Origin of the sequence: Streptomyces sp. NPDC127084 (assembly GCF_042724175.1) — a bacterium.
Lineage (GTDB): Bacteria > Actinomycetota > Actinomycetes > Streptomycetales > Streptomycetaceae > Streptomyces.
This window is the reverse complement of the sequence record NZ_JBHXFA010000056.1, coordinates 1-40,810: the sequence shown is the minus strand read 5'-3', so window position 1 is coordinate 40,810 and position 40,810 is coordinate 1. Positions and strand designations below refer to the sequence as shown.

Annotated in this window: 48 protein-coding genes; 6 read left to right on the top strand and 42 right to left on the bottom strand. The window is 69.7% G+C overall.

Features of this window, described 5'->3' with window-relative positions; translation table 11 throughout:
* Positions 1 to 77 precede the first annotated feature (77 nt).
* From groL to ACFWI9_RS15640, 3 genes are all read right to left on the bottom strand, one after another.
* Positions 78 to 1,706 (bottom strand): chaperonin GroEL, encoded by a 1,629-nt coding sequence (gene groL, locus ACFWI9_RS15650; RefSeq protein WP_387162216.1) that lies wholly within the window; start codon positions 1,704 to 1,706, stop codon positions 78 to 80.
* A gap of 141 nt (positions 1,707 to 1,847) precedes the next feature.
* Positions 1,848 to 2,156 carry a co-chaperone GroES gene (gene groES / locus ACFWI9_RS15645; protein WP_015035628.1) on the bottom strand — a complete coding sequence of 103 codons (309 nt, stop codon included), beginning with the start codon at positions 2,154 to 2,156 and terminating at the stop codon, positions 1,848 to 1,850.
* 191 nt (positions 2,157 to 2,347) lie between these two features.
* Complete coding sequence (locus ACFWI9_RS15640; protein ID WP_387162215.1) at positions 2,348 to 3,301, bottom strand: polysaccharide deacetylase family protein; 954 nt, start codon at positions 3,299 to 3,301, stop codon at positions 2,348 to 2,350.
* A 73-nt stretch (positions 3,302 to 3,374) separates the two neighbouring features.
* Here ACFWI9_RS15640 and ACFWI9_RS15635 point away from each other — a divergent pair, with 73 nt between their 5' ends.
* A complete protein-coding gene (locus ACFWI9_RS15635; RefSeq protein WP_387162223.1) occupies positions 3,375 to 4,598 on the top strand; it encodes an SAM-dependent methyltransferase in 1,224 nt (407 codons plus the stop codon).
* Positions 4,599 to 4,726: 128 nt separating this feature from the next.
* On the opposite strand, the gene ACFWI9_RS15630 is transcribed toward ACFWI9_RS15635, so the two are convergent.
* The 7 genes from ACFWI9_RS15630 to tsaB all read right to left on the bottom strand — a co-directional run bounded on the left by ACFWI9_RS15630 (position 4,727) and on the right by tsaB (position 9,808).
* A complete protein-coding gene (locus tag ACFWI9_RS15630) occupies positions 4,727 to 5,392 on the bottom strand; it encodes a hypothetical protein (protein WP_387162214.1) in 666 nt (221 codons plus the stop codon).
* A 383-nt stretch (positions 5,393 to 5,775) separates the two neighbouring features.
* Positions 5,776 to 6,132, bottom strand: a complete 357-nt coding sequence (locus ACFWI9_RS15625) for a YciI family protein (protein WP_387162211.1) — start codon at positions 6,130 to 6,132, stop codon at positions 5,776 to 5,778.
* Between the two features lie 93 nt (positions 6,133 to 6,225).
* Complete coding sequence (locus ACFWI9_RS15620) at positions 6,226 to 7,095, bottom strand: polysaccharide deacetylase family protein (protein WP_387162209.1); 870 nt, start codon at positions 7,093 to 7,095, stop codon at positions 6,226 to 6,228.
* Between the two features lie 68 nt (positions 7,096 to 7,163).
* Positions 7,164 to 7,451, bottom strand: a complete 288-nt coding sequence (locus tag ACFWI9_RS15615; protein WP_387162207.1) for a hypothetical protein — start codon at positions 7,449 to 7,451, stop codon at positions 7,164 to 7,166.
* Positions 7,448 to 8,572, bottom strand: a complete 1,125-nt coding sequence (tsaD, locus tag ACFWI9_RS15610; RefSeq protein ID WP_387162205.1) for a tRNA (adenosine(37)-N6)-threonylcarbamoyltransferase complex transferase subunit TsaD — start codon at positions 8,570 to 8,572, stop codon at positions 7,448 to 7,450. The genes ACFWI9_RS15615 and tsaD overlap by 4 nt, the downstream gene beginning before the upstream one ends.
* Positions 8,565 to 9,095: a ribosomal protein S18-alanine N-acetyltransferase gene (rimI, locus tag ACFWI9_RS15605; RefSeq protein ID WP_387162221.1), complete on the bottom strand. Its 531-nt coding sequence runs from the start codon at positions 9,093 to 9,095 to the stop codon at positions 8,565 to 8,567. Before rimI ends, tsaD begins: the two co-directional genes overlap by 8 nt.
* A gap of 59 nt (positions 9,096 to 9,154) precedes the next feature.
* On the bottom strand, positions 9,155 to 9,808 hold the full coding sequence (gene tsaB, locus ACFWI9_RS15600) for a tRNA (adenosine(37)-N6)-threonylcarbamoyltransferase complex dimerization subunit type 1 TsaB (protein ID WP_387162203.1): 654 nt from the start codon (positions 9,806 to 9,808) through the stop codon (positions 9,155 to 9,157).
* A gap of 127 nt (positions 9,809 to 9,935) precedes the next feature.
* Here tsaB and ACFWI9_RS15595 point away from each other — a divergent pair, with 127 nt between their 5' ends.
* Positions 9,936 to 10,499, top strand: a complete 564-nt coding sequence (locus ACFWI9_RS15595; protein WP_387162201.1) for a L,D-transpeptidase — start codon at positions 9,936 to 9,938, stop codon at positions 10,497 to 10,499.
* A 59-nt stretch (positions 10,500 to 10,558) separates the two neighbouring features.
* Here ACFWI9_RS15595 and ACFWI9_RS15590 read toward each other — a convergent pair whose 3' ends face one another.
* The 7 genes from ACFWI9_RS15590 to glmS form a co-directional block, all read right to left on the bottom strand.
* Positions 10,559 to 10,783, bottom strand: coding sequence for a hypothetical protein (locus ACFWI9_RS15590; RefSeq protein ID WP_387162199.1), 225 nt, complete (start codon positions 10,781 to 10,783; stop codon positions 10,559 to 10,561).
* 177 nt (positions 10,784 to 10,960) lie between these two features.
* On the bottom strand, positions 10,961 to 11,503 hold the full coding sequence (gene tsaE, locus ACFWI9_RS15585) for a tRNA (adenosine(37)-N6)-threonylcarbamoyltransferase complex ATPase subunit type 1 TsaE (RefSeq protein WP_387162197.1): 543 nt from the start codon (positions 11,501 to 11,503) through the stop codon (positions 10,961 to 10,963).
* Positions 11,478 to 12,704 (bottom strand): alpha/beta fold hydrolase, encoded by a 1,227-nt coding sequence (locus ACFWI9_RS15580; protein ID WP_387162196.1) that lies wholly within the window; start codon positions 12,702 to 12,704, stop codon positions 11,478 to 11,480. The genes tsaE and ACFWI9_RS15580 overlap by 26 nt, the downstream gene beginning before the upstream one ends.
* A 36-nt stretch (positions 12,705 to 12,740) precedes the next feature.
* Complete coding sequence (gene alr, locus ACFWI9_RS15575) at positions 12,741 to 13,898, bottom strand: alanine racemase (RefSeq protein ID WP_387162194.1); 1,158 nt, start codon at positions 13,896 to 13,898, stop codon at positions 12,741 to 12,743.
* Between the two features lie 205 nt (positions 13,899 to 14,103).
* Positions 14,104 to 15,537 (bottom strand): NAD(P)H-hydrate dehydratase, encoded by a 1,434-nt coding sequence (locus ACFWI9_RS15570; protein WP_387162192.1) that lies wholly within the window; start codon positions 15,535 to 15,537, stop codon positions 14,104 to 14,106.
* A gap of 172 nt (positions 15,538 to 15,709) precedes the next feature.
* A complete protein-coding gene (locus ACFWI9_RS15565; RefSeq protein WP_387162190.1) occupies positions 15,710 to 16,078 on the bottom strand; it encodes a holo-ACP synthase in 369 nt (122 codons plus the stop codon).
* Positions 16,075 to 17,922, bottom strand: a complete 1,848-nt coding sequence (glmS, locus tag ACFWI9_RS15560) for a glutamine--fructose-6-phosphate transaminase (isomerizing) (protein ID WP_387162188.1) — start codon at positions 17,920 to 17,922, stop codon at positions 16,075 to 16,077. Before glmS ends, ACFWI9_RS15565 begins: the two co-directional genes overlap by 4 nt.
* A gap of 67 nt (positions 17,923 to 17,989) precedes the next feature.
* Here glmS and coaA point away from each other — a divergent pair, with 67 nt between their 5' ends.
* Together coaA and ACFWI9_RS15550 are read left to right on the top strand one after the other, a co-directional pair.
* Positions 17,990 to 18,982 (top strand): type I pantothenate kinase, encoded by a 993-nt coding sequence (gene coaA, locus ACFWI9_RS15555; protein WP_387162219.1) that lies wholly within the window; start codon positions 17,990 to 17,992, stop codon positions 18,980 to 18,982.
* An 11-nt stretch (positions 18,983 to 18,993) separates the two neighbouring features.
* Positions 18,994 to 19,941, top strand: a complete 948-nt coding sequence (locus tag ACFWI9_RS15550) for a DUF389 domain-containing protein (RefSeq protein ID WP_387162186.1) — start codon at positions 18,994 to 18,996, stop codon at positions 19,939 to 19,941.
* On the opposite strand, the gene ACFWI9_RS15545 is transcribed toward ACFWI9_RS15550, so the two are convergent.
* From ACFWI9_RS15545 to ACFWI9_RS15525, 5 genes are all read right to left on the bottom strand, one after another.
* On the bottom strand, positions 19,930 to 21,333 hold the full coding sequence (locus ACFWI9_RS15545; protein ID WP_387162184.1) for an alpha/beta hydrolase family protein: 1,404 nt from the start codon (positions 21,331 to 21,333) through the stop codon (positions 19,930 to 19,932). The two genes, ACFWI9_RS15550 and ACFWI9_RS15545, sit on opposite strands and share 12 nt — an antisense overlap.
* A gap of 221 nt (positions 21,334 to 21,554) precedes the next feature.
* Positions 21,555 to 22,913: a phosphoglucosamine mutase gene (gene glmM / locus ACFWI9_RS15540; RefSeq protein ID WP_387162182.1), complete on the bottom strand. Its 1,359-nt coding sequence runs from the start codon at positions 22,911 to 22,913 to the stop codon at positions 21,555 to 21,557.
* Positions 22,914 to 23,126: 213 nt separating this feature from the next.
* Entirely contained in the window at positions 23,127 to 23,645 is a 519-nt protein-coding gene (gene rpsI / locus ACFWI9_RS15535) for a 30S ribosomal protein S9 (RefSeq protein ID WP_387162180.1), read from the bottom strand.
* A 41-nt stretch (positions 23,646 to 23,686) separates the two neighbouring features.
* Entirely contained in the window at positions 23,687 to 24,130 is a 444-nt protein-coding gene (gene rplM, locus ACFWI9_RS15530; RefSeq protein WP_387162179.1) for a 50S ribosomal protein L13, read from the bottom strand.
* A 355-nt stretch (positions 24,131 to 24,485) separates the two neighbouring features.
* Positions 24,486 to 26,105, bottom strand: a complete 1,620-nt coding sequence (locus ACFWI9_RS15525) for an ABC-F family ATP-binding cassette domain-containing protein (protein ID WP_387162177.1) — start codon at positions 26,103 to 26,105, stop codon at positions 24,486 to 24,488.
* A 55-nt stretch (positions 26,106 to 26,160) separates the two neighbouring features.
* On the opposite strand from ACFWI9_RS15525, the gene ACFWI9_RS15520 reads away from it, so the two are divergent.
* Positions 26,161 to 27,114 (top strand): hypothetical protein, encoded by a 954-nt coding sequence (locus ACFWI9_RS15520; protein ID WP_387162176.1) that lies wholly within the window; start codon positions 26,161 to 26,163, stop codon positions 27,112 to 27,114.
* A 243-nt stretch (positions 27,115 to 27,357) separates the two neighbouring features.
* The gene (locus tag ACFWI9_RS15515) at positions 27,358 to 28,281 is read left to right on the top strand and encodes a UTP--glucose-1-phosphate uridylyltransferase (protein ID WP_387162175.1); all 924 of its coding nucleotides are present in this window, start codon (positions 27,358 to 27,360) and stop codon (positions 28,279 to 28,281) included.
* A 369-nt stretch (positions 28,282 to 28,650) separates the two neighbouring features.
* Here the strand turns inward: ACFWI9_RS15515 and truA are convergent, their stop codons facing one another.
* The 20 genes from truA to rplN form a co-directional block, all read right to left on the bottom strand.
* Positions 28,651 to 29,526, bottom strand: coding sequence for a tRNA pseudouridine(38-40) synthase TruA (gene truA, locus ACFWI9_RS15510; RefSeq protein WP_387162173.1), 876 nt, complete (start codon positions 29,524 to 29,526; stop codon positions 28,651 to 28,653).
* An 86-nt stretch (positions 29,527 to 29,612) separates the two neighbouring features.
* The gene (gene rplQ / locus ACFWI9_RS15505) at positions 29,613 to 30,107 is read right to left on the bottom strand and encodes a 50S ribosomal protein L17 (protein WP_290350890.1); all 495 of its coding nucleotides are present in this window, start codon (positions 30,105 to 30,107) and stop codon (positions 29,613 to 29,615) included.
* 119 nt (positions 30,108 to 30,226) lie between these two features.
* Complete coding sequence (locus ACFWI9_RS15500; RefSeq protein ID WP_023587013.1) at positions 30,227 to 31,249, bottom strand: DNA-directed RNA polymerase subunit alpha; 1,023 nt, start codon at positions 31,247 to 31,249, stop codon at positions 30,227 to 30,229.
* Between the two features lie 167 nt (positions 31,250 to 31,416).
* On the bottom strand, positions 31,417 to 31,821 hold the full coding sequence (gene rpsK, locus ACFWI9_RS15495; RefSeq protein ID WP_017949643.1) for a 30S ribosomal protein S11: 405 nt from the start codon (positions 31,819 to 31,821) through the stop codon (positions 31,417 to 31,419).
* 93 nt (positions 31,822 to 31,914) lie between these two features.
* Positions 31,915 to 32,295 (bottom strand): 30S ribosomal protein S13, encoded by a 381-nt coding sequence (gene rpsM, locus ACFWI9_RS15490; protein WP_004946638.1) that lies wholly within the window; start codon positions 32,293 to 32,295, stop codon positions 31,915 to 31,917.
* A gap of 199 nt (positions 32,296 to 32,494) precedes the next feature.
* Positions 32,495 to 32,608 (bottom strand): 50S ribosomal protein L36, encoded by a 114-nt coding sequence (rpmJ, locus tag ACFWI9_RS15485; RefSeq protein WP_003956441.1) that lies wholly within the window; start codon positions 32,606 to 32,608, stop codon positions 32,495 to 32,497.
* A gap of 58 nt (positions 32,609 to 32,666) precedes the next feature.
* Positions 32,667 to 32,888 carry a translation initiation factor IF-1 gene (infA, locus tag ACFWI9_RS15480; protein WP_003956442.1) on the bottom strand — a complete coding sequence of 74 codons (222 nt, stop codon included), beginning with the start codon at positions 32,886 to 32,888 and terminating at the stop codon, positions 32,667 to 32,669.
* Positions 32,889 to 33,120: 232 nt separating this feature from the next.
* Entirely contained in the window at positions 33,121 to 33,957 is an 837-nt protein-coding gene (gene map / locus ACFWI9_RS15475; RefSeq protein WP_387162171.1) for a type I methionyl aminopeptidase, read from the bottom strand.
* A 154-nt stretch (positions 33,958 to 34,111) separates the two neighbouring features.
* On the bottom strand, positions 34,112 to 34,759 hold the full coding sequence (locus ACFWI9_RS15470; RefSeq protein WP_387162169.1) for an adenylate kinase: 648 nt from the start codon (positions 34,757 to 34,759) through the stop codon (positions 34,112 to 34,114).
* On the bottom strand, positions 34,759 to 36,078 hold the full coding sequence (secY, locus tag ACFWI9_RS15465) for a preprotein translocase subunit SecY (protein WP_387162167.1): 1,320 nt from the start codon (positions 36,076 to 36,078) through the stop codon (positions 34,759 to 34,761). Before secY ends, ACFWI9_RS15470 begins: the two co-directional genes overlap by 1 nt.
* 287 nt (positions 36,079 to 36,365) lie before the next feature.
* Positions 36,366 to 36,821, bottom strand: coding sequence for a 50S ribosomal protein L15 (rplO, locus tag ACFWI9_RS15460; protein WP_387162166.1), 456 nt, complete (start codon positions 36,819 to 36,821; stop codon positions 36,366 to 36,368).
* Between the two features lie 2 nt (positions 36,822 to 36,823).
* Positions 36,824 to 37,006 (bottom strand): 50S ribosomal protein L30, encoded by a 183-nt coding sequence (gene rpmD, locus ACFWI9_RS15455; protein ID WP_387162165.1) that lies wholly within the window; start codon positions 37,004 to 37,006, stop codon positions 36,824 to 36,826.
* A complete protein-coding gene (gene rpsE / locus ACFWI9_RS15450; RefSeq protein WP_005313527.1) occupies positions 37,006 to 37,611 on the bottom strand; it encodes a 30S ribosomal protein S5 in 606 nt (201 codons plus the stop codon). Before rpsE ends, rpmD begins: the two co-directional genes overlap by 1 nt.
* 38 nt (positions 37,612 to 37,649) lie before the next feature.
* Positions 37,650 to 38,033: a 50S ribosomal protein L18 gene (gene rplR / locus ACFWI9_RS15445; protein WP_338677245.1), complete on the bottom strand. Its 384-nt coding sequence runs from the start codon at positions 38,031 to 38,033 to the stop codon at positions 37,650 to 37,652.
* 3 nt (positions 38,034 to 38,036) lie between these two features.
* A complete protein-coding gene (gene rplF, locus ACFWI9_RS15440) occupies positions 38,037 to 38,576 on the bottom strand; it encodes a 50S ribosomal protein L6 (protein WP_387162163.1) in 540 nt (179 codons plus the stop codon).
* A gap of 20 nt (positions 38,577 to 38,596) precedes the next feature.
* Positions 38,597 to 38,995: a 30S ribosomal protein S8 gene (gene rpsH / locus ACFWI9_RS15435; RefSeq protein WP_338677247.1), complete on the bottom strand. Its 399-nt coding sequence runs from the start codon at positions 38,993 to 38,995 to the stop codon at positions 38,597 to 38,599.
* Positions 38,996 to 39,203: 208 nt separating this feature from the next.
* Positions 39,204 to 39,389, bottom strand: coding sequence for a type Z 30S ribosomal protein S14 (locus tag ACFWI9_RS15430; protein ID WP_003956452.1), 186 nt, complete (start codon positions 39,387 to 39,389; stop codon positions 39,204 to 39,206).
* A gap of 5 nt (positions 39,390 to 39,394) precedes the next feature.
* Positions 39,395 to 39,952: a 50S ribosomal protein L5 gene (rplE, locus tag ACFWI9_RS15425; protein ID WP_153486744.1), complete on the bottom strand. Its 558-nt coding sequence runs from the start codon at positions 39,950 to 39,952 to the stop codon at positions 39,395 to 39,397.
* Positions 39,952 to 40,275 carry a 50S ribosomal protein L24 gene (gene rplX, locus ACFWI9_RS15420; protein WP_387162162.1) on the bottom strand — a complete coding sequence of 108 codons (324 nt, stop codon included), beginning with the start codon at positions 40,273 to 40,275 and terminating at the stop codon, positions 39,952 to 39,954. Before rplX ends, rplE begins: the two co-directional genes overlap by 1 nt.
* A 2-nt stretch (positions 40,276 to 40,277) precedes the next feature.
* Positions 40,278 to 40,646: a 50S ribosomal protein L14 gene (rplN, locus tag ACFWI9_RS15415; protein ID WP_003956455.1), complete on the bottom strand. Its 369-nt coding sequence runs from the start codon at positions 40,644 to 40,646 to the stop codon at positions 40,278 to 40,280.
* Positions 40,647 to 40,810 lie beyond the last annotated feature (164 nt).

The window sequence follows — 40,810 nt, the reverse complement described above, 5'->3', positions numbered from 1 at the left end:
GTTCCCTGGAGACTCCAGGGAACCGGGGGCTCATGCACCGCCCTCTGGGCCGGGCCGCTCAGGTGCGGTGGCTCAGCTCAGTGGGAGTGGCCGTGACCGTGGCCGTGGCCCGCGTCCGCCGGCTCCTCTTCCTTCTTCTCCACCACGAGCGTCTCGGTGGTGAGCAGCAGGGAGGCGATCGACGCGGCGTTCTCCAGCGCGGAGCGGGTGACCTTGACCGGGTCGATGACGCCGGCCTTCACCAGGTCGCCGTACTCGCCGGTCGCGGCGTTGAAGCCCTGACCCTTCTCCAGCTCCGACACCTTCGCGGTGATGACGTAGCCCTCGAGTCCGGCGTTCTCGGCGATCCAGCGCAGCGGCTCGACGGCGGCGCGGCGGACGACCGCGACACCGGTGGCCTCGTCGCCGTCCTTGCCGAGGTTGCCCTCGAGCACCTTGACTGCGTGCACCAGCGCGGAGCCACCACCGGAGACGATGCCCTCCTCGACCGCGGCGCGGGTCGCGGAGATGGCGTCCTCCAGACGGTGCTTCTTCTCCTTCAGCTCCACCTCGGTGGCGGCGCCGACCTTGATCACGCACACGCCGCCGGCCAGCTTCGCGAGGCGCTCCTGGAGCTTCTCGCGGTCCCAGTCGGAGTCCGTGGTCTCGATCTCGGCCTTGATCTGCGCGACGCGGCCGGACACGTCCTCGCTCTTGCCGCCGCCGTCGACGACCGTGGTGTCGTCCTTGGTGACGGTGATACGGCGGGCGGTGCCCAGCACGTCCAGACCAGCCTGGTCGAGCTTGAGGCCGACCTCCTCGGCGATGACGGTGGCACCGGTGAGGGTGGCCATGTCCTGGAGCATCGCCTTGCGGCGGTCACCGAAGCCGGGGGCCTTGACCGCGACCGCGTTGAAGGTGCCGCGGATCTTGTTGACGACGAGCGTGGACAGGGCCTCGCCCTCGACGTCCTCGGCGATGATCAGCAGCGGCTTGGAGCTGCCGGCCTGGATGATCTTCTCCAGCAGCGGCAGCAGGTCCGTGATCGCGGAGATCTTGCCCTGGTGGATCAGGATGTACGGGTCGTCGAGGACGGCCTCCATACGCTCCGGGTCGGTCACCATGTACGGCGACAGGTAGCCCTTGTCGAAGGCCATGCCCTCGGTGAAGTCCAGCTCCAGACCGAAGGTGTTGGACTCCTCGACGGTGATGACACCGTCCTTGCCGACCTTGTCCATCGCCTCGGCGATGAGCTCGCCGACCTGCTGGTCCTGGGCGGACAGCGCGGCGACGGCGGCGATGTCGGACTTCTCCTCGATCGGACGCGCGGTGGCGATGAGGTCGTCGGAGACGGCCTTGACGGCGGCGTCGATGCCCTTCTTCAGGGCTGCCGGGGAGGCGCCCGCGGCGACGTTGCGCAGACCCTCGCGGACCAGGGCCTGGGCGAGCACGGTGGCGGTGGTGGTGCCGTCACCCGCGATGTCGTTGGTCTTGGTCGCCACCTCCTTGACCAGCTGGGCGCCGAGGTTCTCGTACGGGTCCTCGATCTCCACCTCACGGGCGATGGTGACACCGTCGTTGGTGATGGTGGGGGCGCCGAACTTCTTGTCGATCACGACGTTGCGGCCCTTGGGGCCGATCGTCACCTTGACCGTGTCGGCGAGCTTGTTGACGCCGCGCTCAAGGGCGCGACGGGCGTCCTCGTCGAACTTCAGGATCTTCGCCATGGAGCTTCTCAAGTCCTCTCGTTGCGATCCCCGGCTGCCTTCTGGGACAGCCGCCATCGCGAAAAACGAACCGCGCCCCGGCGACCCGGCTTCTCAGACACGGGGGCCAGGGCGCGGCTCAGAGCAAAACTGCCGGGTGACTTACTTCTCGACGATCGCGAGCACGTCGCGGGCCGAGAGGACGAGGTACTCCTCGCCGTTGTACTTCACCTCGGTGCCGCCGTACTTGCTGTAGAGCACGACATCGCCGGTCTTGACGTCGAGCGGCAGGCGCTCGCCGTTCTCGAAGCGGCCCGGGCCGACGGCCAGGACGACGCCCTCCTGGGGCTTCTCCTTGGCCGTGTCCGGGATGACCAGGCCAGAGGCCGTGGTCTGCTCGGCGTCCAGCGGCTGGACCACGATGCGGTCCTCAAGCGGCTTGATGGCAACCTTGGAGCTGGTGGTCGTCACGATCCGACCTCCCCCTTCGGAGATCTCACGGGGTTAACTGTCTGAGGTGGCGACCAGGTGGATCCGTCGTCGCGGGTGCCGGACCTGCCCGTCGCTGTGTTGGCACTCTCCTGCGGGGAGTGCCAGAGCCGAGACTATGACCGCGATTAGCACTCGGTCAAGCGGAGTGCCAGTCAACCCGTGCGTGGCGGTCATACGTAGTCCTCCAGCCGCGCCACCGCGTACCCCCGTTCGGTGATGAGGTTCATCACCCGCCGGATCAGGTCGGGCATCCGGGCCCGCCACTCCGCCTCACCCCGGAAGTGGGTGAGGATGATGTCGCCGGGGTGCAGCTCCCGGTCCGCCTCCCGCCACTCCATGTGGTCCGCGAACGCCTCCGCAGCCCAGAGCGGTACGGCCTCGATCCCGCACGACTTCGCGGCCCGCAGCGTGTTCCGGTCGTAGGCGCCGTAGGGCGGCCGGAAGAGCCGGGGCCGCTCGCCGAACTCCTCCTCGATCCGGTCCTGCTGCCCGCAGATCTCCCTGCGCTGGGCCCGGTAGGGACGCCCGCGCAGATACGGGTGGGTGAGGGTGTGGTTGTTCAGCGTCGTCCCGCGCTCCTGCATCCTGCCGAAGTACGCGTAGTCGCCCCGCGCCAGGTAGTCGGTCAGGAAGGCGCTGTACGGGATCTCCAGGTCGCTCATCATCCGGAGCAGCGCGGGGTCCTTCTCGGCTCCGTCGTCGATCGTGAGGAAGACGACCCGGTCGGTGGTCGGCACGGCGGTGAAGACCGGCGGGAGGCCTTCGTGGTCGCGGACCTCGAAGCCCTCGCGGGTGGTGATCTCCGGCTTCTCGCCCGGTGGCGGGGGTGCGACGAGCGGCGGCTCGTCGAGTCCCCAGTACCTGGCCGCGGCGGCCTGGGCGCCGGACGCCGGCTTCCCCATGCGCCCGGCGGGTGCTCCCGGCGCGCCGGGAGCACCGAAAGCCCCGGGAGTACCGGGAGCCACGTACCGGCCGTGGGACCCGGGACCCTGCGCGCTCCCACTCGTACAGCTCCCGCTGACGGCGCAGTTCCCGCCGATCGCGGCGACGACCAGCGCGGTCAGCACCAGTGCCCCACGGCGCCAACCATTCGCCATATTTGCGTTTTGTCGTACTAGTCCCATACCCGCGCATCCTGTCAGCGCCGGGCCCCCACCAGGCCCCGACACCGCCACCGGGCCCCGCACCGTCCCCCGGCTGGCCGACAATGAGCGTGTGGATGACATCTCCTTCCCCCACCTCGGACCGCTGCTCAGCGCCGAGGGGCAGTCCCTGCTGGCAGTCCTGCGCGACCACGACCCCGCCCAGGAGCTCGCCGTGGCGACCAGGCTGCGCCGCGAGCACCCGGCCGAGCTGGTCTCGGCGGCGCTCGCCCAGGCACGGCTGCGGCAGCGGGCGGTGACCAAGTTCGGCGCCGAGGACGCGTACCGGATGTACTTCACGCCGAACGGCGTCGAGCAGTCCACCCGCCGCTCGGTGGCCGCCTACCGGGCCGCGCGGTTCCGGGACATCGGCCCGGTCCAGGTGACCGATCTGTGCTGCGGAATAGGCGGCGACGCGATCGCGCTGGCCCGCGAGGGCTTCGTCGTGGACGCGGTCGACCTGGACCCGCTGACCGCCGAGAGCGCCCTGGTCAACGTGTGCACGGTGGTGGAGGGGACCCCGCTGATCACCGTCAGCTGCACGGACGTCATGGAGTACGACCTCAACGGCACGGAAGCGGTCTTCATCGACCCGGCCAGACGGGGCGGGCGCGGTGGCGGCCGGATCTTCGACCCCGAGGCGTACTCCCCGCCGCTTTCCTGGGCGATCGACGCGGTACGCCGGGTCGGCACCGGAGCCATCAAGATCGCCCCCGGCATTCCGCACGAGCTGGTCCCCGAGGACTTCGAGGCCGAGTGGATCTCGGACGCCGGCGATGTGAAGGAGGCCGTGCTCTGGCACGACGAGGGACGCCCCGAGGTCATCACCCCGGGGACGCGCCGCGCCACCCTCCTCCCGTCGGGTGCGACGCTGGTGGGCCGCGGACTGCCGGACCCCGAGGTCCGCCCGGTGGGCCGCTATCTGTACGAGCCCGACGGCGCCGTGATCCGCGCGCATCTGGTCGCCGAGGTCGCCGAGGAACTGGGCGGCGGGCTGCTCGACCCGACCATCGCCTACATCACGGCCGATGAGCTGCGCCCGACCCCGTACGCCACCGCCTACGAGATCACCGACGAGTTGCCGTTCAACCTCAAGAAGCTGAAGGCCCTGCTGCGTGAACGCGGCGTCGGCAACCTGACGGTGAAGAAGCGCGGCTCGGCGGTCGAACCGGAGGAGGTACGCCGCAAGGTCAAGCCACGCGGGCCGAACGCGGCCACGGTGTTCCTGACGCGGGTGGCGGGGGCACCGACGATGCTGATCGGCGGGCCGGTGGGGTAACCGGGGGGCCGGGGCGGCGGAGCGTCCGGGCGTACCGGGCCAGCCGGACGCTCAGGGCGGCCGGGTCAGCGGGGCGCTCCAGGTCAACCGGCCGTGGGGCCAGACCAGGCGTGCCGGCCGGGGGCTGCTCAGACGTGGGCGTTGCTCACGGGTGTACGCGACGCCGGTCCGTCGACTGCCGTAAGCCGCAGCGCCCACCGGTAGTGGGTCACGGCCTTGGCGGCACCGATCAGGCCCATCACCCAGCAGATGACGCCCACACCCATGAAGTAGGCGACCTCGCCGTACGTCGTGGCGCCCGGTTGTGCGGATGCCGGAATGGCGAAGGAGAGCCACAGTCCGAAGGCGCCGAAGACGAAGCAGGACAGCAGCCAGCACAGACTCGGCCCTGGGGCCCTGAAACGGGCGTCACCGGCGGGGTCGCGGTCCAGGGCGGCCCACTGGTCGAGCAGTGCGCGGATACGGCGGTCACGCCCGATGCCCGAGCCGACGAGAAGTCCGGCCGGGACCAGAACGCCGGTGGCGATACCGAAGGCGACCACGATGAGGATCATGCTCAACGGGTCGTAGGGGCCGTCGGGACCCAGCGAGGCAAGACCGCTGCCCGCGATGCCCCAGCCCAGTTGCAGCATGGCGAGTTGAAGCAGGAACACCAGCAGCCGGGGTATCCCGATCAGCCGCGTGGTGAGATCCCCGAGCACCGCCGCCCGGTCGGCGAGCAGCGCCTCGCGGTCGGGCCAGGAGCGCAGGGCCTCGGGTGGCGGGGGCGGGGGAAGTCGGCGACCACGGGGCATGCCCGCGAGACTACCGGCGCCACGTCGGGGGCCTGCTGTCGGGGCGTCAGGCGCTGCTCACTCCATCTCGCCTCGCCAGGCGGCACCATGGGTTGTCCCACTCAGAACTGGAAGCCGATCACGCCCGAGCCCGGCTCCGACTGCGCGCGCCGCATCCAGCCGAGGCCCTGCGTGACAGCGTCCAGGACACCGGGCTCCAGCGGCAGGGCCTGCCCCGACTCGTCGGCCGCGCTTGGCGTCCGACGAAGAACTCATGGGCGGGACCCTGTGGGACGCCGCTGACACGGCCTCACATGCCCGCCGGCCCGGACCGACGAGGCTCGTACACCGGTTTTCGACACCCGCGCGCGGACTCGGTCCGGAAGGGCATTGCGCCGGCGGCCTCAGCCTTCGGCGATCTGGCGGACCTCGCAGGTGATCGTCCAGAACGTCTCATGGGTCTGGAGGAACCGCTTGGTCCACTCCAGCGCCTCGGCCTCGTCCTCGGCCTGGATCAGCGCGTAGCCGCCGATGACCTCCTCGGACTCGGCGAACGGCCCTTCGGTGACGACGATCTTCCCGCCGGACCAGGTGACGCGCTTGCCCTGGGCGGCCGGGGTGAGCCCGGCGGTGTCCAGCAGCACACCGGCCTTGGTCATCTCCTCGATCAGCACCCCCATCCGCTCCATGAGCTCCGGGCTGGGCCCTTCTGCCGGAGCCTCCGACTCGTTGACGCGGATCATCGACAGGTACCGGGGCATGGTGTTCTCCGTATGTCGCTGGGCGGGGCCGTACTCCGCCTCTCAGCCTGTACATCGAACGGGACGCCGGGCCGGCCGACACGGCCAGGATGCCTAGAGGTAGTCCTCCAGGCGCGCGACTGTGAAGCCCTGCTCCTGGATACGGCGCAGCAGATTCGCCGTCATCTCGGTCATCGTCGCCCCCTTCAGATCGGAGGGGCCGCGGAAGTGGGCCAGGATGATGTCGCCGGGGTGCAGCTTCTTGTCGCCGCGCTGGTACTGCATGTTCTTGATCTGCATCGACTCGCGCCACAGCACGATCGCCTGGGCGCCGCAGGCCTTCGCGGCGGCGCGGGTGTCCTCGTTCCAGTTGCCGTAAGGCGGGCGCAGGAGGCGCGGGGCGGTTCCGTAGCGGGCCTTGAGTTTGTCCTGCTGGCCGCAGATCTCGCGCTTCTGGGCCGCCGCGTCCAGGGTGCGGAGGTTGGGGTGCGTCAGGGTGTGGTTGTGGACACCGTTGCCCAGCTTCCGGAGCCGGTCGAAGTAGCCGTAGTCGCTGCTGATGGCCGAGTCCGTGAGGAACATCGAGAAGGGGATCTTCAGCTCCTCCATCATCGTCACGAACTCCGGGTCCTTCTCGGCCCCGTCGTCGACGGTGATGAAGACGACCTTGTCCTGCACCGGTATGTCGCTGATCACGGGTACGTCGCCGTCCGCGCTCAGGACCACCGGCTTGGACTTGGGCGGTGCCGGCGGCGCGGCCAGCGGCGGGATGCCCCACTTGCGGTACGCCGCGGCGGTGGCGGCTGTTCCGTCCGGGGAACCGGACCCCTCGGCGGGCGACGCGGAGCCCTTGGCCTCATGGCTCGCGCGTGACGTCGGTGTGGCCTCGGAGGTGCTCGAGCAGCCCGATATGAGGACCGGTACAAGCCCTGCGGCGAGCAGTGCCCCCGCGATCCTCCGCCGTCCCGCGATGTTCGCGCCCACCCCAGCACCCCATGTCCGTACGCCGTCCGTTCACACTTACGGATGCCGAACAGGCGTGCAGGGTTGCATCACCGGGGGAAGTCGACGGACTCGAAACGCCAGCGGTGCACCGGTCGGCTGATCAGTTCCGGCGCGGGATCGGGAAGTTCGGGTAGTTCGGGCAGGTCCGGCAGCGCCTCCGACTCCGGCAGCACCGCCCACCAGGTCAGCACCAGCACCCGGTCCCCGGGCGCGCGGAAGGTCTCGCGGCGCAGCGGCGGCACACCCGGCAGCTCGCGCCCACGGGCCCAGGCGAGCAGCTCGGCGCCGCGGCCATCGGCCGCGCGCGCCTCCCACATCAGCGTGACGACCGTCATGAGTACAGGTTGTCCTTGCTGAGCTCATGCAGATGGTCATGCTCGTGGCTGCCATGACCGTGATCGTGGATGGAGTGCGCGCCGGGGACATGCGGATCGGTCACCGGCAGCGACGAGTCCGCCGAGAGCTCCCAGTCCGACGGCGGCCGGTTCCGGGCCACCATCTCCGCGCCCAGCGCCGCCACCATCGCGCCGTTGTCCGTGCAGAGCTTGGGCCGCGGCACCCGCAGCCGGATACCGGCCGCCTCGCACCGCTCCTCGGCCAGGGCGCGCAGCCGCGAGTTGGCCGCCACACCGCCGCCGATCATCAGATGGTCGACGCCCTCGTCCTTGCAGGCCCGGACGGCCTTGCGGGTCAGCACGTCCACCACCGCCTCCTGGAACGAGGCGGCCACGTCCCGTACGGGCACCTCCTCGCCCGCGTTGCGCTTGGCCTCGATCCAGCGGGCCACAGCGGTCTTCAGCCCGGAGAAGGAGAAGTCGTACGCGGGGTCGCGCGGACCACTCAGCCCGCGCGGGAACGCGATCGCCTCCGGATTGCCCTCCTTCGCCAGCCGGTCGATGACAGGACCACCCGGGAAGCCGAGTTGGAGCACACGTGCGATCTTGTCGAAGGCCTCACCGGCCGCGTCGTCGATCGTGGCGCCCATCGGGCGTACATCGCTGGTGATGTCGGGCGCGAGCAGTAGCGACGAGTGGCCGCCCGAGACCAGCAGCGCCATGGTGGGCTCGGGCAGCGGCCCGTGCTCCAGCTGGTCCACGCAGATATGCGAGGCGAGGTGGTTCACCCCGTAGAGCGGCTTGCCCAGGGCGTACGCGTACGCCTTCGCCGCCGACACCCCCACCAGCAGCGCGCCCGCGAGTCCGGGTCCCGCCGTCACGGCGATGCCGTCCAGGTCCTTCGCGGTGACCCCGGCGTCCTTCAGGGCGCGCTCGATCGTCGGGACCATCGCCTCCAGGTGGGCGCGCGAGGCGACCTCGGGTACGACTCCGCCGAAGCGGGCGTGCTCGTCGACGCTGGAGGCGATGGCGTCGGCGAGCAGGGTGGTGCCGCGGACGATGCCGACGCCCGTCTCGTCGCAGGACGTCTCGATACCGAGCACGAGCGGTTCGTCAGCCATGGTTTTCTGTTCCTTGTACGTGACCGTGTACGGGCCGGTCTGCGGGAGCGTCCGAGGGCGCGGGGCCCGCGTCGCTTACGTGCAGGCGCATCACGAGGGCGTCGATGTTGCCGGGCTGGTAGTAGCCGCGGCGGAACCCGATCGGCTCGAAGCCGAAGCGCTCGTACAGCTTCTGCGCCCGGGTGTTGTCGACGCGCACTTCCAGAAGCACCTCTTCGCATTCGCTCGCGGTGGCGTGCTGGAGCAGGTCGGTGAGCAGCCGGGCGCCGAGGCCGGTGCCCCACTGCTCGCGGGCGACGGCGATGGTCTGGACGTCCCCGAGCCCACCGGCGGCGGCCAGGCCGGCGTAGCCGACGATCCGGGCGCCCCCGGGTCCGCCCGTCTCGGCGACGGTGTAGTGGCGGGTGGCGCCGGGCCCGCGCGCGTGGGCGAGCTCGGACCAGAACATCCCGGGGGACCAGGCGTCATCGGGGAAGAGGTCGTGTTCCAGCCGCAGCACCGGCTCGATGTCCCACCAGCGCATCTCACGCAGTGCCACCGCGGCGGCGGACCGTGGCGCGGCGGTCGTGTGGTGCCCGCTGCTCACGACGGTGTGACCACCTTGTAGTTCTTGGGCACCTGGGCGTCCGGGCGGCGCAGGTAGAGCGGCCTGGGCGGTGGCAGTTCCTCACCGGCAGCGAGCTTCTCGGCGGCGAGCGAGGCCAGCGCGGCGGCCGACTGGTGCTCCGGGCCGCGGGCGTCGGGGAAGGACTCCGGGTAGAGCAGCGCGCCCGCGCCGACCACCGGCAGCCCGGCGAGCCGGTCGGCGATCTCCGCGGGCCGGTCGACGGCCGGCTCGCTCACCCGGGTGCGGAAACCGTCGTAGCGCGCCCAGTAGACCTCCTTGCGGCGCGCGTCGGTCGCCACCGCGAACGGCCCCTCGATACCGGAGGCGTACGCGAGACCGTCCAGCGTGCACAGCCCGTGTACCGGGATTTCGAGTGCCGAGCCGAAGGTCGCGGCCGTCACCAGGCCGACGCGCAGCCCGGTGTACGGGCCGGGGCCGACGCCGACCACGAGGTCCGTTACGGCGCTCAGTGCCAGCCCGGCGTCCGCGAGGACGCGGTCGACGGCGGGCAGCAGCAGTTCCCCGTGCCGACGGGCGTCGGTCGAGGTGGCCTCGGCGACGACGGATGTGCCGTCGTGGAGGGCTGCGGTGACGGCTGGGGTGGCGGTATCAACGGCGAGCAAGAGCACGCGAACAGCCTACGGCCACGACGACGGGGCACGGCGTCCCGTACCTGGTGGCCCCTGCTGCTACCGTCAGCCGCGTACGCAGCGGAGCAGCAAGCAAGCAGACACCAGCAGACGCAAGGGGAGCAGGGTGGCCGGGAGCAGCTCGGGAATGGTGGCCGGGCTCACCGCGGCTGCGCTCGCCGCGGTCGGCTTCCTCGCCTACCAGGCGTCCGCGAACGTCCCCGAGGACCTCAGGCAGCCCGCCACCGCCGTGCGCTCCCCCGGCGCCGAGCCGTCCGGCAGCGCCACCGACCAGCGGCGGCCCGACCCGCTGGCGGTGCCCGCGAAGTCCGGCAAGGGCCTGCGGGTCGTGTACGCGCTCGGCGAGAGGCGGGTCTGGCTGGTCGGCGCCGACGGGAAGGCGACACATACGTTCCCGGTCGCGCCCAGCACGGTGAGCCCGCCGCCCGGCACGTACGAGGTGACCTCGCGCAGCGCCGGAATCCGCGGCTCGGACGGGGTGCCGATCGAGCACGTCGTGCGGTTCGCGACCGTGGACGGGGTGAGCATCGGGTTCAGCGCGGCGGTCGACGGATCGATGCCGTACCCGGACCCGGCCCGTAAGACCGGCGGCGTCCGGATGAAGCGCGCGGACGGCGACGCGATGTGGGACTTCGCGGTGATCGAGACCAAGGTCGTCGTCGTCCCTTAGTGCCCGCGGACCCCGATTCCCTTCAGCGCGGAAGCAGCTCCGCAAACCACTCGAACGGGCTACGCGGCGTGGCGGCGCTCCTCATGCTCCGCGACACTCGTGGCACCCGCGCCACCCGACGGGTCCTCGGGTGACGCACCCTTGTGCTCGCGCGGCGGGGTCGAGACCGCGCTGGCAGCCGCGCACGACGCCAGCAGATCGCGCATCGATACGGCAGACGGTGTGACGGCAGGGGGCCGTGGACGCGACCGCGGGCCGGTCGTGTCGTGCTCGGGCGCGGACATGGATGCCTCCTGACACTGCGGGGGCAGGCATGGTTAGGCAGCCCTAACCTGGTCTCGTATCCATGTCACCACGCCCGCAGCCTGGGGCGCAACATTTTGCCGACGTCTTGTCGGAACGTACACAATCGGACGCCGCCGGGACGGGGCAGCCGCGCACCGGCGCCGTCCGGTACCCCTTCAGGCGGTGAGTCCGGCAAGACCGGCGTCGGCCCAGCGCGGCCCGATCCCCGTGAAGGTGACCGTGCGGCGATCGTCGTCCGTGTTGCCGACAACCCGGTGGATCACCACATGCAGCCGGTCGTCGGAGAGCTCCTCGACCTTGCCGTCGCCCCACTCCACGACCACGACGGAATCGGGCAGCGAGATATCGAGGTCCAGGTCCTCCATCTCGTCCAGCCCCCCGCCCAGGCGGTACGCGTCCACGTGGACCAGGGCGGGTCCGCCCACCAGCGAAGGGTGCACCCTGGCGATGACGAACGTCGGCGAGGTCACCGCGCCGCGCACCCCGAGGCCCTCGCCGAGGCCGCGGGTCAGGGTCGTCTTGCCCGCACCGAGCTCACCACTGAGCATGACGAGGTCACCGGGCCGCAGCAGCTTGGCCAGCCGGCGGCCGAGCTCCTGCGTCTGCTCCGGGGATGTGAGGGTGAGACGGACGGCGGCCGCGCTCGCGCCTGCGGTCGCGGGCGCTGCGGTGTCAGCCGGGCTCTGCGGTGCTTCCATACGTGCCAACGTTAGCCGCTGCCGGCACCGCCCCGACCCGCACCAGCAGGTCCGCCAGCCGGTCGGTGACCACCACCGGGTGCTCCAGCATCACCAGGTGCCCGGCGTCCGGGACGATCACCAGCTCCGAATCGGGCAGCAGATCCGAGATCGCCTCGCTGTGCGTGCTGGGCGTCACCAGGTCCCGGTCCCCGGCCAGGACCAGCACCGGGACCTCCTGGAAGACCTCGAGCGCCGTGGCCTTGTCATGTTCGGCGAATGCCGGGTAGAACTCGGCGACCACATCGATCGGGGTGCCCTCGATCATGCGCTCGGCGAACCGGGCCACCGCCGGGTCCACGTCCTTCGAGCTGAACGAGTAGCGCTTGATCAGCCCCGCGAAGAGATCCGCCGTGGCACGCCGCCCGCGCTCGACCAGATCCGCCTGGGAGCCCAGCGCCTTCAGCACCCCGGGCAGTACCCGCCGCACCACGTTCACACCCGCGACCGGCAGCCCGTAGTTCACCTCGCCGAGCCGGCCGGCCGACGTCCCCACGAACGCGACACCGACCACACGCTCCCGGATCAGCTCGGGATACGACTCGGCCAGCGCCATCATCGTCATCCCGCCCATCGAGTGACCCACCAGCACCAACGGGCCCTCAGAAGCCGCCGCGTCGATGACCGCCTTCAGATCCCGGCCGAGCTGGTCGATCGAGACCGGTGTCCCCTCCGGTCCCGACTGGGCCATCCCGCGCCCCGAACGCCCATGGCTGCGCTGGTCCCAGTGGACGGTGCGGATCAGCCCGCGCAGCGCGGCCCGCTGGAAGTGCCAGGAGTCCTGGCTGAGGCAGTAGCCGTGGCTGAACACGACGGTGACCGGCGCCGGCGACTTGCGGCCGAACAGCCTGCGCCTGCGCGGCCCGATACCCCCCGCGTCCGGATCGACCTCGTCGGTCTCGAAGTAGAGGGTCGTACCGTCGTCCGACGTGGCCCGGCCCGGTGTGCCGCGCAGCGACCCATAGGGTCCCGAGGCGTCCAGCGCGAGCCGTGCCTTGCGCCGCATCCCACGGCCTACGGTCATCCGCTCTATGGCGACGCCCGCCGCCGCACCGGCGGCGATCACCCCTATGGCAGCGCCGGCGAAGCCCGCCCGGCGCCAGTTGCCCGTGGCCGCGTCGGTCACCGCTGCCGCCACGTCCCCCGCGCTGCTCTCGCTCACCGTGCCTGCTCCTATAGGTCGGTCGGTTGGGGTCGCTTACCCGTCGAGCTCGTTGAGATGGACGCGCGGCACACGCGCCCCGATCCGGGTCACGATCTCGTACGCGATCGTGTCCGCAGCCTCCGCCCAGTCCTCCGCGGTCGGCTCACCCTGGTCACCCGGGCCGAACAGCACCGCGACGTCCCCCTCCTGGACCCGGGCCGCGCCGTCCGGACCGAGGTCCACCACGAACTGGTCCATGGCGACCCGCCCGGCCACCCGCCGCCAGGCACCGCCCACCAGGACCGGCCCGCGGCCCGAGGCGTGGCGCGGGATGCCGTCCGCGTAACCGACGGGGACGAGGCCGAGCGCGGTGTCCGTGTCGGTGATGTAGTGGTGCCCGTAACTGACGCCATGGCCCGCGGGGACGTCCTTGACCAGCGCCACGGAAGCCTTGAGCGTCATCACCGGCCGCAAACCGAAGTCGGCGGGTGTGCCGAGCTCCGGACTGGGCGAGATGCCGTACATCGCGATCCCCGTACGCACCAGGTCGAGATGGGTCTCGGGCAGGGTCAGTGTGGCCGGCGAGTTGGCGATATGCCGCACCTCCGGCTTGATGCCCTCCTTCTCCGCGTAGGCCACCAGATCACTGAAGACGGACAGTTGAGCGGCGATGGAGGGGTGGCCGGGCTCGTCGGCGCAGGCGAAGTGCGACCACAGCCCGGTGACCCTGACGCTGCCCGTCGCCTCGGCGACGCGGGCCTCGGCGACGAGCGCGGCCCAGTCCGCCGGCTGGCAGCCGCTCCGGCCGAGCCCCGTGTCTGCCTTGAGCTGGATCCTGGCCGTACGGCCCGCCTCACGCGCGGCACGCACCACCTCGCCCAGCGCCCAGGGGTCGCTCACCCCCAGGTCCACGCCCGCCTCGACGGCCTCCCGCCACGGCCCGCCCGGGGTCCAGAGCCAGCACAGCACCCTGGCCTCGATCCCCTCGGCCCGCAGGGCGAGCGCCTCCTCCGGGGTGGCGGTGCCGAGCCAGGTCGCGCCCGCGGCGAGCGCGGCCTTCGCGCAGGGCACCATTCCATGCCCGTACCCGTCGGACTTCACCACGGCCATGACGGCAGCGCGGGGAGCCCTCGCACGCAGTGCGCGGACGTTGTCGCGCAGGGCGGCGAGGTCGATCTCGGCGCGGGCTCGGAAGGGTGCGTTCTGGTTCATCGCGGCCCAGTGTCTCAGAGGCCCCCGGCATAGTTCGTACGGCAACGACCGCGAGTGGTGCTGGTCACCCGCGCGTATCAGGGTGTGGTCCCGCCACCCGGCAAGACGTGGTCGTGTCGCGCCTCAGGGTGCGGCCGGACCGCGCCGCGCTCAAGCCGCGTTCACGGCGCGGTCGTGTCGCGCATCACATGCGATGAGGTCCGCGTCACGGAGCGGTCGTGTCGCGCCATGCCCGGGGAATCGCCTCGGCCACGTCATTCGCCGACACGGGGGCGTCATGGGACGCCAGCCGGCCCGCGAGCCCGTGCAGATAGGCGCCCACCGACGCCGCGTCGAACGGCTCCAGACCGGCGGCGAGCAGAGAGCCCGTCAGCCCGGACAGCACGTCCCCGCTCCCAGCCGTGGCCAGCCAGGACGTCCCCGTCGCGTTCACCCGGACCGGGCGGCGCGGATCGGGATCGGCGACGAGGGTGGTCGAGCCCTTGAGGAGCACCGTCGCGCCATAGGCCTCCGCCAGCCGCCGTACGGAGGCGAACCGTGCGCCTTCGACCTCCTCGCGCGACACGCCGAGCAGCGCGGCGGCCTCGCCCGCATGGGGGGTGAGGAGGGTGGGAGCGGTACGGGCCCGGACCACGGCCGGGTCGAGCGCCCGCAGCCCGTCGGCGTCCACCAGCACCGGTACCTCCGAGTCCAGTACCTCCGCCACCCCCGGGCCGTCGCCCAGACCGGGCCCGACGACCCAGGCCTGCACCCGTCCGGCCTTCGCGGGCGGCCAGCCGTGCACCAGGGTCTCCGGGAAACGGGCGATGACGGCGTCAGCGGCCGGGCCCACGTACCGCACCGCGCCGGCACCGGCGCGGAGGGCGCCGGCCACCGCGAGCACGGCCGCGCCGGGATAGCGGAGGGACCCGGCGACCACGCCGATGACGCCGCGGCGGTACTTGTCGCTCTCGGCGGCGGGTCGCGGCAGCAGCCGCGCCACATCCGCGTGTTGCGGGGCCTCGACGTCGGGCACGGAGGGCAGGTACGGCTCCAGGCCGATATCGATGAGCCGGACCGCCCCCGTGTACTCGTGGGCCGGGTCGATCAGGAGCCCCGGCTTGTACGTGCCGAACGTGACCGTCGCATCGGCCCGCAGCGGCTCCCCCTTGACCTCCCCTGTGTCCGCCTCGATGCCGCTGGGCAGGTCGACGGCGACAACGAGCGCGCCGGAGCCGCGGGCGGCCCGGGCGAGCGGGACCGCGTCGGGGCGCAGGCCACCGTGACCGCCGATGCCGGTGATGCCGTCGAGCACCAGGTCGGCCGAGGCGAGCACCTGGTACGGGTCGTCCGCGACCCGGCCCCCGGCCTTCAGCAGTGCGCCGAGCCCGCCTCGGTGCGTCTTGTCCGGCGCGAGCAGTACGGCGTCCACGCGGGCCCCTCTGCGTCGGAGCCGGACCCCCGCGTAGAGGGCGTCGCCCCCGTTGTCCCCGCTGCCCACCAGCAGGACGACTCGGGCCCCGTACACCCGCTGGAGCAGCCCGGCGACCGCGGCGGCGAGGCCGGCGGCGGCGCGCTGCATGAGCGCGCCTTCGGGGAGGCGGGACATGAGGTCGGCTTCGGCTCGGCGGACGGTGTCCACGCGGTACGCATGACGCATGCTCAGAGTCTGCCCCGTGTACGGGTTCCCGGGCGCCCCCCGCACCGTGGTGCCTCGTCGACATGGGGCGGGCGGGTCGCCGCGGTGGGCGGGGCTCAGGGCGGGCGGGTCGCGCGGTGGGCGGCACCCCGCCACGGTGCCGGAGTCACACCGCCTCACCAAACGAAAGGGCCTAGCCCTCCGCCACGACCATCGCGGAGGCGACACCCGCGTCATGGCTCAGCGAGACGTGCCAGGTACGCACCCCCCGCGCCGTCGCGGCAGCCGCCACCGTGCCGGTGACGCGGAGGCGGGGCTGTCCTGAGTCCTCGACGTAGACCTCGCAGTCGGTCCACAGCAGGCCCGCCGGCGCGCCCAGCGCCTTCGCGACGGCCTCCTTCGCGGCGAAGCGGGCCGCGAGGGAGGCCGTGCCGCGGCGCTCGCCGCTGGGCAGGTGCAACTCGTTGCCGAGGAACAACCGGTCCGCGAGGGCCGGTGTACGGCGCAGCGCCTCGCCGAAGCGGTCGATCTCGGCGACGTCGATCCCCACCCCGATGATCATTCGACGGTGACCGACTTCGCCAGGTTGCGCGGCTGGTCCACCTCGTTGCCCCGGGCAGTCGCCAGCTCGCAGGCGAACACCTGCAGCGGCACCGTCGCCACCAGCGGCTGGAGCAGCGCGGGCGTCGCCGGGATGCGGATCAGGTGGTCCGCGTACGGCACGACCGCCTCGTCGCCCTCCTCGGCGATCACGATGGTGCGGGCGCCGCGGGCCCGGATCTCCTGGATGTTCGACACGATCTTGTCGTGCAGCACCGAGCGGCTGCGTGACGACGGGACGACGACCACGACCGGCAGGTCCTGCTCGATGAGTGCGATCGGGCCGTGCTTGAGCTCGCCCGCCGCGAAGCCCTCCGCGTGCATATAGGCGAGTTCCTTGAGCTTGAGCGCGCCTTCCAGGGCGACCGGATAGCCCACGTGCCGCCCGAGGAACAGCACCGTGTCCTTGTCGGCGAGTGAGCGGGCCAGTTCGCGGACGGGCTCCATGGTCTCCAGTACCTGCTCCACCTCGCGGGAGATCTCGGAGAGGTCGCGGATCACCGCGCGGATCTCGTCGCCCCACTTGGTTCCGCGTACCTGCCCGAGGTAGAGCGCCACCAGATAGCAGGCCACGAGCTGGGTGAGGAACGCCTTGGTCGAGGCGACGGCGACCTCGGGGCCCGCGTGGGTGTAGAGCACCGCGTCCGATTCCCGGGGGATCGTGGAGCCGTTGGTGTTGCAGATGGCCAGCACCTTCGCGCCCTGCTCGCGCGCGTGCCGCAGGGCCATCAGGGTGTCCATGGTCTCGCCGGACTGCGAGATCGCGATCACCAGGGTGCGGTGGTCCAGGATCGGGTCCCGGTAGCGGAACTCGCTGGCCAGCTCCACCTCGCAGGGGATACGGGTCCAGTGCTCGATCGCGTACTTGGCGATCAGCCCGGCGTGGAATGCCGTACCGCACGCCACGATCACGACCTTCTGGGCCTCCCTGAGCACGGACGCGGGGATCCGCACCTCGTCCAGGGTGAGCGAGCCGCTCACATCGATCCGCCCGAGCAGCGTGTCGGCGACCGCCTTCGGCTGCTCGGCGATCTCCTTGAGCATGAAGTAGTCGTAGCCGCCCTTCTCGGCGGCGGAGGCGTCCCAGTCCACGTGGTACGAGCGGACGTCGGCCGGGGAGCCCTCGAAGTCGGTGACCGTCACGCTGTCGCGGCGCAGCTCGACGACCTGGTCCTGGCCCAGCTCGATCGCCGAACGGGTGTACGCGATGAACGCGGCCACATCGGACGCCAGGAACGCCTCGCCCTCCCCGACCCCCACCACCAGCGGCGAGTTGCGGCGGGCGCCGACCACCACCTCCGGGTCGTCCGCGTGTACGGCGACCAGCGTGAAGGCGCCTTCGAGCCGCTTGCACACCAGCCGCATCGCCTCGGCCAGCTCACCGCAGGACGAGAACTCCTCGGCGAGCAGATGCGCGACGACCTCGGTGTCTGTCTCGGACTCCAGATCGTGGCCGCGGTCGGCCAGCTCGGCGCGCAGCGCCGCGAAGTTCTCGATGATGCCGTTGTGGACGACGGCGACCCGGCCCGCGTTGTCGATATGCGGGTGGGCGTTGGCGTCCGTGGGGCCGCCGTGGGTGGCCCACCGGGTGTGTCCGATGCCGGTCGAGCCGCTGGGCAGCGGCCGGTCGGTCAGCTCCTTCTCCAGGTTGAGCAGCTTGCCCGCCTTCTTGGCGGCGGCGAGACCCCCGTCGGCGAGCACGGCGACGCCGGCCGAGTCATAGCCTCGGTACTCCAGCCGCTTGAGTCCGGCGATGACGACATCGAGCGCGGACTGCGCTCCCACGTAACCCACGATTCCGCACATGCCCCGCAGCCTACGGCGTGAGCGATACCACGCCGCGTTCGGACGCAGCTGCACCGACAATGAGCATGTGATCACTTCGCCGCCACGAAGCCGCAAGCCCGACCGGGCCGAGTCGTCCCCGTACGTCGACCTCACCCGGGCGGAGTGGAGCGCGCTGCGCGAGAGGACGCCGCTGCCCCTGAGCGCGGCAGAGGTCGAACAACTGCGCGGGCTCGGTGATGTCATCGACCTGGACGAGGTCAGGGACATCTATCTGCCGCTGTCCCGGCTGCTCAATCTGTACGTGGGTGCCACCGCGAACCTCCGAGGGGCACTGAACACGTTCCTCGGCGAAGCGGGCAACGGCCATGGCACACAGCGCGGCACACCGTTCGTCATAGGCGTGGCCGGCTCGGTCGCCGTCGGCAAGTCCACGGTCGCCCGGCTGCTCCAGGCACTGCTGGCCCGCTGGCCCGAGCACCCCCGGGTGGAGCTGGTCACCACCGACGGTTTCCTCTACCCGATGAAGGAGCTGGAGAGCCGCGGGCTGATGTCCCGCAAGGGCTTCCCCGAGTCCTACGACCGGCGCGCCCTGACCCGTTTCGTCGCCGACATCAAGGCGGGCAAGGAGGAGGTCAGCGCCCCTGTCTACTCCCACCTGATCTACGACATCGTGCCGGGCCAGCGGCTCACCGTGCGCCGTCCGGACATCCTGATCGTGGAGGGCCTCAACGTCCTCCAGCCGGCCCTGCCCGGCCAGGACGGCCGCACCAGGGTGGGTCTCGCCGACTACTTCGACTTCTCGGTGTACGTGGACGCCCGCCCCGAGGACATCGAGCGCTGGTACCTCAACCGCTTCCGGAAGCTGCGCGAGACGGCGTTCCAGAACCCGTTCTCGTACTTCAGGAAGTACACCCAGGTCTCGGAGGAAGAGGCGCTGGAGTACGCCCGCACCATGTGGCGCACGATCAACAAGGTCAACCTGCTGGAGAACGTGGCACCCACCCGGGGCCGTGCCACGCTCGTCGTACGCAAGGGTCCGGACCACAAGGTCCAGCGGCTGTCCCTGCGCAAACTCTGAGGAGCCCCCGCGTGCTGCACCTGCGCATGATCGTCCCACCCGAGCGGACCGACGACGTGGTCCGCACCGTGGAGAAGACGGTCGGCACGACCCACCTCGCCGTCCTCCCTGGCGCCGCGCGCAGTCCGAGCGGCGATCTGGTGCTCTGCGACGTGGCACGCGAGGCCGGGGACACCCTGATCGGGCGGCTGCGCGAGCTCGGTCTCGACCGGGAAGGCGCGATCTCCGTCGACAGCGTTGATCTGTCGCTGTCCAAGCGCGCCGACAGGGCCGAGAAGGAGGCCCCGGGGGAAGGCGCGGACGCGGTGCTGTGGGAGCAGCTCACCGACGCGACCCACGAGGAGTCGACGCTCACCGTCACGTATCTGGCCTTCCTGACACTGGCGACGATGATCGCCGCCTGCGGTGTGGTGCTCGACAACGCGATCCTCATCGTGGGCGCGATGGCGGTGGGCCCCGAGTTCGGTCCGCTGGCCGGCCTGAGCACGGCGATCGTGCAGCGGCTGCCCCGGCTCGCCTGGCGCTCTCTGGTGGCGCTGATCGCGGGCTTCGCGGCGGCGATGCTGGTCACGGTCGGCTTCAGCCACTTCATGACGGGAATCGGGCTGTTCGAGACCTCGATGCTGAAGGCCGAACGCCCGAACACGGCGTTCATCTACCACCCCGACGCGTTCTCGTTCGTCGTCGCCGTGCTCGCGGGCATCGCCGGCACGCTCTCTCTGACGTCGGCGAAGTCGGGCGCTCTGGTGGGTGTGGCGATCTCGGTGACCACGGTCCCGGCCGCGGCGAACGCCGCCGTGGCCTTCAGCTACAGCGAGTACCGCCAGGCCTGGGGCTCCAGCGAGCAGCTGCTGCTGAACCTGCTGGGGATCATCCTGGCCGGGACGCTCACGCTGCTGACCCAGAAGTGGTTCTGGAGCGCCCAGAAGCGCCGGATGTCGCGGACCTCAGCTCACTGACAGGGTCTCCCCCAGCCAGTCGAAGACCACCTCGCAGTGCAGTTGCGGGGCCATCGGCGAGCAGTGCAGCTGGGCGCCTTCGGCCCTGGTCAGCTTCACGTAGTCCTTGGGGGCCGTGAGCTTCTCGTACATCTCGCGCGGTTGGCCGGGATAGAACTGCTCGTCGTCGTAGTCCAGGACCAGCGTGGGCGCCTTGATACGGCCGACGATGCCGGTGATCGTCAGTGCCTCGATCCGTGTGGCGGGTGTGTAGAAGTCGGTGAACATCTTGCCCTGGCGTGCCGCGAGCATCGCCTGGACGGAGAACGGCTCGAAACGCTTCTTCAGTACCGCCGCGGCGTCCGGGGGCAGCTCGGGGACGACCTCCTTGTTCCAGATGTTGTTGGTCTCCTCCTTGCTGGGGGTGAGGATCTCCCGGACCTCCGGGGGGAAGCCCAGCCAGGGCTCCAGGCAGCCGGGCATCGCGACCAGCGCGGCGATCCGATGCTCGAAGGCGGCGGCACGGGGGGCGAGGTCGCCGCCCATGCTGAGCCCGGTGAGGGCGAGCTTGTCGGGGTCCACGTCCGGACGGGCGACCAGCCAGTCCACCAGCGGGGAGACGACCTTCTCCCAGGTGGGGCTGAAGACCACCTGGTCCACGAAGAGCAGCTGGCCTTGGCCTGGGCCGTCGTACACCAGCGCGTTCCAGCCCCGGTCCAGGGCTGCGGAGACGCCGTACGTCCACATGTCGACGTTCTGCCCGTCGCTGCCGTTGGTGAGGATCACCGTCGGGCGGCGCTCGTCAGCCGTGTCCGGCCGGAAGAACCACACCGGCAGCGGGGTCTTCTGGTACGGGACGTCCGCCGTGACCGGGGGCGGTTGGCACCCATCGCAGAACGCGTCCCAGGCGGCGCGTCCCGCCTTGTAGAGCTGCTCCTCGCTGCCCGGGTCGTCGGAGCCGAGGACGAAGAACAACGCCTGCCCGTAGTACTGCGCGGCCCTCAGCGCCCGGAAGCTCGTGGTCTGGGCGTCGGCCTTGCTGCCCTGGGGCGCCTTCCTGAGCTGGTCACCGAGCTTCTTGAAGGTCTCGACGTACGTCTGCGAGGAGAGGCCCGCCTTGTTGATGGCGTTCACGGCGGTGAGCACCTCACCCACCTCACCCGCCCCGAACCCGGCTCCGCCCAGCGCCAGCAGCCCGTTGAAGTTGTACGCCGGGTCCTTGAACAGGGTCATCGCCCCGGGTGTGGCCTCTCCGGCAGCCGACGGGGAGGGCGACGCGGAGCGGCTCGGCGTCGGCGCCTGGGCGGGCGACGCACCGCCCGACGAGGTGCACCCGGTGGCGGCCATCAGAGCCCCGGCGCCACCGAGGAGCGCGGCGCGGCGGCTGGGACCCGATGCGGAGTCGTACGTCATACCGGCCGAAGGTACGACCGGCCCGGTCGCTCTCCGCCCCGCGACACCCGGGCTTCGCCCGAACGGACCAAAGCGCGGGGCGCGGGCCTTCGCGGCCTACCGCACCCGCAGCCGTCCCCGGGACACACCGGGCACCACTGCGGGTGCGGGGCGCGGGTGCGGCACACCGTGAAGCCCCGTCCCCGTGCGGCCGAGGCCACACGGGGACGGGGCACCCAGGGTCAGCCCAGGGCGGACTTCACCACGTCGGCGAGGCGACCCGCCACCGCGCGGGCCTGCTCGATGTCCGCAGCCTCGACCATCACACGGACCAGGGGCTCCGTGCCGGACGGCCGCAGCAGCACCCGCCCCGTGGTGCCGAGCTCGTGCTCGGCGTCGGTCACCGCCGCGGTCAGCTCGGCGGAGGTGGAGACACGCGACTTGTCGACGTCCGGGACGTTGATCAGGACCTGCGGCAGGCGGTTCATCACCGCGGCCAGCTCGGCCAGCGAGCGCCCGGTCGCCACGACGCGGGCCGCCAGCATCAGGCCGGTCAGGGTGCCGTCGCCGGTGGTGGCGTGGTCGAGCACGATGACATGGCCGGACTGCTCGCCTCCGAGTGCGTAGCCGTGCTCCTTCATCGACTCCAGGACGTATCGGTCGCCGACGGCCGTCTGCACCAGCTCGATGCCCTCGGCTTCCATGGCGAGCTTGAAGCCCAGGTTCGACATGACGGTCGCGACCACGGTGTTCCCGCGCAGGGTGCCCGCCTCTCGCATCGCGAGGGCCAGCACGGCGAGGATCTGGTCGCCGTCGATCTCGTTGCCCTGGCCGTCCACGGCCAGGCAGCGGTCGGCGTCGCCGTCGTGGGCGATACCGAAGTCCGCGCTGTGCTCGACGACCGCGGCCTTGAGCAGGTCCAGATGGGTCGAGCCGCAGTTGTCGTTGATGTTGAGGCCGTTCGGCTCGGCGCCGATGGTCACGACCTCGGCGCCCGCCCGGGCGAACGCCTCGGGCGACACCCGGGCAGCGGCGCCGTGTGCCTCGTCAAGGACGACCTTGAGCCCGTCGAGCCGGTTCGGCAGGACCGCGATCAGATGGGCGACGTACTTGTCGAAGCCCTCGTCGTAGTCGCGGACCCGGCCCACGCCCGCGCCGGTCGGCCGGTCCCACGGAGCACCGGTGCGGTGCTCCTCGTAGACGGTCTCGATACGGTCCTCGAGCTCGTCGGCCAGCTTGTGGCCGCCGCGCGCGAAGAACTTGATGCCGTTGTCGGGCATGGCGTTGTGGCTCGCGGACAGCATCACACCGAGGTCGGCGCCGAGCACGCCGGTGAGATACGCCACCGCGGGGGTGGGCAGCACACCGACCCGCAGGACGTCCACACCCGCGCTCGCGAGCCCAGCCACGACGGCGGCTTCCAGGAACTCCCCGGACGCGCGGGGGTCACGCCCGACGACCGCAGTCGGCCGATGGCCTTCGAACGTGCCCGCCTCGGCGAGTACGTGCGCCGCCGCGACCGAGAGACCGAGCGCGAGCTCCGCCGTCAGATCCGCGTTGGCGACACCGCGCACACCGTCCGTGCCGAAGAGTCGTCCCACTGGTTTCCTCCGAAATCACTCCGGATGGCTCCGGATCGCTTCGAGATGCGAGCCGCTTGGAGCTCCGTGCCTTCTTGCCGTCTATACGCCCGGGATCGCCGGGCGTACCCCCGGTGCGGTCCCGGAGAAGCATCTCCGAAGAGCCGCTGAAACAGAACGCCCCGGCGGGCACCGAGTGCCGCCGGGGCGAACGTATGCCGTACAAGCAGCCGATTAGCGCTTGCTGTACTGCGGGGCCTTGCGGGCCTTCTTGAGACCGGCCTTCTTGCGCTCGACCGCACGGTCGTCGCGGCTCAGGAAGCCGGCCTTCTTCAGCGGGCCGCGGTTGTTCTCCACGTCCGCCTCGTTCAGGGCGCGGGCCACACCAAGGCGCAGGGCGCCGGCCTGGCCGGAGACGCCGCCACCCGCGATACGGGCGATGACGTCGTAGCGGTCGTCAAGCTCGAGCACCTTGAAGGGCTCGTTGACTTCCTGCTGGTGCACCTTGTTCGGGAAGTAGTCCTCAAGGGTGCGACCGTTGATCTTCCACTTGCCGGTGCCCGGGACGATCCGGACACGGGCAATGGCGTTCTTGCGGCGGCCCAGGCCGGCGGCCGGCTGCGGGTCGCCGAAACGGGACGCGAGGGACTCGGAGGTGTACTCGCCCTCGACGGGCACCTCCGACTCGAAGGTGGTGACCTCGGCGTAGGTCTCTTCGCCCTCGACGGGGTACTCAGCGGTGGTCTCGGCCACGATGCTCCTCAGATTCTTTTCGTCTTAGGGGGTGGCCGGACTTACTGCGCGACCTGGGTGATCTCGAACGGAACCGGCTGCTGAGCAGCGTGCGGGTGGTTCTCGCCCGCGTAGACCTTCAGCTTCGAGAGCATCTGACGGCCCAGGGAGTTCTTGGGGAGCATGCCCTTGACGGCCTTCTCGATCGCCTTCTCAGGGTTCTTGTCGAGCAGCTCGTCGTAGCGGACGGAGCGCAGACCACCCGGGTAGCCGGAGTGGCGGTACGCCATCTTCTGGGTCCGCTTGTTGCCGGACAGGTGCACCTTCTCCGCGTTGATGATGATGACGAAGTCGCCAGCGTCAACGTGGGGGGCGTAGATCGGCTTGTGCTTGCCCCGCAGGAGGGTGGCAGCAGTGGTGGCCAGACGTCCCAGGACGATGTCCTGAGCGTCGATGACGTGCCACTGGCGCGTCACATCGCCGGGCTTGGGGCTGTACGTACGCACGGTCGTAGCCTTCGCTTCTTCAGTGATGGGGGTCCACCGGCCCGTAAGGGACGGAGGACGGGGGTCCTGACAAGGCCACCCGGACGATCACGACAGCCCTGGTCGCACATCGGGCGACGCAACCCAAGTGCAGACCGCTGGTCATCGGCCCGGCGGACCTGCGTAAGGGCCCCTCACGTGAGATAGAGCAAGCCGATACGCATAACGAACCAGCAGAATACCCATCGTCCCCCGCACGGGTCAAAACGCCCCCAGCACTCGTGGCACGGAGCAGCGCCGAAAAGCCCGGAAGCGCGGGGCGGGAACCGGGTGGCGACGGTGTGCCCCCACCCGATCGCGGACCCGCGGTCGCGCGCTACCGCACCCGCTCGACCCGCCGCTCGTCCCAGACCGGCTCCGCCGTCTCCCGGACCCGGCCGTCGGAGCCGAAGACCAGGAAGCGGTCGAAGGACTTCGCGAACCAGCGGTCGTGGGTGACCGCGAGGACCGTGCCCTCGTACGCCTCCAAGCCCTGCTGGAGCGCCTCCGCCGATTCCAGGTCCAGGTTGTCCGTCGGCTCGTCCAGCAGCAGCGCCGTGGTGCCGCGCAGCTCCAGCAGCAGGATCTGGAAACGGGCCTGCTGCCCGCCGGAGAGCCGGTCGAAGGTCTGGTCGCCCTGGCGCTCCAGTTCGTACCGGCGCAGGGCGCTCATCGCCCCGCCCCGGTCCTTGGCGTGCTCCGTCCAAAGGATGTCGACCAGGGTGCGGCCCATCAGCTCCGGGTGGGCGTGGGTCTGGGCGAAGTGGCCGGGGACCACCCTGGCGCCCAGCTTCCACAGCCCGGTGTGCGTCACGTCCTCGCCCGCGAGCAGCCGCAGGAAGTGGGACTTCCCGGAGCCGTTCGAGCCGAGCACCGCCACCCGCTCGCCGTAGAAGACCTCCAGCGAGAACGGCTGCATCAGACCCGTCAGCTCCAGGTCCTCGCAGGTCACAGCCCGGACCCCGGTGCGGCCGCCGCGCAGCCGCATCCGGATGTCCTGCTCGCGCGGCGGCTCAGGCGGCGGTCCCGCCTCCTCGAACTTCCGCAGCCGGGTCTGCATCGCCCGGTAGCGCGAGGCCATGTCGGGGCTGATCGCCGCCTGCTGCCGCAGCTTGTGGACCAGGGCCTTCAGCCGGGCGTGCTCCTCTTCCCAGCGCCGCTTCAGCTCCTCGAACCGGGCGAACCGCTCACGCCGCGCCTGGTGGAACGTGGCGAACCCCTCACCGTGCACCCAGACGTCGCTGCCCGCGGGCCCCGGCTCGACCGCGACGATCCGCTGCGCGGCCCGTGAGAGCAGCTCCCGGTCATGGGAGACGAACAGCACCGTCTTACGGGTCTCGGCCAGCCGCTCCTCCAGCCAGCGCTTGCCCGGGACGTCCAGGTAGTTGTCCGGCTCGTCCAGCAGCAGCACCTCGTCGGGGCCGCGCAACAGCGCCTCGAGCACCAGCCGCTTCTGCTCGCCGCCCGACAGAGTGCGCACCAGACGCCACTGGGCCTTGTCGTACGGGACACCGAGCGCGGCCATGGTGCACATGTCCCAGACCGTCTCGGCCTCGTACCCCTGCACCTCGGCCCAGTCGCTGAGCGCCTGCGCGTACCGCATTTGGGCGGACTCGTCGTCCACGGTCATGATCAGCTGCTCGGCCTCGTCCACCGCTCGCGCGGCCTTCCGGATCCTCGGCGTGGCCACCGAGACCAGCAGGTCGCGCACCGTGCGCTCGTCCCGTACCGAGCCGACGAACTGCGGCATGACCCCGAGGCCGCCGCTGGACGACACAGTGCCGCCGTGCGGCTTGAGCTCACCGGAGAGCAGCCGCAGCAGAGTGGTCTTGCCCGCGCCGTTGGCGCCGACCAGCGCGGCCACGCTGCCCTCACCCACCCGGAAGGAGACGTCGCCCAGCAGTGGCCGTCCGTCCGGCAGGTAGTACTCCAGATGTCCGGCCTCAAGATGTCCCATGCGGGGATTGTCACTGCCGGACACGCTCTTGCCCAACAGGTTTAGGATGCGCGGCATGAGCTATGGGGGACCGCAGTGGCCGCAGGAGCCACGCCGGCAGTCCGGTCAGTCGGGTCAGCAGGGCCAGGCGGGCCAGTCGGGGCCCGGGTCGTTCGACGCCTTCGAACCGTTCGAGCCGTACCGCCGACCGGACCACGAGTCGCAGACTCCCGACTGGGCCGCGCTGGCCGATGCCTCCGCCGCGCGCGCCCGCCGCAAGAGGTGGCTGCTGACGGGCGGCGGCGCGCTCGCCACCGCGGCGATAGCCACGCTTGTCGCCACGGCCGTCGTCTCCAACGACACCGACAACGGCAAGGGCGACGCCGACGCGTCCGGCAAGAGCGCGAGTGAGCTGCCCACCGCCCCCGCGCTGCCGGGCGAGAAGGGCGCGGAGCCGTCGTTCTCCTCGGTCGCTCCGCCGCCTCCGCCCAACCCCAAGGAGTTCGTCTCCGACGAGAAGAAGGACACGGCACCGCTCAGCGCCGACACCCTCTTCCCGGGCAAGAAACTGACGATGAGCGGCCGGGTCTACGCCAAGGGCCCGACCGCGCGCACCACTTCCTGCGCGTCGGCCACCCAGGGCTCACTGGGCGCCGCCCTCACCGGCAATGGTTGCGACCAGGTCATCCGCGCCACGTACACCAGGGACGGGGTGGCCGTCACCATCGGCGTGGCCGTCTTCCCCAGCGAGGCCAAGGCCCAGGCCGCGGTCAAGAAGTCGGCCAGGAGTATCGCTCCCCTCTCCGGTTCGGGCGTGGGCGGCTTCTGCAAGGGCGGCCCGGTCTGCCGCTTCGTGGGCAACTCCTACGGCAGATACGCCTACTTCACGACGACGGGGTACCTCGACGGGAAGTCCATCACCAAGGGTGACCGCAAGGCGTTCCAGCCCGGTGACGACCTCGCGGAGTTCGCCTTCCGGCAGATCGTCGCGCGCGGTGCGCGGCAGGCGGAGGCCGCGGCGGCTCAGTGAGCCCGGGTCCCCAGTGAACCCACCCTGCTTTCCTCCCACTCCCCTGTCTTTCTCGGTCACAAAGTCACCGACAGACATCGCCCGGCGGTCGATATGAATCAGAGACCCATCTGATCCGTATCCGATGTCGTCTGATGTCGGCGTACCGCCTGAACTGGGGGCCGCGGTCCCTATCATGTGCGGGCACCACGAGAAAGATGGGGGGACGCGGCCGCGCCACTGGCCGTGAACACGCACATGCACATGCATCACACCACCACCGCACCCGTCGTCAAGGCGGTCATTCCGGCGGCCGGACTCGGCACCCGGTTCCTTCCGGCGACCAAGGCCACCCCCAAGGAAATGCTCCCGGTGGTCGACAAACCCGCCATCCAGTACGTGGTCGAAGAGGCCGCCGCGGCCGGTCTGACCGATGTGCTGATGATCACCGGGCGTAACAAGCGGGCGCTGGAAGACCACTTCGACCGCGCCCATGAGCTGGAGTCACTCCTCCAGGCGAAGGGCGACGCCGACCGGCTGGCCCTGGTCCGCGCGTCCAGCACGCTCGCCACCGTCCACTACGCGCGCCAGGGCGACCCCAAGGGCCTCGGCCATGCGGTGCTCTGCGCCGAGGCGCACGTGGGCGACCATCCCTTCGCCGTGCTGCTGGGCGACGACCTCATCGACCCGCGCGATCCCCTGCTGTCCCGGATGGTGGAGGTACGGCGGCGGTTCGGCGGCAGCGTCGTGGCGCTGATGCCCGTACCCGAGGACCGTATCCACCTCTACGGCTCGGCGGTCGTCCGGCAACCGGACGCAACCGGGGACACCGGTGCCGCCGACGGCGATGTGCGTGCGCTCTCCGGCCTCGTGGAGAAGCCCGCACCCGGTACCGCGCCCAGCAATCTCGCGGTCATCGGGCGCTATGTGCTCGACCCGGAGATCTTCGGGGTGCTGCACGAGACGCCGCCAGGCCGGGGCGGCGAGATCCAACTGACCGACGCCCTGCACACGCTGGCGTCCGACGAGCGCTACGGCCCGGTCCACGGTGTGGTGTTCGACGGCCGCCGCTACGACACGGGCGACCGGGGCGACTATCTGCGCGCCCAGGTGCGGCTGGCCTGCGAGCACCCGGAGCTGGGACCGGCGTTCACCGACTGGCTGCGAAAGTACGCCGCCGCGCTCTGACCTCGGCCTACCCCGATACGAATACGGCCCTTCTCCCGGGTAGTCCGGCTGGACCTGTCCGTCGCCACCCTCACCTGCACCCGCGGTGAGGTCCTGGCCGTCGGCGACAGCTGCCCGCCGATCACCCTCACGGTCAGCATCGCCAAGAGCGCGGCGAGCCAGGTCACCATCACGGCGACCCCGGCCCAAGCCGAAGCCCCCGCACAGTGGTCGCGACGGCCACGGCCGTCCCCGGTCACGGCGCCCGAACCACGGCCACCGCCCCGGGCCCCGGTAGCCCCACGGCAGATCGCATAGGAAAGGCTCCCCGGGCCTGACGAGGCCGGGAAGCCTTTCCGCGTCACAGCGTTCGGTGGCGGCAGGTGCGTGTCAGCAGCAGCCGCCCGCCGCCGCGGCCCGGCCCGCGAGGGGCAGCGTCCTCTTGTTGCGGGCCTCACGATTCCTCGCGGCCAGCAGCTCATCGGCCGGGTAGCCGACTTCCTCCAGCGTCAGACCGTGCGGACGCACCACATGCACCGCCGAGTCGCGCACGCCCGCCGCGAGTACCTTCCCCGGCCAGTCCACCGGCCGGTGCCCGTCACCGACGAACAGCATTGCGCCCACCAGGGAACGCACCATGTTGTGGCAGAAGGCGTCGGCCTTCACGGTGGCCGTGAGAATCCCGCTCGCGTCCCGCTCCCAGCGCAGCTCCTGGAGCGTGCGGATCGTCGTGGCCCCCTCGCGCCTCTTGCAGTAGGCCGCGAAGTCATGCTCCCCGAGCAGCCGTTCGGCCGCCGCGTTCATGGAGTCCAGGTCCAGCGGCCAGTCATGCCACAGCACATGGCCGCGCAGCAGCGGGTCCACACCCCCAGGGTGGTCGGTCACCCGGTAGGCGTATCGCCGCCAGATCGCGGAGAAGCGCGCGTTGAAGCCCGCCGGGGCCTCCTCTGCCTTCCACACCCGCACATCGTGGGACAGCCGCCCCGCAAGCCGCCGCAGCAGCTTGTCGCGGTGCTCCTGCCAGAGCTCACCGGGAAGGTCGACATGCGCGACCTGGCCGCGGGCGTGCACTCCGGCGTCGGTGCGCCCGGCGACCGTCAGTTCATACGTCTGCGACGAGCGGGTCACCGTACGGATCGCGTCCTCGATCTCGCCCTGCACCGTCCGCTGGCCGCGGGTCTGCCGGGCCCAGCCCGAGAAGTACCTGCCGTCGTAGGACAGGTCCAGGCGCACCCGTACGAACCCGGGCTTCACGTCGTCGCTCACGTGTCACATCCTCTCAAGGGAAACGGGCCCGCCCCCACGAGGGGGACGGGCCCGTTCCACGGCCTCAGTCAGAACGCTCAGGCTGTTCAGGCGTCCTTGGACTCCTCGGCCGGAGCCTCAGCGGCGTCCTCGGCCTTGGTCTCCTCGGCCTTGGCCTCATCGGCCTCCTTGACCGCACGCTTGGTGGCGGCCTCGGCCTCGGCGACGGTCGCCTTCTTCGCGATCTCGCCCTCGACGAGCTCGATCACGGCCATCGGGGCGTTGTCACCACGACGGTTGCCGATCTTCGTGATCCGGGTGTAGCCACCCGGACGCTCGGCGTAGCGCGGGGCGATCTCGGTGAAGAGCGTGTGGACGATGCCCTTGTCCGTGATCGTCTGAAGCACCAGGCGACGGTTGTGGATGTCGCCCTTCTTCGCCTTCGTGATCAGACGCTCGGCGACGGGACGCAGACGGCGCGCCTTCGCCTCGGTCGTCGTGATGCGGCCGTGCTCGAAGAGCGACTTCGCGAGGTTCGCGAGGAGCAGCTTCTCGTGCGCGGCGCTGCCGCCCAGACGGGCACCCTTGGCGGGCTTCGGCATGGTGTTTCTCCTTGAGATCTGCACCGGCCGTATCAGGTACCGGTGTCAGGACCCCACAGGCGGACGCCTGCGGGCAGCTATCAGTGAGTCGGTGCCGCGCGCCCCCGAGCGGCACCTGCTCAGTACTGCTCGGTCTCGACGAAGCCCGCGTCCGCGTCGTCGTCGGCGCCGAAGGCGTCCGCGGCGGCGGTCGGGTCGAATCCGGGCGGGCTGTCCTTGAGGGCCAGGCCCATACCGGCCAGCTTCGCCTTGACCTCGTCGATCGACTTCGCACCGAAGTTGCGGATGTCGAGCAGGTCGGCCTCGGAGCGGGCGACGAGCTCACCCACGGAGTGGATGCCCTCGCGCTTGAGGCAGTTGTACGAGCGGACCGTGAGCTCCAGCTCCTCGATCGGCAGCGCGAGGTCGGCGGCAAGGGCGGCGTCCGTCGGGGACGGGCCCATGTCGATGCCCTCGGCGTCGATGTTGAGCTCGCGGGCCAGGCCGAACAGCTCGACCAGGGTCTTGCCGGCCGACGCCATGGCGTCACGCGGACGCATGGCCTGCTTGGTCTCGACGTCGACGATCAGCTTGTCGAAGTCGGTGCGCTGCTCGACACGGGTCGCCTCGACCTTGTACGTGACCTTGAGCACCGGGGAGTAGATGGAGTCGACCGGGATACGGCCGATCTCCTGGCCCGCCTGCTTGTTCTGCACGGCGGAGACGTAGCCGCGACCGCGCTCGACGGTGAGCTCCATCTCCAGCTTGCCCTTGCCGTTGAGCGTGGCGAGGACGAGGTCGGGGTTGTGCACCTCGACACCGGCCGGGGGCGCGATGTCGGCGGCGGTGACCAGACCCGGGCCCTGCTTGCGCAGGTACATCACGACCGGCTCGTCGTGCTCCGAGGAGACGACCAGCTGCTTGATGTTCAGGATGAGGTCGGTGACGTCCTCCTTGACGCCCGGCACGGTGGTGAACTCGTGCAGGACACCGTCGATGCGGATGGACGTGACCGCCGCACCCGGGATCGAGGAGAGGAGCGTACGGCGGAGCGAGTTGCCGAGGGTGTAGCCGAAGCCCGGCTCCAGCGGCTCGATGACGAACCGGGAGCGGTACTCGTCGACAACCTCTTCGGTCAGCGACGGACGCTGAGCGATCAGCATGTCAGTGATCCTTCAGTCGTGGGCGCCCGCTATTTGACGCCCGACGGGCCGCACCGGACAGGTGCGGATACAGCAAGGGTACGGGCGGCACGACCCCGAAGGGGCCGTACCGCCCGGACACTCAGGTCAGGCGCTCGCACGAGGCGATGCCTGGCAGCGGCGCGGCGTCAGACGCGGCGGCGCTTGGGGGGACGGCAGCCGTTGTGCGGCGTCGGGGTGACGTCCTGGATCGAGCCGACCTCGAGGCCGGTGGCCTGGAGGGAGCGGATCGCGGTCTCACGGCCGGAGCCCGGACCCTTGACGAAGACGTCGACCTTGCGCATGCCGTGCTCCTGCGCGCGGCGGGCGGCCGACTCGGCGGCCATCTGCGCGGCGAAGGGGGTGGACTTGCGCGAGCCCTTGAAGCCGACGTGGCCGGCGGAGGCCCAGGAGATCACGTTGCCGGACGGGTCCGTGATCGAGACGATCGTGTTGTTGAACGTGCTCTTGATGTGCGCGTGGCCGTGAGCGACGTTCTTCTTTTCCTTGCGGCGCACCTTCTTGACGGCGCCCTGGCGTCCCTTGGGGGGCATGTATTTCTCCCGTGGAGGTGGTCGGTCCTACAGCGAAGACCGCTTGGCGGTGTCCGGGGAGGCCCCGGATCACACAGTGCGTCCTGCTGAGGACTACTTCTTGCCCGGCTTCTTCTTACCGGCGATGGCGCGACGCGGGCCCTTGCGGGTGCGGGCGTTCGTGCTGGTGCGCTGGCCGTGGACCGGCAGACCGCGGCGGTGACGCAGACCCTGGTAGCAGCCGATCTCGACCTTGCGGCGGATGTCGGCCTGGATCTCACGACGGAGGTCACCCTCGGTCTTGAGGTTGGCGTCCACGTACTCGCGGATCTTGACCAGGTCCTCTTCGGCCAGGTCACGAACGCGGGTGTTCGGGTTCACACCGGTCGCGGCGAGGGTCGCCTTCGACTGGGTGCGGCCGATACCGAAGACGTAGGTGAGTGCGACCTCCACACGCTTGTCGCGCGGGATGTCAACACCGGAAACGCGTGCCATTCAATGGCTCCTGTGGTGTTCGGGGGTCTTCCGCAGAACCACTCCCGGCCGCCGACTCCCCTGAAGGAGGAGTGGTACGTCCGGGTCCCCGGCCCCCGCCGGAGGTGCCGCCGACCCTGAACGGGCTGGGCGGGCTCTGCGTATCTACATGTGTTGCTCGCGTCGCGCGAAGTAACTGCGAAGTGCAGGTGGTCGTGCGTCAGCCCTGGCGCTGCTTGTGGCGCAGGTTGTCGCAGATGACCATGACCCGGCCGTGACGGCGGATCACCTTGCACTTGTCGCAGATCTTCTTGACGCTCGGCTTGACCTTCATGGGATGTGAGGTTCTCCGGGTCAGTGCCAGCACCCCACGGGAGGGGTGAGGGCAAGATCTACTTGTATCGGTAGACGATCCGGCCACGCGTCAGGTCGTACGGAGAGAGCTCCACGACGACCCGGTCGTCCGGGAGAATACGGATGTAGTGCATCCGCATCTTTCCGGAGATGTGCGCGAGGACCTTGTGACCGTTCTGGAGCTCCACCTTGAACATGGCGTTCGGCAGGGACTCGATCACGGTGCCCTCGATCTCGATGGCACCTTGCTTCTTGGCCACGCTTCGCCCTTCGAATCGGCTACCTTGATCGACTCTCCACCCGGGATCCTCATACATTTCTGCACGAAGACATGCGGATACACGAGAGCCGACGCATCAGTCTACGTCAGGCCCCTGGAAAACACGAATCCGGGGAGTTTGCCCAACGACGCTGATCGTTATGCCGGCGGATTACGTCGCGGAACGCGAGAACTCGGGAACCCGAGCCCGACGGACCTCAAGTCCCACCGGACTAGGCAAGCGGGTCCGGGGCCGCCGTGACGCCCAGTTCCGCAAGCTTGGCCTTGCCGCCGTCCACTGCGGTCAGCACCAGCGGGCCGTCCTCGGTCAGCGCGACCGAGTGCTCCCAGTGCGAGGACCAGGTGCCGTCGGTGGTGATCACCGTCCACTCGTCCGAGAGCACCTCGGTGTGCGGGGTACCCAGGGACACCATCGGCTCGATGGCCAGACAGAAGCCGGGGACCAGCTTGGGACCCTTGCCGCGCTTGCGCGTGACGTAGTTCAGCAGATGCGGATCCATGTGCATCTCGGTGCCGATGCCATGGCCCCCGTACTCCTCGATGATCCCGTAGCGCCCGCCGCCCGGCTTCGGCTGGCGGCGGATGTAGGTCTCGATGGCGCGGGAGATGTCGACCAGCCGGTTACCGGCCTTCATCGCGGCGATACCGGCCCACATGGACTCCTCGGTCACCCGGGAGAGCTCGATCAGCTCCGGGGCGTGGCCGCTTCCGACGAACACGGTGAACGCGGCGTCGCCGTGCCAGCCGTCCACGATCGCGCCGGCGTCGATCGAGATGAGGTCGCCGTCCTTGAGCACCGTCTTGTCATCCGGGATGCCGTGCACCACGACCTCGTTCACCGAGGTGCAGATCGTGGCGGGGAAGCCGCCGTAGCCCAGGAAGTTCGACTTGGCGCCATGGTCGGCGATCACCTTGCGGGCCACCTCGTCCAGATCCCGGGTGGTGGCCCCGGGCACGGCGGCCTCGCGGGTCGCCGCGTGGATGGCGGCGACGACCAGTCCCGCCTCGCGCATCTTGGCGATCTGCTCGGGGGTCTTGATCTGCACCATGGAGGACGGCGCCTTTCCGGGTCGGAGAGTGGTCGCGGGTGAACAACCAGTGGGTAATCAACGATACGGCCGCGGCGTCCATGGGACACCGCGGCCGTATCGGCTACAGCGAATGAATCAGATCAGGCGATGGCGCCAGGCCTGCTCGGCCCGGTCAGCCCCGGAGGGCCCCCATGGCCCGCTCGGTCACGTCGGCGACCTTGCCGAGCGCGGAGATCGTCACCACCAGGCCCTGGGCCTTGTAGTAGTCGATGATCGGCTCGGTCTGGGTGTGGTAGACCTCGAGGCGCTTGCGCACGGTCTCCTCTGAGTCGTCATCGCGCTGGTACAGCTCGCCGCCGCAGACGTCGCAGACACCTTCCTGCCGCGCCGGGCTGTAGGTCACGTGGAAGACGTGGGCGCTCTCGTTGCGGCAGATGCGGCGGCCCGCGATCCGCTTCACGACCTCGTCCTCGGGGACCTCGAGGTCCAGCACCGCGTCCAGCTTCATGGCCTCGGTCCTGAGCATCTCGTCCAGCGCCTCGGCCTGCGAGACATTGCGCGGGAAGCCGTCCAGCAGGAAGCCGTTCGCCGCGTCGGGCTGCCCCATGCGGTCCTTGGCCATGCCGATCGTGACCTCGTCGGGCACGAGGTTGCCCGCGTCCATGTACGCCTTGGCCTGCTTGCCCAGCTCGGTACCCTGGCTGATGTTGGCCCGGAAGAGGTCGCCCGTGGAGATGTGCGGGATCGACAGGTTCTTGGCGAGGAACGCGGCCTGCGTTCCCTTGCCCGCACCGGGCGGCCCGACGAGGACGATTCGCATCAGCGGAGGAACCCTTCGTAGTTGCGCTGCTGGAGCTGACTCTCGATCTGCTTCACGGTCTCGAGACCGACACCCACGATGATCAGGATGCTGGTGCCGCCGAACGGGAAGTTCGCGTTCGCACCACCGAAGCCGGCCAACGCCATCGTCGGCACAAGAGCGATCAGACCCAGATACAGCGAGCCCGGCCAGGTGATCCGGTTGAGCACGTAGCTCAAGTACTCAGCAGTAGGTCGACCAGCCCGGATACCCGGGATGAAGCCACCATACTTCTTCATGTTGTCCGCGACTTCCTCGGGGTTGAACGAGATGGCCACGTAGAAGAAGGCGAAAAAGACAATCAGGAGGAAGTACGCGGTGATGTAGTACGGGTGGTCGCCCTTCACGAAGTGCGTTTCGATCCAGGTTTTCCAGCCCGCGTTGGAGTTTGAGAACTGCGCGACCAGGGCCGGGATGTAGAGCAGCGAAGACGCGAAGATGACAGGAATCACACCTGCCTGGTTCACCTTCAGCGGGATGTAGGTGGACGTACCGCCGTAGGACCTGCGGCCGATCATGCGCTTCGCGTACTGCACCGGGATACGGCGCTGAGCCTGCTCGACGAACACCACGAGCGCCACCATCACGAAGCCGATCACGATGACGGTGCCGAACTCGATCCAGCCCTTGGCCAGCTTGCCGCTCTCCTTGATGGCCCACAGGGCGCCCGGGAAGCCGGCGGCGATCGAGATGAACATCAGGATCGACATTCCGTTGCCGATACCGCGGTCCGTGATCAGCTCGCCGAGCCACATGACGACGGCCGTACCGGCGGTCATAGTGATCACCATGGTGGCGGTGACGAAGATCGACTGGTCCGGGACGATCTCACTGCCGACGGCGCAGCCCTGGAACAGCGCACCGCTGCGGGCGGCGGCCACGATGCCGGTGCCCTGGAGGATGGCCAGCGCGATCGTGAGGTAGCGGGTGTACTGCGTGATCTTGGCCGTGCCGGCCTGGCCCTCCTTCTTGAGGGCTTCCAGACGCGGGATCACCACCGTCAGCAGCTGAAGGATGATGCTCGCGGTGATGTACGGCATGATGCCGAGCGCGAAGATGGTGATCTGGAGCAGCGCGCCGCCGCTGAACATGTTGACGAGGCCGAACAGGCTTCCCTGGTTCTTCGACGCCTGCTCCACACAGATCTGGACGTTCTCGTAGCTGACGCCCGGCACCGGGACATGGGCCCCGACCCGGAACAGCACGATGATGCCGAGCGTGAAGAGCAGCTTCTTGCGCAGGTCGGGCGTCTTGAACGCCCGGGCGAACGCGGTGAGCACGGTGCCTCCTGCGACCCCCGCGCAAAGCGTCAGAGGTGACGGTCTTGAGGTTCGACGAATACGTATGGGTCAAGCAGCGAGAGCCGCGCGGTATGCCCGTGGGGCGGCCCTTGCGGCCCTGATTCCCCCTACCGGAGTAGCGGGGAGGGCAGTGCGGGAGTCACACCCCCGGTGAATACAGTGACAACGCTGGTCACCTTACCTGCGAGTGTGCCCCCCTTGGAACGACCAACCGGGGATGCCCCGTTTGGGAGGCATCCCCGGAAGGTGTTCAGGCCATCGGCTCGTCAGACGAGCTCGGTGACGGTGCCGCCCGCGGCGGCGATCTTCTCCTTGGCGGAACCGGAGACGGCGTCAACCGTCACCTGGAGCGCCACGGAGACCTCGCCCTGGCCAAGGACCTTGACGAGCTGGTTCTTGCGCACCGCACCCTTGGCGACCAGGTCGGCCACCGTGACCTCGCCACCCTGCGGGTAGAGCGCGGCCAGCTTGTCCAGGTTCACGACCTGGTACTCGGTGCGGAAGGGGTTCTTGAAGCCCTTCAGCTTCGGGAGGCGCATGTGGAGGGGCATCTGCCCACCCTCGAAGCGCTCCGGAACCTGGTAACGGGCCTTCGTACCCTTGGTACCACGACCGGCCGTCTTACCCTTGGACGCCTCACCACGACCCACACGGGTCTTGGCGGTCTTGGCGCCGGGGGCGGGACGGAGGTTGTGGATCTTCAGCGGGTTCTGCTCCGCCATGATCAGTCGACCTCCTCGACCGTCACGAGGTGGCGGACGGTGTGCACCATTCCGCGGAACTCGGGGCGGTCCTCCTTGACGACCACGGTGTTGATCCCCTTGAGACCAAGCGACCGCAGCGTGTCACGGTGGTTCTGCTTGCTGCCGATGTACGACTTCGTCTGCGTGATCTGGAGACGGGCCATTACGCACCCGCTCCCGCACGCGCACGAAGCAGAGCCGCGGGGGCGACGTCCTCGAGCGGCAGACCGCGGCGGGCCGCGATCTCCTCGGGACGCTGCAGACCCTTCAGGGCCGCCACGGTCGCATGCACGATGTTGATCGCGTTGTCGGAGCCGAGCGACTTCGACAGGATGTCGTGAACGCCGGCGCACTCGAGCACGGCACGCACCGGGCCACCGGCGATAACACCGGTACCGGGGGAAGCCGGCTTGAGCAGGACGACGCCCGCGGCCTTCTCACCCTGGATCGGGTGCGGGATGGTGCCCTGGATACGGGGGACCTTGAAGAAGTGCTTCTTGGCCTCCTCAACACCCTTGGCGATGGCGGCCGGCACCTCCTTGGCCTTGCCGTAACCGACACCCACGGTGCCGTCACCGTCGCCCACCACGACCAGCGCGGTGAAGCTGAAGCGACGACCACCCTTCACAACCTTGGCGACGCGGTTGATCGCGACAACGCGCTCAACGTACGCGGTCTTCTCGGCGGCAGCAGCGCCGCCGTCACGGCCCTTCCGGTCCCGCCGCTCGCCGCCACCGGCACCGCTTCCGCGGCGCTGGGGTCCAGCCATTGGATTTACCTCTCTCTTTTCCGCTAGCTACGAACGGCTTAGAACTTCAAGCCGGCTTCGCGGGCGGCGTCCGCCAGGGCGGCGATGCGCCCGGCGTACTGGTTGCCGCCACGGTCGAACACGACAGCCTCGACGCCGGCGGCCTTGGCACGCTCGGCCACGAGCTGGCCGACCTGCTTCGCCTTCGCCGACTTGTCGCCTTCGCCGCCGCGGATGGACGAGTCCAGGGTGGACGCCGACGCGAGCGTGTGACCCGCGATGTCGTCGATGACCTGAGCCGTGATGCCGCGGTTGGACCGGGTGACGACCAGACGCGGACGCGCCGGAGTACCCGAGATCTTCTTGCGGATGCGGATGTGGCGACGCTTCAGGGAAGCGCCCTTGTAGGCCTTGCCCTTGGCAATCTTCACGCCGTATGCCATGGCTTACTTACCAGCCTTTCCGACCTTGCGGCGGATGACCTCGCCCGCGTACTTCACGCCCTTGGCCTTGTACGGGTCGGGCTTGCGCAGCTTGCGGATGTTCGCGGCGACCTCGCCGACCTTCTGCTTGTCGATGCCCTCGACCGAGAACTTGGTCGGCGACTCGACCTTGAAGGAGATCCCCTCGGGGGCCTCCACCAGGATCGGGTGGCTGTAGCCGAGCTGGAACTCCAGGTTGGAGCCCTTCGCGGCGACGCGGTAACCGACACCGCTGATCTCGAGCGCCTTGACGTATCCCGTGGTCACACCGGTGATCATGTTGGCCACCAGCGTGCGGGACAGGCCGTGCAGGGCCTTGTTCTGACGCTCGTCGTTGGGGCGGGTGACGTTGAGAACGCCGTCCTCACCCTTCGCGATCTCGATCGGCGCGGCAACGGTGTGGGTCAGGGTGCCCTTGGGGCCCTTCACCTGGACCGTACGGCCGTCGATGGTGACATCCACGCCGGCGGGAACCGGGATGGGGAGCTTGCCGATACGCGACATTGCTATTCCTCCGTTCCCGACTACCAGACGTAGGCGAGGACTTCCCCACCCACGCCCTTCTTCTGCGCCTGCTTGTCGGTGAGCAGACCGTGCGACGTGGAGATGATCGCCACGCCCAGGCCGCCGAGCACCTTCGGCAGGTTGGTGGACTTCGCGTACACCCGGAGACCGGGCTTGGAGATCCGCTTGATGCCCGCGATGGAGCGCTCACGGTTCGGGCCGAACTTCAGCTCGAGGACGAGGTTCTTGCCGACCTCGGCGTCCTCGACCTTCCAGCCCGTGATGAAGCCCTCCTGCTGGAGGATCTCCGCGATGTGCGACTTGATCTTGCTGTGCGGCATCGTCACGGAGTCGTGGTATGCCGAGTTCGCGTTACGCAGACGGGTCAGCATGTCCGCGATCGGATCAGTCATGGTCATGAATTGGCCTTCGGCCTCTCTCGCCGGGGTTTCCTGTATGTGCCATCCCTCTCCCCGCACAGGGGCGGGACGGGTGCGGCACGGGGACCTACGGCGTAGTAAGTCGTATGGGCGACGGGCGCCCAACCCCACAAGCCTACGGCATATGGGGGTGGGCCCCGTCGACCAGTTGCTTACCGAGAGCCTCCGGTAATCCCGAAGTGAGGGATTACCAGGAGCTCTTGGTCACGCCCGGCAGCTCGCCACGGTGAGCCATCTCACGAAGGCACACACGGCACAGGCCGAACTTGCGGTACACGGAGTGCGGACGGCCGCAGCGCTGGCAGCGGGTGTACGCGCGCACACCGAACTTGGGCTTACGAGCAGCCTTGGCAATCAGAGCCTTCTTCGCCATCTCGCTTACGCCTCCTTGAACGGGAAGCCGAGGTGACGGAGAAGGGCACGGCCCTCAGCGTCGTTGGTCGCCGTGGTCACCACGGTGATGTCCATACCCCGGACGCGGTCGATCTTGTCCTGGTCGATCTCGTGGAACATGACCTGCTCCGTGAGACCGAAGGTGTAGTTGCCACGGCCGTCGAACTGCTTGGGGGACAGACCGCGGAAGTCGCGGATGCGCGGCAGCGCGAGCGACAGGGTGCGGTCCAGGAACTCCCACATGCGGTCGCCACGGAGCGTGACGTGGGCACCGATCGGCTGGCCCTCACGCAGCTTGAACTGCGCGATGGACTTGCGGGCCTTGGTGACGGCCGGCTTCTGACCGGTGATCGTGGTGAGGTCCTTGATGGCACCCTCGATCAGCTTGGAGTCGCGGGCGGCGTCGCCCACACCCATGTTGACCACGATCTTGACGAGGCCGGGGACCTGCATGACGTTCTCGTACGAGAACTCCTCACGCAGCTTGCCCGCGATCTCCTCGCGGTACTTCGTCTTGAGACGCGGAGTGGTGGTGGTAGCCATCAGATGTCCTCACCCGTCCGCTTGGCAACGCGAACCTTGTTGCCCTCGTCGTCGAAGCGGTAACCGACGCGGGTCACGACCTTCTTGCCGTCCTTCTCCACGACGAGCTGAACGTTGCTCACGTGGATCGGGGCCTCGGTGGTGACGATGCCGCCGGCCTGCGAGGCACGACCCGGCTGGTTGGCCTTCGTGTGCTTCTTGACCCGGTTGACACCCTCGACCAGGACACGGTCCTCGCGGGGGAAGGCCGCGATGACCTTGCCCTGCTTGCCCTTGTCCTTACCGGTGATGACCTGGACCAGGTCGCCCTTCTTGATCTTCATGCTTACAGCACCTCCGGCGCGAGCGAGATGATCTTCATGAACTTCTTCTCGCGCAGCTCACGGCCCACGGGGCCGAAGATACGGGTGCCGCGAGGGTCGCCGTCGTTCTTCAGAATGACAGCGGCGTTCTCGTCGAAGCGGATGTACGAGCCGTCCTGGCGGCGGCGCTCCTTGACGGTGCGAACGATGACCGCCTTGACGACGTCACCCTTCTTCACGTTGCCACCGGGGATCGCGTCCTTGACGGTGGCGACGATGACGTCACCGATGCCCGCGTAGCGGCGGCCCGAACCACCGAGAACACGGATGCAAAGGATCTCCTTGGCACCAGTGTTGTCGGCGACGCGAAGCCGCGACTCCTGCTGGATCACGTCTATCTCCTGATCGTCTGCCGGTTCCCGGTGGGGGGGCGGGTCCGGACCCCCCCGCGCCCGGGGGGCAGATAGGGTGGGGGGGGGGCCCCCCGGGGGGGCGTCGCCCGCGCCTCCAGCGGGGTGACCCAGGCGGACACGGAGGTGGCGAATGACTTGCCGAG

Coding starts and splice junctions, on each gene's coding strand:
- groL (WP_387162216.1), bottom strand. CDS start 1,706: ATGGCGAAGATCCTGAAGTTCGACGAGGACGCCCGTCGCGCCCTTGAG.
- ACFWI9_RS15640 (WP_387162215.1), bottom strand. CDS start 3,301: ATGGGACTAGTACGACAAAACGCAAATATGGCGAATGGTTGGCGCCGT.
- ACFWI9_RS15630 (WP_387162214.1), bottom strand. CDS start 5,392: ATGCCCCGTGGTCGCCGACTTCCCCCGCCCCCGCCACCCGAGGCCCTG.
- ACFWI9_RS15625 (WP_387162211.1), bottom strand. CDS start 6,132: ATGCCCCGGTACCTGTCGATGATCCGCGTCAACGAGTCGGAGGCTCCG.
- ACFWI9_RS15615 (WP_387162207.1), bottom strand. CDS start 7,451: ATGACGGTCGTCACGCTGATGTGGGAGGCGCGCGCGGCCGATGGCCGC.
- tsaD (WP_387162205.1), bottom strand. CDS start 8,572: ATGGCTGACGAACCGCTCGTGCTCGGTATCGAGACGTCCTGCGACGAG.
- rimI (WP_387162221.1), bottom strand. CDS start 9,095: ATGCGCTGGTGGGACATCGAGCCGGTGCTGCGGCTGGAACACGACCTC.
- ACFWI9_RS15590 (WP_387162199.1), bottom strand. CDS start 10,783: ATGTCCGCGCCCGAGCACGACACGACCGGCCCGCGGTCGCGTCCACGG.
- tsaE (WP_387162197.1), bottom strand. CDS start 11,503: ATGGAAGCACCGCAGAGCCCGGCTGACACCGCAGCGCCCGCGACCGCA.
- alr (WP_387162194.1), bottom strand. CDS start 13,898: ATGAACCAGAACGCACCCTTCCGAGCCCGCGCCGAGATCGACCTCGCC.
- ACFWI9_RS15570 (WP_387162192.1), bottom strand. CDS start 15,537: ATGCGTCATGCGTACCGCGTGGACACCGTCCGCCGAGCCGAAGCCGAC.
- ACFWI9_RS15565 (WP_387162190.1), bottom strand. CDS start 16,078: ATGATCATCGGGGTGGGGATCGACGTCGCCGAGATCGACCGCTTCGGC.
- glmS (WP_387162188.1), bottom strand. CDS start 17,922: ATGTGCGGAATCGTGGGTTACGTGGGAGCGCAGTCCGCGCTCGATGTC.
- ACFWI9_RS15545 (WP_387162184.1), bottom strand. CDS start 21,333: ATGACGTACGACTCCGCATCGGGTCCCAGCCGCCGCGCCGCGCTCCTC.
- ACFWI9_RS15525 (WP_387162177.1), bottom strand. CDS start 26,105: ATGGGACATCTTGAGGCCGGACATCTGGAGTACTACCTGCCGGACGGA.
- ACFWI9_RS15520 (WP_387162176.1), top strand. CDS start 26,161: ATGAGCTATGGGGGACCGCAGTGGCCGCAGGAGCCACGCCGGCAGTCC.
- ACFWI9_RS15515 (WP_387162175.1), top strand. CDS start 27,358: ATGCATCACACCACCACCGCACCCGTCGTCAAGGCGGTCATTCCGGCG.
- rplQ (WP_290350890.1), bottom strand. CDS start 30,107: ATGCCGAAGCCCGCCAAGGGTGCCCGTCTGGGCGGCAGCGCCGCGCAC.
- ACFWI9_RS15500 (WP_023587013.1), bottom strand. CDS start 31,249: ATGCTGATCGCTCAGCGTCCGTCGCTGACCGAAGAGGTTGTCGACGAG.
- rpsK (WP_017949643.1), bottom strand. CDS start 31,821: ATGCCCCCCAAGGGACGCCAGGGCGCCGTCAAGAAGGTGCGCCGCAAG.
- rpsM (WP_004946638.1), bottom strand. CDS start 32,295: ATGGCACGCGTTTCCGGTGTTGACATCCCGCGCGACAAGCGTGTGGAG.
- rpmJ (WP_003956441.1), bottom strand. CDS start 32,608: ATGAAGGTCAAGCCGAGCGTCAAGAAGATCTGCGACAAGTGCAAGGTG.
- map (WP_387162171.1), bottom strand. CDS start 33,957: ATGGTGCAGATCAAGACCCCCGAGCAGATCGCCAAGATGCGCGAGGCG.
- ACFWI9_RS15470 (WP_387162169.1), bottom strand. CDS start 34,759: ATGCGAATCGTCCTCGTCGGGCCGCCCGGTGCGGGCAAGGGAACGCAG.
- rplO (WP_387162166.1), bottom strand. CDS start 36,821: ATGGCGGAGCAGAACCCGCTGAAGATCCACAACCTCCGTCCCGCCCCC.
- rpmD (WP_387162165.1), bottom strand. CDS start 37,006: ATGGCCCGTCTCCAGATCACGCAGACGAAGTCGTACATCGGCAGCAAG.
- rpsE (WP_005313527.1), bottom strand. CDS start 37,611: ATGGCTGGACCCCAGCGCCGCGGAAGCGGTGCCGGTGGCGGCGAGCGG.
- rplR (WP_338677245.1), bottom strand. CDS start 38,033: ATGGCATACGGCGTGAAGATTGCCAAGGGCAAGGCCTACAAGGGCGCT.
- rplF (WP_387162163.1), bottom strand. CDS start 38,576: ATGTCGCGTATCGGCAAGCTCCCCATCCCGGTTCCCGCCGGCGTGGAT.
- rpsH (WP_338677247.1), bottom strand. CDS start 38,995: ATGACCATGACTGATCCGATCGCGGACATGCTGACCCGTCTGCGTAAC.
- ACFWI9_RS15430 (WP_003956452.1), bottom strand. CDS start 39,389: ATGGCGAAGAAGGCTCTGATTGCCAAGGCTGCTCGTAAGCCCAAGTTC.
- rplE (WP_153486744.1), bottom strand. CDS start 39,952: ATGGCTACCACCACCACTCCGCGTCTCAAGACGAAGTACCGCGAGGAG.
- rplX (WP_387162162.1), bottom strand. CDS start 40,275: ATGAAGATCAAGAAGGGCGACCTGGTCCAGGTCATCACCGGTAAGGAC.